Genomic DNA, 57,671 nt, shown 5'->3' with positions numbered 1-57,671 from the left:
TGCGAATCTCTCCTGCGGCGTTTTAAAAAAATCTTGCGAGCTGTTTGCAGCCTGCGCTTACTCTAGCTTGGCGCTACTACTGCGCCATCAGAACACGACTTTGTAAACCGGTTCCGAAAGAAAGAAGAGAAACCTCTCCTCCCATTTGAAAAGAGGCTGCGCGCGTAAGCGGGCAGCCTCTTGGGTCGACAGTTGAAAACCGTCTTATTGCTTGCTGGCAGCCACTTGAGCAGCCACTTCTTCAGCGAAGTTGTCGACTGGCTTCTCGATGCCATCACCTACCTTGAAGTAAGTGAAGGAAACGATTTCAGCGCCTTCTTTCTTGACCAGGGCACCAACGGTGACTTCCGGGTTCTTGACGAAAGCTTGCTCGACCAGGCTGGCTTCGGCCAGGAACTTGCTGATACGGCCGCCGACCATTTTTTCGACGATTTCAGCTGGCTTGCCTTTGATCTTGTCTTCGTTGAGGGTCAGGAAAACGCCTTTTTCGCGTTCGATGGCCTCAGCGGAAACCTGCGATGGCAGCAGGAACTCAGGGTTGGTCGCCGCAACGTGCATGGCAACGTCTTTGGCCAGCTCTTCGTTGCCGCCTTTGAGGGCCACAACCACACCGATCTTGTTGCCGTGCAGGTAAGCGCCGACCACGTCACCTTCGATACGAGCCAGGCGACGGATGTTGACGTTTTCGCCTACTTTGGCAACCAGGGCTTCACGCGCCGGTTCTTGAGCTGCGATCAGCGGAGCTGCGTCGGTCAGTTTGTCAGCGAAAGCTTTTTCAACGCTGGCAGCGACGAAAGCCTTGAAGTCGTCCTGCAGAGCCAGGAAGTCGGTCTGCGAGTTCACTTCCAGGATCACGGCAGCCTTGCCGTCGCCCTTGATGGCGATCGCGCCTTCAGCGGCAATGTTGCCGGCTTTCTTGGCGGCCTTGATGGCGCCCGAAGCACGCATGTCATCAATGGCTTTCTCGATGTCGCCGCCAGCCTTGGTCAAGGCTTTCTTGCAGTCCATCATGCCTTCGCCGGTACGCTCGCGCAGTTCTTTGACCAACGCTGCAGTAATCTCTGCCATTTCAAAATTCCTCTTGGATAGGTTATCAACCATTCCACCCGATCGAACGGGCGTTCAATTCTTCCCGACCCCGTTGTAGCGGCTGCACATTACAAAGGTTGTAGCGGCACCACCGACAAACGGTTTTCGAGGTGGCAAAAAGGGGGCCAAGCCCCCTTTTTGCTTACTGAGTCAACGCCAGGGCGTCAATTACTCAGCTGCAGCGACCGGTGCTTCTTCAGCAGCGAACTCGACGGTGCCACCGGCAACGTTGTTGCGACCGCGGATCACAGCGTCAGCCATCGAACCCATGTACAGCTGGATGGCGCGAATGGCGTCATCGTTGCCTGGGATGATGTAGTCAACGCCTTCCGGGCTGCTGTTGGTATCGACTACGCCGATGACCGGGATGCCCAGCTTGTTGGCTTCGGTGATCGCGATGCGCTCGTGGTCAACGTCGATCACGAACAGTGCGTCAGGCAGACCGCCCATGTCCTTGATACCACCCAGCGAACGATCCAGCTTTTCCAGATCGCGAGTGCGCATCAGCGCCTCTTTCTTGGTCAGCTTGGCGAAAGTACCGTCTTCGGCTTGTACTTCAAGGTCACGCAGACGCTTGATGGAAGCACGGATGGTCTTGAAGTTGGTGAGCATGCCGCCCAACCAGCGGTGATCGACGTACGGCGAACCGCAACGTGCTGCTTCTTCAGCAACGATCTTGCCAGCGGAACGCTTGGTGCCGACGAACAGAATCTTGTTTTTGCCCTGCGCCAGGCGCTCTACGAAGGTCAGAGCTTCGTTGAACATCGGCAGGGTTTTTTCAAGGTTGATGATGTGGATCTTGTTACGCGCGCCGAAAATGTACTTGCCCATTTTCGGGTTCCAGTAACGGGTCTGGTGACCGAAGTGCACACCGGCCTTCAGCATATCGCGCATGTTGACTTGGGACATGATAGTTCCTTGATAAGTCGGGTTTGGCCTCCACGTATCCCAATGACCAACCAGCAGCATCAGCTGAAGGCACCCAGGTCATCGTGTCGACACGTGTGTGGATTTAAGCTTCACGGGGCTATCCCCGGAAAGCGGCGCATTTTATACCACAGCAACGCCCAAAACGAAACCCGCATTCGCATTTCCCACCCCGGGCTTTTGCGCGCGCCCCGGATTCAGGCCAGAATGGCCCCAGCTTATAGAGAGAAGCGATGGCCGGATGCTCATGGTTTACCCCGTCCGTCTGGTAGAATCGCGCTATCAAGGGGCTGAAAACCCCGGCCGGCCGTCGCGGCACCGCCGTTTCAGTCCCACTTCGTGTTTATTCGCGCTCGGCGCGTAGAAAGAGAGCCTGTATGACCGTCACCCTCAAAACCCCCGAGGACATCGCAAAAATGCGTGTCGCTGGCCGCCTGGCTGCCGATGTACTGGAAATGATCGGTGAATACGTCAAGCCCGGCGTCACCACCGAGGAACTGGACCGTATCTGCCACGACTACATCGTCAACGTGCAGCAGGCCATTCCCGCCCCGCTCAACTACAAGGGTTTCCCGAAGTCGATCTGCACCTCGGTCAACCACGTGGTCTGCCACGGCATCCCGAGCGACAAGGCGCTCAAGGACGGCGACACCGTGAACATCGACGTGACCGTGATCAAGGACGGCTACCACGGCGACACCAGCAAGATGTTCCACGTCGGCAACGTACCAGTCTGGGCCGAGCGCCTGTCGCAGGTCACCCAGGAATGCATGTACAAGGCCATCGAGATCGTCAAGCCCGGCTGCCGCCTGGGCGACATCGGCGAAATCATCCAGAAGCACGCGGAAAAGAACGGTTTTTCGGTGGTTCGCGAGTTCTGTGGCCACGGCATCGGCAAGGTGTTCCACGAAGAACCGCAGGTCCTGCACTACGGCCGCGCCGGCACCGGCATGGAACTCAAGGCCGGCATGACCTTCACCATCGAGCCGATGATCAACCAGGGCAAGGCCGACACCAAGGTGCTGGGCGACGGCTGGACCGCGATCACCAAGGACCGCAAGCTGTCGGCCCAGTGGGAGCACACCCTGCTGGTCACCGACACCGGCTACGAGATCTTCACCCTGCGCAGCGATGAAACCATCCCCCGCGTCTCGGCCTGATCCCTTGCACCTGCCGCTTTATATAGAACGCCTATAGACCCCAAGGAAAGCCAATCGATGCCGCAGGTGGACCCCGAACTCTTCGACCGCGGCCAGTTCCAGGCGGAACTGGCGCTGAAGGCCAGCCCCATCGCCGCCTTCAAGAAAGCCATTCGCCAGGCCCGCGAGGTGCTCGACGAGCGCTTTCGCATCGGCCGCGATATCCGCCGCCTGATCGAAGACCGCGCCTGGTTCGTCGATAACATCCTGCAACAGGCCTGGGATCAGTTCAGCTGGAGCGAAGACGCCGACATCGCCCTGGTGGCGGTCGGCGGCTACGGTCGCGGCGAGCTGCACCCCTACTCGGACATCGACCTGCTGATCCTGCTCGACAACGACGATCACGAGATCTTTCGCGATTCCATCGAGCGCTTCCTGACCCTGCTCTGGGACATCGGCCTGGAAGTCGGCCAGAGCGTGCGCTCGGTCGACGAGTGCGCCGAAGAGGCCCGGGCCGACCTCACGGTCATCACCAACCTGATGGAAAGCCGCACCGTCGCCGGCCCCGAGCACCTGCGCCTGCGCATGCTCGACGTCACCAGCACGGCGCACATGTGGCCGAGCAAGGACTTCTTCCTGGCCAAGAGCGCCGAACAGAAGGCCCGGCACCACAAGTACAACGACACCGAATACAACCTGGAACCCAACGTCAAGGGTTCGCCCGGCGGCCTGCGGGACATCCAGACGATTCTCTGGGTCGCCCGGCGCCAGTATGGCACCCTGAACCTGCGGGCCCTGGCCGGCGAAGGCTTTCTGGTGGAGAGCGAAAACGCCCTGCTGGCCTCGTCCCAGGAATTCCTCTGGAAAGTCCGCTACGCCCTGCACATGCTCGCCGGACGCGCCGAGGACCGCCTGCTGTTCGACCACCAGCGCGTCATCGCCGGGCTCCTTGGTTTCAAGGGCGACGATGCGAAGCAGGCCGTCGAAAACTTCATGCAGCAGTATTACCGGGTGGTCATGAGCATCGCCCAGCTCAGCGACCTGATCCTCCAGCACTTCGAGGAAATCATCCTCGCCCCGGAAGACGAAGCGCCGCCGCAGCCCTTGAACTCGCGCTTCCAGCTGCACGACGGCTACATCGAGGCGAGCAACCCCAACGTCTTCCGGCGCACACCGTTCGCCATGCTGGAAATCTTCGTGCTGATGGCCCAGCAGCCGGAAATCAAGGGCGTGCGCGCCGACACCATCCGTCTGCTGCGGGAAAACCGCCATCTGATCGATGACGACTTCCGCCACGATATCCGCAACACCAGCCTGTTCATCGAACTGTTCAAGTGCAAGATCGGCATCCACCGCAACCTGCGCCGGATGAACCGCTACGGCCTCCTCGGGCGCTACCTGCCGGAGTTCGGCGACATCGTCGGGCAGATGCAGCACGACCTGTTCCACATCTATACGGTCGACGCCCATACCCTGAACCTGATCAAGCACCTGCGCAAACTGCAGTACACCCAGGTTTCCGAGAAATTCCCGCTGGCCGCCAAGCTCATGGCCAAGCTGCCCAAGCCGGAACTGATCTACATGGCCGGGCTCTACCACGATATCGGCAAGGGCCGTCACGGCGACCATTCGGAACTCGGTGCAGTGGATGCCGAGGCCTTCTGCGCGCGCCACCAACTGCCGGCGTGGGACACCCGCCTGATCGTCTGGCTGGTGCAGAACCACCTGGTGATGTCCACCACCGCCCAGCGCAAGGACCTCTCCGACCCGCAGGTGATCCATGACTTCGCCCAGACCGTCGGTGACCAGGTGCACCTGGACTACCTGTACGTGCTGACCGTCGCCGACATCAACGCCACCAACCCGAGCCTGTGGAACTCCTGGCGCGCCAGCCTGTTGCGCCAGCTCTACACCGAGACCAAGCGCGCCCTGCGCCGCGGCCTGGAAAACCCGGTGGACCGCGAGGAGCAAATCCGCCAGACCCAGAGCGCCGCCCTGGATATCCTGGTGCGCGCCGGCACCGACCCGGACGATGTCGAGCAGCTCTGGTCGCAACTGGGCGACGACTACTTCCTGCGCCACACCGCCGGCGACGTGGCCTGGCACAGCGACGCGATCCTGCAACAGCCGGCCGATGGCGGCCCGCTGGTGCTGATCAAGGAAACCACCCAGCGCGAGTTCGAAGGCGGCACGCAGATCTTCATCTACGCCCCTGACCAGCACGACTTCTTCGCCGTGACCGTGGCCGCGATGGACCAGCTCAACCTGAACATCCACGACGCCCGGATCATCACCTCCAGCAGCCAGTTCACCCTCGACACCTACATCGTGCTGGACAACGACGGCGGCTCCATCGGCGACAACCCGAAACGGGTCAAGCAGATCCGCGACGGCCTGAGCGGAGCCCTGCGCAACCCGGACGACTACCCGACCATCATCCAGCGCCGGGTACCGCGCCAGCTCAAGCACTTCGCCTTTGCGCCCCAGGTCACCATCCACAACGACGCCCAGCGGCCGGTCACGGTGCTGGAGCTGAGCGCGCCGGATCGCCCCGGGCTGTTGGCGCGCATCGGCAAGATCTTCCTGGAGTTCGACCTGTCGCTGCAGAACGCCAAGATCGCCACCTTGGGCGAGCGGGTGGAAGACGTGTTCTTCATTACCGACGCCGACAACCAACCGCTGTCCGACCCGCAGCTGTGCAGCCGATTGCAGGACGCCATCGTCGAACAGTTGAGCGTCGACGCCGAACCGCCCCTTGAAACGATGCGCCTGAGTATCTGACGCGCAGACACCTGAATGAAGCGAGCACCGTTACCGATGAACAATGCCCTGAACCAGTTGCAGCCCTACCCGTTCGAGAAACTCCGCGCCCTGCTGGGCGGCGTGACACCGAACGCGGACAAGCGGCCGATTGCCCTGTCCATCGGTGAACCGAAGCACCGTTCGCCGACGTTTGTCGCCGAGGCCCTGACCGCCAACCTGGAGAAGATGGCGGTCTACCCGACCACCCTCGGCGTACCGGCCCTGCGTGAAGCCATCGGCGCCTGGTGCGAACGGCGTTTCGGCGTGCCGAGCGGCTGGATCGACCCGGCGCGCCATGTGCTGCCGGTCAACGGCACCCGCGAGGCGCTGTTCGCCTTCACCCAGACCGTGGTCAACCGTGGCGACGACGCGCTGGTGGTCAGCCCCAACCCGTTCTATCAGATCTACGAAGGCGCGGCCTTCCTGGCCGGAGCCAAGCCGCACTATCTGCCGTGCCTGGACGAGAACGGCTTCAACCCGGACTTCGACGCGGTGCCGGCCGAGATCTGGCAGCGCTGCCAGATCCTGTTCCTGTGCTCGCCGGGCAACCCGACCGGGGCGCTGATCCCGCTGGAGACCCTGAAGAAGCTGATCGCCCTGGCCGACGAGCATGACTTCGTGATCGCCGCCGACGAGTGCTACAGCGAGCTGTACTTCGACGAACAGAGCCCGCCGCCGGGCCTGCTCAGCGCCTGCGTGGCCCTGGGCCGCAAGGACTTTGCGCGTTGCGTGGTGTTCCACAGCCTGTCCAAGCGCTCCAACCTGCCGGGGCTGCGTTCGGGCTTCGTCGCCGGCGACGCCGATATCCTCAAGGCCTTCCTGCTGTATCGCACCTACCACGGTTGCGCGATGCCGGTGCAGACCCAACTGGCCAGCGTGGCCGCCTGGAACGACGAAGTGCACGTGCGGGCCAACCGTGCGCTGTATCGGGAGAAGTTCGATGCGGTGCTGGAGATCCTGGCGCCGGTGCTGGATGTGCAGCGCCCGGACGGCAGCTTCTACCTGTGGCCGAATGTGCAAGGCGATGATGCGGCGTTCTGCCGTGATCTGTTTGCCGAGGAGCATGTCACGGTGGTACCGGGTTCCTACCTGTCCCGCGAGGTGGACGGCGTCAATCCGGGGGCCGGTCGCGTGCGCATGGCACTGGTTGCACCGCTGGCCGAATGTGTCGAGGCCGCGGAGCGGATTCGCGCGTTCATCCTGCGCCGCAAATAACCCACGGCCGAACACCCTCCTTGCAGGAGCGGAGCTTGCCGGCACGCAAGCCCCGCTCCCGTTCTTTTTATCAACTGGCCGTGTAGAATGCGCCGGACATCTTAATTGCGAAACCCTCGCATCAACACTGTAAAACTGGCTCATCAAGGAGAGAGAGTGTGGTAACGACTATTCCCCTGTGGAAAATGATCATGGAGACAAAGGGGAAGGTCGTTGGCCTGTTCATTCTGGCGATGATTCCTGTGCTCACGGCCGGTGGTATCGGGGTCTTTCTTGATGGTTTGCAAAACGGAAAAAACGGTTCCGCGGCACTAGGGCTTCTCGGTGCACTATTCTTTGGCGCGGCCGTGGTCCTGTTTATCCCGCAGAGAAAATACATCGCGGGAAAATCCTTCGTCGCTTACCGGTCAAAGCAGCTCCTGGCGCAGAAATCCGTAAAATATGGATACTGGATAGTCGCGTTGTTCGCCATTGTGTTTTTACTGCTCGACCCTTCCAGAATTGTGTTAGTCGGTGCTAGCACGATCACCGCCTTCGCTGGCTTCTACGCCTTGTCAAAATCCCTGAAGTTTCATGAAGACGTCGATTATTCAGCCAACGAATACCTCGCCTCTTCCCTGGGAATCAACACAGGGGAAAAAGCCCTGGCGAGCTACCAGAACTTTGATGCCGACAATATCCAAAGGGGCAGTAACGCTTTTGTCGCCACCGCCACCCAATTAGTCGTCGCCACCTTCAATGGCGAGTATTGGGAAAAGCTTTCTCGCCCTCTGAATCAGATTACTCGCATTGGCATCATCGGCGACGAAGACAATAGCCACTGCGTCAAATTGATATTCAATGATGGTAGCGGCACGTTGCTACGCATTGGCCTCCATGAGAAATTGACCTCAAGCCCGAGCCTGGTGATAAAACGACTGCTTGAAGTGATTGATGCCAACCTGCTTGGTGCCGACGCGGCGCCAAAGGCCCCACAAAGACGCCGAGTGGTTCTCACTGACGACACCACACCCTCCCAAACTTCCACGCTCGAACCGGAGACGTCAACAGCTGCCCGCGACATGGAACTTGCGCCTGCCCCGTCAAGCGACGCCAAGAACGCAGAGGTGGCCAGATCGGGCCGGAAGCTGGAGCTGTAGCATGTCGCACTGTACGAAATTCGAGTTCACTTATACCGACGAAGAAGCGATAGCAAAGGCCTTTGTAAAGCTTGGACTCGAACCGACGACCGCACTGGTTGCCGAATTCAACAGTGACTTCAGCAAGAAGGCCCTGGGCCCGCTGGGTTACATGGGCAAGCGCCAATTTCGCGCCATCTGCGCACGCGCTGAAAACGGCTTCAATTTTTTCGCCTGCAAAATTGAAGACCCTGTTTATACGCTATTAATCGAGCGCGAATCCCGTTCACCCGGTGATGAAGTGATCATGGCGGACCTGGCTTCACGTTTTCAGCGGGCTTATGTCGGCGTTGCCATCGATGCCACCCTTCGTCGTATAGAGGCAACCGGTATTCCGGCGCGCCTGCAAGAATCAGCCGACGGTTTTGAAGTTGAATTCGGCTCAAACTACGAATACAGCGTTCGTGTCACCCTGTCGGGCAATGAAGTCAAAGAAGAGGTCTTCGGCGTAAAAGGCGATATCTGCACGACGCTTACGCAAGAACTTGAATCACTCCTGGCCAGCCCTTCAGCCGAACTGTTGACCGAATGGAAACCGGAATACACGGTGGTGCACGAAGAACAGACGCTTCAAATACTGAGCGCGCGCCTGTAGATGAACATCAATCTGCATCATACCGAACTGAGTCGCGCCAACGGCCCCGGGTTGCGGTTGGTCGTATGGGTGCAGGGATGCGAGCTGAACTGCAAGGGCTGTTTCAACCAGCCCACCCATAACCCCGAGACCGGCCTGTCCATTCCCGTGAGCGCATTGGCCGAGCAGATAAACGCCCTGGACTCAATCGATGGCGTGACCATCTCGGGTGGAGAACCGCTCGACCAGGCCCTGGCCATAGAAGCCCTTATCAACGCTGTCCATCGTGAAAAAAACTGGGTGCTTTACACCGGCTACGCCCCCAAGGAGATTTTTCGGGATGCGACCATGACGCGCGTCGTCAAGGCCGTTGACCTGACACTCGCCGGCCGCTATCACAGCAACGCCATACACCCCTATCAACACAAGCAACTGATCAAGACCAGCGACAGGGTGGACATCGACTTTTTCAGGACAAAAAGAACCGTTGAATTCGTTGTTTCAAGCCTGAGCATGACCAAGACCGGTCTCCCCATACAACAGACATCGCCTGATGCAGTGAAGAGATGCCCCACATGAACCGCACCCAGCAAATCACGGACTATCTAAAAGCACGTTATGCGATTCTGGTGATCGAATCCTACGAAGAAGAGCGGGTTGTGGCGGAACTGGGGGAGATCGCCAAATCCCTCAATCACCGCTTGTTTCTCTGGAGTTCGACGCAGGGTGTCCAGACCAACGGTGCCGTTGTCGGCGATAAAACCTTTGACCTGAAACTGGCGCTGGACTTCTGTGAGGAAAAGGCGCGAGAAGACAACAGCAAGAACATTTTCGTGTTCCGCGATGCACACAACTACCTGACGACCAGTGCCAACCCTGTCTATCGACGCCGCCTTAAAGATTTCGCAATCAAAATCCGCTCACACGGCTACAGAAGCAACTGCATAATCGTTGCACCCAGTTTTGAAATCGCCAATGACCTCCAGAAGGAAGTGACGTTAATTGATTTTCCGCTTCCCTCCCGGGATGAGGTAAAGACCCAGATTGAGGGTTTTGTGGCGGCCTGGAAGAGCAACGACAACGTAAAAATCAATCTGCCCCAGGACAGCAAGGAAAAACTCGTCGACGCCGCGCTGGGACTCACAAGCCTGGAGATTGACAATTCCCTGTCGCGATCGCTTGTCTCCAACCTGATGCTGGATGAAAACACGGTCAAGGATCTGCTGGCCGAGAAAAAGCAGATTATCCGAAAAACCGGAATCCTGGAGTACATAGACTCCCAGCTGGATCTTGATGATGTAGGTGGATTGGCCACGTTGAAAAAATGGCTTCATCTTCGTAGCCAGTGCTTCGGTCAAGCCGCCAAGGAGTTCGGCGTGGGAACGCCCAAAGGCCTGCTGCTGACCGGTGTTCCCGGCTGCGGTAAATCCTTGACCGCCAAGTGCGTATCTTCGTCATGGAATATGCCGTTGCTACGCCTTGATATGGGGAAGATATTTCAAGGTGTCGTGGGGTCCTCGGAGTCGAATATCCGCTCCGCGCTTCGAACCGCCGAAGCTATTTCGCCTTGCATTCTATGGATCGACGAAATTGAAAAAGGCCTCTCCGGCTCCTCCAGTGGTTCTTCCGATGGTGGAACTGCTACGCGGGTGTTCGGCACGCTGCTGACCTGGATGCAAGAGAAAACCGCCCCGGTTTTCGTATTTGCCACTGCCAACAATATTGCCAGTCTTCCACCTGAGCTGCTGAGGAAAGGCCGGTTTGACGAAATATTCTTCGTTGATTTCCCCTCGGCGCTGGAAAGAAAGAAAATTCTTGAGATACACCTCATAAAGTTGAAGCGTGATCCCGGGCAATTTGATCTGGATCGTCTGGTGGCCTTGGGCGGAGAGGCCAATTTCGGACAAAACATCTCGCTCTCCGGCGCCGAGCTCGAAGCCTGGGTAGGCGACTCCCTGATCGACGCCTTCTCAAGGCGGGTCAGTGGTTCCGGCGACCCGGCTGACCTGGCAATGAGTGACTTTGAAGCAACGATTTCACGCATGGTCCCCATGAGCAAAGTGCGCAAGGATGAGTTTACAAAACTGCGGGAATGGGCAAACCAGAATGCAATCAGTGCTTCAGCGGCGACCTTCAATGAAGACGGGGCTGAAACACAGACAGGTGGCCGCCGCATAGACTTCTGATCCGGAGTTCATGCCTAACGGGCCCGCGGGGCGACCTCGGTTCGGTCGCCCCGCGTTCATGGGGTAGGCATTCCCGCTCAACGCGCGGCGGACATCATTCCCAGCGGTTATTTCACCGAACCGAGGTTCGCCTCGCTCAGGTCCAGCTCCGCCAGCACCTCGCGCAACACATCGTCGCCGATCTGGTGCTGGCGACTGAGCCGGTACAACTCCAGGCGCTGCGCCCGCAGCGCCGTCAAGCGCAAGCGGCGCTCCAGCAGGTCCATCTGCAACGCCAGCGCCTGGGCCTCGGCGGAGTCGTTGAACACCTCCAACTGATGCCGGTACTCGGCCATCAACCGCGCTTTCAACTCGGTCGCCAGCGCCGCCTGGGCCGCATCCTGAACCGTGTCCTGCTGCGCGCCCAGTTCCTCAGCCTCCAGCACATGGATCGCCGCCTCGGCGGTTCTCTTCCAGGCCTCGCGCACTTCGCCGCGATGCCGGTCATCCGAACGCTTCGGCAACTCGCGCAACAGCAGCGGCAAGGCAATACTGGCCGTCGCCAACGACAGCAGAATCACCCCCGCGGCAATGAAAACCAGCAAGTCACGCTCGGGAAAGTCCGCCCCGGGCGCGATCAGCAGCGGCACCGACATCACACCCGCCAGCGTCACCGCGCCGCGCACACCACCCACGGTCAGCAACCAGCAGGAGCGCGCCTTGGGCAGCCCCGACAGTTGGTCTTTGCCACGCCAGTAGCGCAACAGCTCCGACAAGCGCCAGATGCTGTGCACCCAGACAAACCGCAACGCCACCAGCGCCAGGAAGATCGCCAGCACCTCCAGGCCACGGTACAGCAAGGTCGGCCACAACGAGGTCGCATGGCTGGCAACCGCCTCGACGATATCCGGCAACTGCAGGCCCAGCAGCAGGAAGATCAACCCATTGAAGGCGAACTCCAGCAGCGACCAGACACTGCGGTTGAGCAGCCGGGTGCTGGTCTGGCGCGGCAACAGGTCGAGCCAGCTCTGCATCATCCCCGCCGCCACCGCCGACAGAATCCCCGAAACCTCCAGGCGCTCGGCCAACACATAGGCGGCGAACGGCAACAGCAGCATGAACACCACGTGGGTCGCCGGATCGTCCCAGCCGCGAGCGATCATCCACAGCCGAAAACGCCCCACCAGCCAGCTCAGCGCCACACCGACCGCCAGGCCGCCCACGGCCACCAGGACAAAGGTCAGGCTCGCATTGGCCAGGGAGAACGCACCGGTCACGGCCGCCGCCAGGGCGAACTTGAAGGTCACCAGGCCCGACGCATCGTTCATCAGCGCCTCGCCCTGGAGCATATGCATCAGCGGTGTCGGCAGGCGGTTCTGGGAGATCGCGGACACCGCCACCGCATCGGTCGGTGACAACACCGCGGCCAGGGCAAACGCCACCGGCAAGGGGATGGCCGGCAACAACCAGTGAATGAAACAGCCGGCGCCGACCACCGTGAACAACACCAGCCCCACGGCCAGGGTCAGGACCGGTCCGCGCAGGCGCCACAGCTCACGCTTGGGCATGCGCCAACCATCGGAAAACAGCAACGGCGGCAGAAACAGGAACAGGAACAATTCCGGGTCCAGCGCCACATGCAGCCCCAGGCTCGGCCAGGCCAGCACCGCCCCGGCGGCAATCTGCACCAACGGCAGCGGCAGCGGGATCACCCGCCAGAGCAAACGCGAGACGCCCACCAGCATCAACAGAATCAGGACGGTGTAGGCCGTCTGCATAAAAGCATTCCCAATCGATCAACCACACATCTCAGGCAACAGCTTGCCTTCGAAGTGCCATATTAGCCGCTTAAGCTGCCGCCCGGGCGTTGCACGAAAGTCGCAGGCGGCCAGGAAAGATGTAACCGCACGCGACTAAAGAACAGCCATCGACGCCGAAACCGCTCGGTCATGGCATAATCTTTCACCTTTCATCCCGCGTATCTCCAAAGGGGAGGCAATTGCTGTGACCGCTTCGAGCAAAACGTTGCACCTTTTCGGAATCAAGGCGTGCGACACCATGAAGAAGGCCCGCACCTGGCTCGACGAGCAGGCCGTGCCCTACGCGTTCCATGACTACAAGACCGCCGGCATCGACCGCGAACACCTGACCCAGTGGTGCAACGAGCACGGCTGGGAAGTGGTGCTGAACCGCGCCGGAACCACCTTCCGCAAACTCGACGACGAACGCAAAGCCGATCTCGACCAGGCGAAGGCGATTGAACTGATGCTGGCACAACCTTCGATGATCAAGCGCCCGGTGCTTGATCTCGGTGACCGAACCCTGATTGGCTTCAAGCCAGATAGCTATGCGGCGGCCCTCAACTGAGCCAGAGCGCTCAAGGCCCCCACTCATTTCGCAAGAGGTAACTGCATGTCCACTACTCTGTTCAGCCTGGGCTTCGGCGTTGGCACCCAGAATCGTCAAGGTGCCTGGCTGGAGGTGTTCTACGCCCAACCCCTGATCCAGCCTGCGGCCGACCTGGTCGCCGCCATCGCGCCGATCCTCGGCTACACCGGCGGCAACCAGGCGATCGCCTTCAGCACCGCCCAGGCTTCGCAACTGGCCGAGGCCCTGAAGGGCGTCGATGCCACCCAGGCCGCCCTGCTGACCCGCCTGGCCGAAAGCCACAAGCCGTTGGTCGCGACCCTGCTGGCCGAAGATGTCCAGCTGACCTCCACCCCCGAGGCCTACCTCAAGCTGCACCTGCTCTCCCATCGCCTGGTCAAGCCCCACGGCCTGAGCCTGGCGGGCGTGTTCCCGCTGCTGCCGAACGTGGCCTGGACCAGCCAGGGCGCCATCGACCTGTCGGAACTGGCCGCGCATCAACTGGAAGCGCGCCTGCGTGGCGAGTTGCTGGAAGTGTTCTCGGTGGACAAGTTCCCGAAAATGACCGACTACGTGGTCCCGAGCGGCGTGCGTATCGCTGACAGCGCGCGTATTCGCCTGGGCGCCTACATCGGCGAAGGCACTACCGTGATGCACGAAGGTTTCGTCAACTTCAACGCCGGCACCGAAGGCCCGGGGATGATCGAAGGCCGTGTTTCGGCTGGCGTGTTCGTCGGCAAGGGTTCGGACCTGGGCGGCGGCTGCTCGACCATGGGCACGCTGTCCGGTGGCGGCAACATCGTCATCAAGGTCGGCGAAGGCTGCCTGATCGGTGCCAACGCCGGTATCGGCATTCCGCTGGGCGACCGCAACACCGTGGAATCGGGCCTGTACGTGACCGCCGGTACCAAAGTGGCGCTGCTCGACGAAAACAACCAGTTGGTCAAGGTGCTCAAGGCCCGCGAGCTGGCCGGCCAGCCGGACCTGCTGTTCCGTCGCAACTCGGAAACCGGCGCGGTGGAATGCAAGACCCACAAGTCGGCCATCGAGCTGAACGAAGCCCTGCACGCGCATAACTAAGCAGGATTGCTGTTGTGGGAGCGGCCGGTCGACGCTCGATTGCCGGCGATGAGGCCCTTGAACCTTGCATCGTTCTTTCGGCCATCATCGCCAGCAAGCCGGCTCCTACAAAAGATTTATGCTATACGCAAAACCTGTGTTTGACGCCGTACTGTAGGAGCCGGCTTGCCGGCGATGGACGTCAACGATAACGCGGGGCACCTGAAACACTGCGGTGCCCCCGAGTTCATCGCGAACAAGCTCCGCTCCTACAGGTTTTGCGCCCCCGCCCACGCTCACCAGGGCCGAACACCATGTTGATAGCTTCTCCCTGGCGCGCCGATTTCCCGGCCATCGCCGCCCTGCAACGGCAAGACCAGGTCTACCTGGACAGCGCCGCCACCACCCAGAAGCCCCAGGCGCTGATCGATGCCCTGGCGCACTATTACAGCAACGGCGCGGCCAATGTGCACCGTGCCCAGCACCTGCCCGGCGCCCACGCCACCCAGGCCTTCGAGGACAGCCGGAGCAAGGTCGGCCAGTGGCTCAACGCAGGCAATAGCGGACCGATCGTCTTCACCCACGGCGCCACCTCGGCATTGAATCTCCTGGCCTATGGCCTGGAAGCCGTTTTCCAGCCCGGCGACGAGATTGTCATCAGCGCCCTGGAGCATCACGCCAACCTGCTGCCCTGGCAGCAACTGGCACAACGGCGGGGGCTGCGGCTCGTCGTCCTGCCGATCAGCGCCAGTGGCCTGGTCGACCTGGACGCCGCCCGCCAGTTGATCGGCCCACGGACGCGGTTGCTGGCGCTCAGCCAGCTCTCCAATGTGCTCGGTGCCTGGCAACCGTTGCCGGACTTGCTGGCCCTGGCCCGCTCGTTCAACGCCCTGACCGTGGTCGACGGCGCCCAGGGCGTGGTTCACGGGCGCCACGACGTGCAGGCTCTGGGCTGCGATTTCTATGTGTTTTCCAGCCACAAGCTCTACGGCCCCGATGGCGTCGGCGTGCTCTATGGCCGTCATGCCGCCTTCAGCCAACTGCGGCACTGGCAGTTCGGCGGCGAGATGGTGCTGGACGCGGACTACCAGCAAGCCCGTTTCCGCCCCGCCCCGCTGGGTTTCGAGGCCGGAACACCGCCGATTGCCGGCGTGATCGGCCTCGGCGCGACCCTCGACTACCTGGCGGGCCTCGACCAGCTGGCCGTCTCGGCCCACGAAGCGGCGCTGCACGCCCACCTGTTGCAAGGCTTGCAGGTGCGCAAGGGCATCCGCCTGCTGGGCGAACCGCAACTGGCCCTGGCCAGTTTCATCGTCGACGACGTGCACAACGCCGACTTGGCGCACCTGCTGACCGAACAGGGGATTGCCGTCCGGGCCGGGCACCACTGCGCAATGCCGTTGATGAAACAGCTCGGGCTGGCGGGCGCGATCCGCGTATCACTGGGGCTGTACAACGACTCCGACGACCTGGAGCGGTTTTTCGAGGCCCTGGACCAGGCCCTGGAGTTGTTGCGATGAGCCTGCCCGACGAGGCGCTGTCAGTCCTGGAAAGCTTCCGTAATCTCGCGGGTTGGGAACAACGGGCGCGCCTGCTGATGCAATGGGGCGAGCGCTTGCCGCCCTTGAGCGACGCCGAGCGGACCGAGGCCAACCGCGTGCATGGCTGCGAAAGCCAGGTGTGGTTGACCGGTCGGCTGCACGATGGTCAGTGGCAGTTTGCTGCCAGCAGCGATGCCCGCTTGATTCGCGGGCTGGTGGCGCTGTTGCTGGTGCGGGTCAATGGCTTGAGCGCCGACGAATTGCAGCAGGTCGACCTGCCGGACTGGTTCAACCAGCTCGGGCTGTCCCGGCAACTGTCGCCGTCACGCAGCAATGGATTGAATGCGGTATTGCAGCGGATGCGTGAACTAACACGATCCTGAAAACACCACAAATCTGTAGGAGCAAGCTTGCTCGCGATCGGCTGCGCAGCAGTCGTAAAACCTCAGGACGCAATTTTCCTGACACACCGAGTCAAGCGAATTGCGGCCGCTGCGCGCCCGATCGCGAGCAAGCTTGCTCCTACACGGTACAGCGTCGGATATCAGCTCCGGGAACGACGCAAATGCCCAAACGGCCTTATTGCGGCTTGAGCCGATCCGCGGGCCGGCGCACGCCCGCAACAATCTTGTCCACCGCCTTGGTCGCCGCCACCATGCCGAAGGTCGCCGTGACCATCATCACCGCGCCGAAACCACCGGCGCAGTCCAGTTTTACCCCGTCGCCGACAAAACTTTTCTGCAGGCAAATGCTGCCATCGGGCTTCGGATAACGCAGCTGCTCGGTGGAAAACACACAAGGCACGCTGTAATGGCGGGTCACCGTGCGCGAGAAGCCATAGTCGCGGCGCAAGGTCGAGCGCACTTTCGAGGCCAGCGGATCATTGAACGTACGATTCAGGTCGCACACCTGGATCAGCGTCGGATCGATCTGCCCACCGGCGCCGCCAGTGGTGATGATCTGGATCTTGCGCCGCTTGCACCAGGCGATCAGCGCCGCCTTGGCATTGACGCTGTCGATGCAGTCGATCACACAGTCGATATCCGGGGTAATGTACTCGGCCATGGTCTCGCGGGTGACGAAATCGCTCACCGCGTGGACCCGACACTCCGGGTTGATGCCCTTCAGGCGTTCGGCCATGACCTCGACCTTGGGCCGGCCCACGGTGCTGTCCAGGGCATGCAACTGACGGTTGCTGTTGCTGACGCAGACATCGTCCAGGTCGAACAGCGAAATCTCGCCGACACCGCAACGGGCAATGGCTTCGGCGGCCCAGGAGCCGACACCGCCGATACCGACGATCGCCACATGGGCGGCCTTCAACCGTTCCAGACCTTCAATGCCATACAACCGGGCGACGCCGGCAAACCGCGGATCTTCTGCACTCATGACCATTACCCAAAAAACCGGCGCGCATTATAGGACCCGGCGCCGGCGGCGGGCAGCCTTAGCCTATGAATGGCTACCGACGAACGCTAAATCACAACGTTTTGACGAGAATAGCGCTACAACAATCCAGGAAAGAACTTAAACCCCGCGCCATTGCCCAATATCTGCTCGCACCTGCGGTGCTGTACGGTCGACGGATAGCAAGTGTAGGATGCGCGCCGCTCCGTTCCCTGTTCTAGCCCTTTTCGGAACCCGAAATACCTATGCCATCGCGTAAATTTGGACTCAACCTGGTCGTGGTGCTGGCAATTGCCGCACTATTCACCGGTTTCTGGGCGTTGATCAACCGCCCGGTTTCGGCGCCTGACTGGCCCGAGCAGATTGCCGGCTTCTCCTACTCGCCGTTCCAGCAGGGACAATTCCCGCAGAAACAGCAGTACCCGACCGACGATGAAATGCGTCGCGACCTGGAGATCATCAGCAAGCTGACCGACAACATCCGTATCTACTCGGTCGACGGCACCCTCCAGGACATTCCCAAGCTCGCCGAAGAGTTCGGCCTGCGGGTGACCCTGGGGATCTGGATCAGCCCGGACCAGGAACGCAACGAGCGTGAAATCACCCGCGCCATCGAACTGGCCAACAGCAGCCGCAGTGTCGTGCGGGTGGTGGTCGGCAACGAGGCGATCTTCCGCAAGGAAATCACCGCCAAGGAACTGGGTGTGCTGCTCGACCGCGTGCGCGCAGCCGTCAAGGTGCCGGTGACCACCTCCGAACAGTGGCATATCTGGGAAAAGAACCCGGAGCTGGTCAAGCACGTCGACCTGATCGCCGCGCACATCCTGCCCTACTGGGAATTCATCCCGATGGACAAGGCCGGCCAGTTCGTGCTGGATCGCGCCCGCGAACTCAAGCGCATGTTCCCGAAAAAGCCCCTGTTGCTGTCGGAAGTGGGCTGGCCGAGCAACGGCCGCATGCGTGGCGGTGCCGATGCAACCCCGGCCGACCAGGCCATTTACCTGCGGACCCTGGTCAACAAGCTGAACCGCCAGGGCTTCAACTACTTCGTGATCGAAGCCTTCGACCAGCCGTGGAAGGCTGACGACGAAGGTTCGGTGGGCGCCTACTGGGGCGTGTTCAACGCCGCGCGCCAACAGAAGTTCAACTTCGAAGGCCCGGTGGTGGCGATCCCGCAATGGCGCGTACTGGCCATCGGCTCGGTGGTGCTGGCGCTGCTCTCGCTGACCCTGCTGATGATCGACGGCTCGGCCCTGCGCCAGCGCGGCCGGACCTTCCTGACCTTTATCGCGTTCCTCTGCGGTTCGGTGCTGGTGTGGATCGGCTACGACTACAGCCAGCAATACAGCACCTGGTTCAGCCTGACGGTGGGTTTCCTGCTGGCCGTCGGTGCCCTGGGCGTGTTCATCGTCCTGCTGACCGAGGCCCATGAACTGGCCGAGGCGGTCTGGACCCACAAGCGCCGGCGTGAATTCCTGCCGGTGGAAGGCGACTCGGACTACCGGCCGAAAGTCTCGATCCACGTGCCGTGCTACAACGAGCCGCCGGAGATGGTCAAGCAGACCCTCGACGCCCTGGCGGCCCTCGATTACCCGGACTACGAAGTCCTGATCATCGACAACAACACCAAGGACCCGGCGGTCTGGGAACCGGTGCAGGCCTACTGCGAAACCCTCGGCCCGCGCTTCCGCTTCTTCCACGTCGCGCCACTGGCCGGCTTCAAGGGCGGTGCGCTGAACTACCTGATCCCGCACACCGCCAAGGACGCCGAAGTCATCGCGGTGATCGACTCGGACTACTGCGTCGACCGCAACTGGCTCAAGCACATGGTGCCGCACTTCGCCGATCCGAAGATCGCCATCGTGCAGTCGCCCCAGGACTACCGCGACCAGAACGAAAGCACCTTCAAGAAGCTCTGCTACTCGGAATACAAGGGCTTCTTCCATATCGGCATGGTCACCCGCAACGACCGCGACGCGATCATCCAGCACGGCACCATGACCATGACCCGCCGTTCGGTCCTGGAAGAACTGGGCTGGGCCGACTGGTGCATCTGCGAAGACGCCGAGCTGGGCCTGCGGGTCTTCGAAAAAGGCCTGTCGGCGGCGTATCACCACGAAAGCTACGGCAAGGGCCTGATGCCCGACACCTTTATCGACTTCAAGAAACAGCGTTTCCGCTGGGCCTACGGGGCGATCCAGATCATCAAGCGGCACACCGCCAGCCTGCTGCGTGGCAAGGACACCGAGCTGACCCGCGGCCAGCGCTATCACTTCCTCGCGGGCTGGCTGCCGTGGGTCGCCGACGGCATGAACATCTTCTTCACCGTCGGTGCCCTGCTCTGGTCATCCGCGATGATCATCGTGCCGCAACGGGTCGATCCGCCGCTGATGATCTTCGCCATCCCGCCGTTGGCGCTGTTCGTGTTCAAGGTCGGCAAGATCCTGTTCCTCTACCGCCGCGCGGTCGGGGTCAACATGAAGGATGCCTTCGCCGCCGCGCTGGCGGGCCTGGCCTTGTCCCACACCATCGCCAAGGCGGTGCTGTACGGTTTCTTCACCAGCAGCATCCCGTTCTTCCGCACACCGAAGAACGCCGATAACCACGGTTTCTGGGTGGCGATTTCGGAAGCCCGGGAAGAGATGTTCATCATGCTGCTGTTGTGGGCCGCGGCGCTGGGGATCTTCCTGGTGCAGGGCCTGCCGAGCAACGACATGCGCTTCTGGGTGGTCATGTTGCTGGTGCAGTCGCTGCCGTACGTGGCGGCGCTGATCATGGCGTTCGTTTCCTCGCTGCCGAAACCGGCCAGCGAGCCGGAGCCGGCACCCGTCGCCTAAACGCGATGCTCAACACGAAACGGCGGCCTGCGGGCCGCCGTTTTGCTTTAAGATATCCCCCCTTTGCGCGCCTCTACCCCTGTAGGAGCGAGCTTGCTCGCGATGGACATCAACGATAACGCTGGGCACCTGACACCCTGCGGCGCCCTGACGACCTTCGCGAGCAAGCTCGCTCCTACAAAAAAGCACCGGAGCTTTCCCATGACGGCCCACGCCGACCTTTCGCCGACCCTGCAACTCGCTTGCGACCTGATCCGCCGCCCTTCCGTGACCCCGGTCGATGCCGACTGCCAGAAGCAGATGATGCAGCGCCTGGGCGATGCCGGTTTCAAGCTCGAGCCCATGCGCATCGAAGACGTCGACAACTTCTGGGCCACCCATGGCCAGCATGAAGGCCCGGTGCTGTGCTTCGCCGGTCATACCGACGTAGTGCCCACCGGTCCCGTGCAGGCCTGGCAGAACGATCCGTTCGATGCGCTGATCGACGAGCACGGCATGCTCTGCGGGCGCGGCGCGGCCGACATGAAAGGCAGCCTGGCGGCGATGGTGGTCGCCAGCGAGCGCTTTGTCGCCGACTACCCGGACCACAAGGGCTCGATCGCCTTCCTGATCACCAGCGACGAAGAGGGCCCGGCCCATCACGGCACCAAGGCCGTGGTCGAGCGCCTGGCCGCGCGTAACGAGCGCCTGGACTGGTGCATCGTCGGCGAACCGTCGAGCACCACCCTGGTGGGTGACGTGGTGAAGAACGGCCGCCGCGGCTCCCTCGGCGCCCGCCTCACCGTGCGCGGCGTGCAGGGCCATGTCGCCTACCCGCACCTGGCGAAGAACCCGATCCACCTGGCCGCCCCAGCCTTGGCCGAACTGGCCGCCGAGCACTGGGACAACGGCAACGCCTTCTTCCCGCCCACCAGCTTCCAGATTTCCAACCTCAACTCGGGCACCGGCGCGACCAACGTGATCCCCGGCGAGCTGGTGGCGCTGTTCAACTTCCGTTTCTCTACCGAGTCCACGGTCGAAGGCCTGCAACAGCGGGTCGCGGCCATCCTCGACAAGCACGGCCTGGATTGGCACGTGGAATGGGCGCTGTCCGGCCTGCCGTTCCTGACCGAGCCGGGGGCGCTGCTCGATGCGGTGTCGGCGAGCATCAAGGCCGTCACCGGGCGCGAGACCCAGGCCTCCACCAGCGGCGGCACCTCCGACGGACGCTTCATCGCCACCCTCGGTACCCAGGTGGTCGAGCTGGGCCCGGTCAACGCGACCATCCACCAGGTCAACGAGCGGGTCCTGGCCAGCGACCTCGACGTGCTGACCGAAATCTACTACCAGACCCTGATCAAGTTGCTCGCCTGATGCTCACCTGCCCTCTCTGCAGCGCGCCCCTGGGCGCGGTCGACAACGGCGTGGCCTGTCCGCTCGGGCATCGTTTCGACCGGGCACGCCAGGGTTACCTGAACCTGCTGCCGGTCCAGCACAAGAACAGCCGCGACCCGGGCGACAACCAGGCCATGGTCGAGGCCCGGCGTGATTTCCTCAACGCCGGCCACTATGCGCCGGTGGCCCGACGCCTGGCGGCGCTGGCCGCCGAACGCGCGCCGGGACGCTGGGTCGATATCGGCTGCGGCGAGGGCTACTACACCGCCCAGCTCGCCGAGGCCCTGCCCGAGACCGACGGCTACGCGCTGGACATTTCCCGCGAGGCGGTCAAGCGTGCCTGCCGGCGCAACCCGCGACTGACCTGGTTGATCGCCAGCATGGCGCGGGTGCCGTTGGCCGATGCCAGCTGCCAGTTCATCGCCAGTGTGTTCAGCCCGCTGGACTGGCAGGAAGCCAAACGCCTGCTGAGCCCCGGTGGCGGCCTGATGAAAGTCGGGCCGACCAGCGGTCATCTGATGGAACTGCGCGAGCGTCTGTACGATGAGGTGCGCGAGTACACCGACGACAAACACCTGGCGTTGGTACCATCGGGCATGGCGCTGGAGCACAGCGAGGTGCTGGAGTTCAAACTGAGCCTGGCCAGCGCCCAGGACCGGGCGAATCTCCTGGCCATGACCCCTCACGGCTGGCGTGCCAGTGCCGAGCGCCGGGCGCAGGTCATCGAGCAGGCGGAGCCGTTCGAGGTCAGCGTGTCGATGCGCTACGATTACTTCGTTTTACAATAAACCCACTCTTCATGGCCTTGAACACGGGTTCAAGGCCGACAAAATCCGCGAATGGATTTTTCGAACAGCCGCAGCGAGGACCTCCATGCGCCAGCCCGATATCGAGATTTACCTCAAGGACGACGACGTCGATCACAAGGCCGTGGCCGCCTGGCTCGGCACCGCGCTGGGCCCGTGCAGCGACTGGACCCAGAAAGGCCAGACCTGGAAGTGCAAGGCCGGCGGCGTGCCGGTGACCTGGCTGCCCAAGGCCGTGGGCAAGTGGAACAGCCTGTACCTGGAAAGCGACCAGACGCCCTGGGACGACGACATTGCCTGCGCCCGCGCCGCCTTTGCCGCGCTGAACGTGGAAGTGCGCTGCGCGCCGGGGAGCTGGGTCGAGGAAGAAGGCGAGGAGATGGCCGATCGCTGGATCCGCATCAGTGCCGATGGTGAAGAAGAGATCACCTGGCGTACGGCGTAAACCGGGCTTGCCGGTCACACCGCACCTGTGGGAGCCGGCTTGCCGGCGATGACGTCCGCAAGATCGATGCACGACTCACTGGCCTCATCGCCGGCAAGCCGGCTCCCACAAAGACCGCGTTGCCCCTAATGATCAGTCAAGGGTCAAGAGGGTCCGCAGGTGTTACAGCCCCACCACATCCTCGGCCTGCAAGCCCTTCTGGCCTTCCACCACCGCGTACTCCACCTGCTGCCCTTCCGCCAGGGAGCGATGGCCTTCGCCACGAATCGCGCGGTAGTGCACGAACACATCCGCCCCGCCTTCACGCTGAATGAAACCGTAACCTTTGGCGTCGTTGAACCACTTCACATTGCCTGTCTCGCGAGTTGCCATGAATCCGTACTCCGTCTTGTTATTGTGGGGGCCCGGCTCGACGAGCCCTTCATGCGCTGTCGCCAGAACGTCATACCGTGCGGATGGTTCTTACTGCTCATGGCGAACCACTGAGTATAGGGCAGGTCAAAAAACTCTCAATCAATATTAGTTCGCCGCATTTTTGCCGATTTTTGGCGAATACGGCACACTAGCCCACCGAGCAAACGCTCGGTTCAGTCCACTTGCCTGCAGAAGCCGTATGACCCGTTCCCCGTTCCGCCGCCTCGTGTTTGGTACCTTGCGCCGCCTCCTGTACCTGTGGGTGCGTTCGGAGACGATCAACCAGTCGTCGCTGACCCTCAACCTCGACCGCAGCCGGCCGGTGTTCTACGTCCTGCAATCGCCGTCGCTGACCGACCTCGCGGTGGTCGACCGCGAATGCTCCAAGGCCGGCCTGCCGCGCCCGGTGCTGCCGGCGTCGGTCGGCGCGCTGCTGGAGCCGGCGGCGTTCTTCTACCTGACCCCCGAGCCCGACTGGCTGGGCCGCCAGGACAAACGCGGCGCGCCACCGACCCTGACCCGACTGGTCAGCGCCCTGACGCAGAACCCCGCCGAAGATGCGCAGATCATTCCGGTCAGCGTGTTCTGGGGTCAGTCGCCGGACAGCGAATCAAGCCCCTGGAAGCTGCTGTTCGCCGACAGCTGGGCGGTCACCGGGCGGCTGCGGCGGCTGATGAGCATCCTGATTCTCGGACGCAAGACCCGCGTGCAATTCTCCGCGCCGATCCACCTGCGCGGCCTGATCGAACACAACAAGGGCCATGAACGCACCGTGCGCATGGCCCAGCGCATCCTGCGGGTGCACCTGCGTAACCTCAAGGCCGCGGTGATCGGCCCGGACATCTCCCACCGGCGCAACCTGGTCAAGGGCCTGGTCAACGAACCGATGGTGCGCCAGGCGATCCTCGAAGAAGCCCAGCGCGAGAACATCTCCACGGAAAAAGCCCGGGCCCAGGCCCTGCGCTACGGCAACGAGATCGCCTCGGACTACACCTACACCGCCATCCGCTTCCTCGAAGTGGTGCTGAGTTGGTTCTGGAACAAGATCTACGACGGCATCAAGGTCAACCATCTCGAAGGCGTGCAGGCCGTGGCCCAGGGCCATGAGGTCATCTACGTGCCCTGCCACCGCAGCCATATCGACTACCTGCTGCTATCGTACCTGCTGTTTCGCAACGGCCTGACCCCGCCGCACATCGCCGCCGGGATCAACCTCAACATGCCGGTGATCGGCGGCCTGCTGCGCCGTGGCGGCGCGTTCTTCATGCGCCGCACCTTCAAGGGCAACCCGCTCTACACCTCGGTGTTCAACGAGTACCTGCACACCCTGTTCACCAAGGGCTTCCCGGTGGAGTACTTCGTCGAAGGCGGCCGCTCGCGCACCGGGCGCATGCTGCGGCCCAAGACCGGCATGCTGGCCATCACCCTGCGCAGCTTCCTGCGCTCCTCGCGCATGCCGATCGTCTTCGTCCCGGTGTATATCGGCTACGAGCGAGTGCTGGAAGGTCGCACCTACCTGGGCGAACTGCGCGGCGCGAGCAAGAAGAAAGAATCGATCTTCGACATCTTCAAGGTCATCGGCGCGCTCAAGCAGCGCTTCGGCCAGGTCGCGGTGAACTTCGGCGAGCCGATCAAGCTGGCCGAGTTCCTCGACCAGGAGCAACCGGACTGGCGGTCCCAGGAACTGGGCCCGCAATTCCGCCCAGCCTGGCTCAACGACACCACCCACCGTCTCGGCGAGCGCGTGGCCCGCCACCTGAACGAAGCCGCAGCGATCAACCCGGTGAACCTGGTGGCCCTGGCGCTGCTCTCCACCACCCGCCTGGCCCTGGACGACCGCGCCATGGCCCGGGTGCTCGACCTCTACCTGGCGCTGTTGCGCCGCGTGCCGTACTCGCCGCACACCACCTTGCCGGAAGGCGACGGCCGCGCGCTGATCCAGCACGTCAAGGACATGAACCTGCTGGCCGAACAAAGCGACGCCCTGGGCAAGATCCTCTATCTGGACGAGCAGAACGCCGTCCTGATGACCTATTACCGCAACAACGTGCTGCATATCTTCGCCCTGCCGGCGTTGCTGGCGAGCTTTTTCCAGAGCGCCTCGCGCATGAGCCGCGAGCAGATCCTACGCTACACCCGCGCGCTCTATCCGTACCTGCAGGCGGAACTGTTCATCCGCTGGTCACTCGACGAACTGGACGCGGTGGTCGACCAATGGCTGGAGGCCTTCGTCGAACAGGGCCTGTTGCGCCTGGAGAACGCCGTCTACCTGCGCCCGGCCCCCAGTTCCCGGCACTTCGTGCTGTTGACCCTGCTGTCCAGGAGCATCGCCCAGACCCTGCAACGCTTCTACATGGCCATCTCGCTGCTGCTCAACAGCGGCCAGAACAGCATCAGCGCCGAGGAGCTGGAAGACCTCTGCACGGTGATGGCCCAGCGCCTGTCGATTCTCCACGGCCTGAACGCCCCGGAGTTTTTCGACAAGAGCCTGTTCCGCCACTTTATCCAGACCCTGCTCGACCTCGAGGTGCTGCGCCGCGACGCCGCCGGCAAGCTGGGTTATCACGAACTGCTGGGCGAGTTGGCCGAGGGCGCGGCGAAACGGGTACTGCCGGCGGAAATCCGCCTGTCGATTCGTCAGGTGGCGCTGCATCGCAGCGAAGATGCCGCCGAGCAGAGCCCTGAAGCGGGTCCTGACGTGGGATAAGGCAAACCACCCTTGTCGGACCATTCGGCAAAGCAGCAAGGATGCTTCTCTGCCGGTTTTCAAGCGCAAAGGCCCGTGTAGACTCAATCCTGCGTCGCTTTTGACGCGTTCGATAAGGACATCGAGATGACTGCAAAGAATGTCGTGACCGCTGTTTTCCATTTCCCGCCGGACTATTCGATCCCGGCCAAGGCCGAAACCCGCATCACCCTGCGCAACCGCTGCACCGACACCCCGCTGGGGACCTGGACCAGCGCGCAACTTCCCGGCCAGTCGCCCTGGCGCTTCACCTTCGAACTGCCGGCCGATCTCAAACGCAACTGCAAGGTCGAGATCGATATCGACATGAGCGTCGCCGGCACCTCGCTGCTGCCGGATATCAAGTACAGCTTCCGCTGGCGCCGGGACAACCAGGAAGAAACCTTTCACCTGAGCCCACCGGGGTATCTGTACCTCAGCGCGGCACTGGTGCCGATGATCGGCACGCAGGACAATACCCTGGCCACCCTGCGCTTGGTGGCCCAGACCGAACCCGGTATTCCGGTGCATGTCCTCAGCGAGGAAATCACCTTCTTCAAGGGCTCCATCCCGCGCTACCTGCGCTACGACGTGAACAAGGTCAAGCCGGGTCAGGTCTACGAGACCCAGGGCACCTTCGGTAGCCGGCGAAAATTCACCATGAAGCCCATTCCGCGCACGGTGGTGCTGCTCAAAGAGAAGCCGCAAAGCCTGATCCTCAGCGCCTGAGTGCCGTGCCGCGTCTTTCAAAAACTGGCGTTTGTCGATAAATCCGTTAGATTCGTACCGGTTGGCGCCAGGTTTCCCCTGGCGCCACGGATTTCCCCACTGACCCAACAAGGAAGCGTCCATGCTCCGTCCCTCCCTTCGTCTGGCCGGCCTCTGCGCGGGCCTGCTGATTTCCGTCAACGCACTGGCCTTGTCCCTGGGCAGCCTTACCCAGGACCAGGCGTCCGGCGGCCTCAAGGACGCCCTGGCCCAGGGCGCCGTGGCGGCCGTGACCAACCTCGGCAAACCGGGTGGTTTCAGCAACAACCCTGAAGTGAAGATCGAGCTGCCGGGCAGCCTGGGCAAGGTCGCCAGCAAGATGAAACAGTTCGGCATGGGTGCCCAGGTCGATCAGTTGGAAGCCAGCATGAACAAGGCGGCGGAAGCGGCCATGCCGCAGGCCCAGGCGCTGCTGGTGGACGCCGTGAAGAAGATGACCGTGACCGACGCCAAGGGCATCCTCACCGGCGGCAAGGATTCGGCCACCCAGTACCTGGACAAGACCAGTCGCGAGCAGATCCGCGCCAAGTTCCTGCCGATCGTCAAGCAGGCCACCGACCAGGTGGGCCTGGCCAAGCAGTACAACTCGTTCGCCGGGCAGGCGGCAACCCTGGGCGTACTCGACGCCAAGAGTGCCAACGTGGAAGGCTACGTGACGGAGAAGGCCCTGGACGGCCTGTTCAAGATGATTGCCCACAAGGAAGAGGACATCCGTGCCAACCCGGCGGCAGCGGCCACCAGCCTGGCGAAGAAGGTGTTCGGCTCGCTGTGATGCTCCCTGGCTGGCACCCTGGATTCCTATCGCCAGCCAGACACCGCCCCCTGTAGGAGCCAGCTTGCTGGTGATGAACGTCACCACACCGCGGTCATGCTGATGCCCCGCGTTATCGTTGACGACCATCGCCAGCAAGCTGGCTCCTACAGGTCGGTGGCGCTTACCAGGCCAGCTCCGAACGGCTGCTCTTCATCGGCCGTTTTCTTCACCCTGAACCAGCCCGCATACAACGCCGGCAGGAACAGCAGGGTCAACGCCGTCGCCACGATCAACCCGCCCATGATCGCCACCGCCATCGGCCCGTAGAACACGCTGCGCGACAGCGGGATCATTGCCAGCACCGCCGCCAGGGCGGTCAGCACGATGGGGCGGAAACGTCGCACCGTCGCCTCGATGATCGCCTGCCACTGCGACATGCCCGCCCGGATATCCTGCTCGATCTGGTCCACCAGGATCACCGAGTTACGCATGATCATCCCCGACAGGGCGATGGTCCCGAGCATCGCGACAAAGCCGAACGGCTGGCGGAACACCAGCAGGAACAGGGTCACCCCGATCAGGCCCAACGGCGCGGTCAGGAACACCAGCGCCACCCGCGAGAAGCTGCGCAGTTGCAGCATCAACAAGGTCAGCACCACCACGATGAACAGCGGCACGCCGGCATTCACCGACGCCTGGCCACGCTCCGAATCCTCCACGGTGCCGCCGACCTCCAGCAGGTAACCGTCCGGCAACTCGGCGCGAATCGGGTCCAGGGTCGGCATGATCTGCTTGACCAGGCTCACCGGCTGTTCCTGGCCGTAGATATCGGCGCGGATCGTCACGTTCGGCAAGCGGTTGCGGTGCCAGATGATGCCCTCCTCGAAACCGTACTCCAGGGTCGCGATCTGCGACAGCGCCACGCTGGTGCCGTTGTCCGTCGGTACCGCCAGGCTCGGCAGCGCCGACAATTGGTTGCGCTCCTGGACAGTGCCGCGCATGAGGATTTCGATCAGCTCATTGTCCTCGCGGTACTGGCTGACGGTCGAACCGGTCAGCGACAGTTGCAGGAAGCGCGACAGGTTCGCGGTACTGACCCCCAGCGCCCGGGCACGGTCCTGATCGACATTGAGGTAAACCACCTTGCTCGGTTCTTCCCAGTCCAGGTGCACGTTGGTCACGTGCGGGTTCTCGCGCACCTTGGCCGCCACCTTGCGGGCCAGGGCGCGGACCACCTCGATATGCTCGCCGGTGACCCGGAACTGCACCGGATAACCTACGGGCGGTCCGTTCTCCAGGCGTGTCACCCGCGCCCGCACATCGGCGAACTGTTCGTCGAGCACCTTGATCAGCCAGGTGCGCAGCTCTTCGCGCTCCTTGATGCTCTTGGCCAGTACCACGAACTGGGCAAAGCTGGTGGCCGGCAATTGCTGGTCCAGCGGCAGGTAGAAACGCGGCGAACCGGTGCCGACATAGGCCACGTAGTTGTCGATGCCGGGGTGGTCCTTGAGCAGGGCTTCCAGGCGCGAAACCTGTTCGGTGGTGTTGTTCAGCGAGGCGCCTTCAGCCAGCTTCAGGTCGACCATCAGCTCCAATCGCCCGGAGGCCGGGAAGAACTGCTGCGGCACGAAGCGGAACAGCAGCACCGAGCCGACAAACAGCGCGATGGTCAGCACGATCACGGTCTTGCGCCGGCGCACACACCATTCCACCGTGCGCCTGACGCGCTGGTAGAACGCTGTGCCATAGGGATCCGGTTGCTCGCCGCCGTGCTTGGCGGCGTGGATCTTCGCCAAGTCCGGCAGCAGTTTTTCCCCCAGATAGGGCACGAACATCACCGCCGCGATCCACGACGCCAGCAGCGCCAGGGTCACCACCTGGAAAATCGAGCGGGTGTACTCACCGGTGCCCGACTGCGCGGTGGCAATCGGCAGGAAGCCGGCGGCGGTGATCAGGGTGCCGGTGAGCATCGGGAACGCCGTGCTGGTCCAGGCAAAGCTCGCCGCCTTGAGGCGGTCGAAGCCCTGCTCCATCTTGATCGCCATCATCTCCACGGCGATGATCGCGTCGTCCACCAACAAGCCGAGGGCCAGCACCAGTGCGCCGAGGGAAATCTTGTGCAGGCCGATGCCCAGGTAGTACATGGCGGCAAAGGTCATCGCCAGCACCAGCGGAATCGCCAACGCCACCACCATCCCGGTGCGCAGGCCCAGGGAGAAGAAACTCACCAGCAGCACAATGACCAGGGCCTCCACCAGCACCTGGACGAACTCGCCGACGCCGGTCTTCACCGCCGCCGGCTGGTCGGAGACCTTGCTCAGTTTCATCCCCGCCGGCAGGCCTTTCTGGATCCGGGCGAACTCGGCTTCCAGGGCCTTGCCCAGCACCAGGATGTCACCGCCGTCGTTCATCGCCACCGCCAGGCCGATCGCGTCTTCGCCCATGAAACGCATGCGCGGCGCCGGTGGATCGTTGAAGCCACGGCGGACATCGGCCACATCGCTGATCCGGAAGGTGCGGTCGCCGACACGGATCGGGAAGTTCCTGATCTCGTCGACCGTCTTGAAGTTACCGCTGACCCGCAGTTGCACGCGCTCGGTCGGGGTCTCGAAGAAACCCGCGGTGGACACCGCATTCTGCTCCTGCAAGGCCTGCTGCACGGCGGCCAGCGGCAAGCCGAGGGTCGCCAGCTTGACGTTGGACAGTTCGATCCAGACCTTTTCGTCCTGCAGGCCGAGCAGGTCGACCTTGCCCACGTCCTTGACCCGCTGCAACTGGATCTGGATACGGTCGGCATAATCCTTGAGCACGGCGTAGTCGAAACCGTCGCCGGTCAGGGCGTAGATATTGCCGAAGGTGGTGCCGAACTCATCGTTGAAGAACGGGCCCTGGATGTCCGGCGGCAAGGTCTGGCGGATATCGCCGATCTTCTTCCGCACCTGGTACCAGAGGTCGGGAATCTGCGAGGAATGCATCGAGTCCCGGGCCATGAAGGTCACCTGGGACTCCCCTGGCCGGGAGAAGGACACGATGCGTTCGTACTCGCCGGTCTCCATCAGCTTCTTTTCGATGCGTTCGGTGACTTGTCGCGAGACTTCCTGGGCCGTGGCCCCCGGCCAGTTGGTCTTGATGACCATGGCCTTGAAGGTGAACGGCGGGTCTTCGCTCTGCCCCAGCTTGGTGTAGGACAAGGCGCCGACCGCCGCGAGCAGGATCATCAGGAACAGCACGATCTGGCGATTGCGCAACGCCCATTCGGAAAGATTGAATGCCATCGGGGACTACTCCTTGGCCGCCAGATTGACCACGCGGTTGGAGCGATCCACCGGGCGCACCTTTTCGCCGTCATGGAGCACATGTACACCGGCCGCCACCACCCAATCACTGGCCGTCAGGCCTTCGAACACCGGCACGGTCTTCTCGCCAAAGGCACCGACCCGCACGGGGGTACGCTTGAGGGTATTGTCCGCCAGGATCCGCCAGACATAGGTCGCGCCGTTTTCCGCGGTCAGCGCCGACAGCGGCACCGACAACGGCACCACGCCAGCGGCCTGGACATACACCCGGGCGCTCTGGCCCAGCTCGGCCGGGACCTTGCCGGCGCTGAAGGCGATACGGGCGGCGAAGGTCCGGGACTTGGGATCGGCGGCCGGCGACAACTCGCGGATATGCCCGTTGAAACGCTGATCCGGCTGGGACCAGAGCTCCACCGACACGTCCTGGCCGATCTTGAAACGCCCGAAGGCCTGTTCCGGGAAGCTGATCAGCACTTCGCGCTCGCCATCGGCGGCCAGGGTGAAGACCGTCTGTCCGGCGGCCACCACCTGACCGACTTCGACCTGGCGCTTGGCGACCACACCGTCCTGGGGCGCCCGCAGCACGGCATAACCGGCCTGGTTGCTGGAGACGTCGAACTCGGCCTTGATCTGCTTGAGGCGCGCCTCACCCGAACGGTAGAGATTTTCCGCATTGTCGTACTGCGAACGGCTGACCATCTGCCGGTCGAGCAAGGTCTTGTAGCGATCACGCTCGGAGCGCACCAGGTTCAGGTTGGCCTCGGCGGCCGCCACCTGGGCGCGGGTCGCTTCCAGTTGCAGGCGCACGTCCTGGGGATCGAGCTCCGCCAGGGGCTGGTTGGCCTTGACCCGCTCGCCCTCCTCCACCAGTCGTCGACTGACCTTGCCACCGATACGGAAGGCCAGGTCGGGCTCGAAACGCGCCCGCACTTCGCCGGGATAGCTGTCCATGGCCTGGGCCGAAGGCTGTGGCTGCACCACCATGGCGGGACGCACGGAAACCTGGGCCGGCTCTTCATGACCACAACCGACCAGGAAAAGGGCTAGACTGGCGGGCAAAGCAAGGGGCAAGACATAGCGGAACATGGTGTGCGACCTTTCGCTAGTGGCGCTCAGAATATTTATACTGATGAGTATGGTATTAATACCATACTCACCAGTCCAGTATTAAGTCAGAAAATGTCCGACAATCTTTCAGTGCCCAGCGGCCCCGGCCGCCCCAAGGACCTGGCAAAACGCCAGGCCATCCTGCAAGCGGCGAAAGATCTGTTTCTGAGTAATGGATACGCCAGCACCAGCATGGACGCAGTCGCTGCAGCAGCAGGTGTTTCAAAGCTGACGGTGTATAGCCACTTCAACGACAAGGAGACCCTGTTCTCCGCCGCCGTGGTGGCCAAATGCGAAGAACAGCTGCCCGAGCTGTTCTTCGCCCTACCCGAAGGCGTGCCGGTGGAAAGCGTGCTGCTGAACATCGCCCGGGGCTTTCATCACCTGATCAACAGTGACGAGTCGCTGAACCTGCATCGGCTGATCATGACCCTGGGCAGCCAGGACCCGAAGCTCTCGCAGATCTTCTTCGAGGCCGGGCCCGAGCGCGTGCTGACGGAGATGGAGCGACTGCTGCAGCGGATCCACCAGAGCGGCGCCCTGGTGATCGACAAGCCGCACAACGCCGCGGAGCATTTCTTCTGCCTGCTCAAGGGCGCGGGGAACTTCCGGCTGCTCTTCGGCTGCGGCGGGCCGTTGAGCGAGGCCGAGGGCGAGGCCCATGTACGCGAGGTGGTGGGGTTGTTCATGCGCGCCTACAGGCCCTGAACACCCCGTTGTCTCAAGGCTTCAAGGCTTTCTTCGGATAGATATCGTAGCGGCTCGACTTGCCGTCGAGGCCATGACTCGGCTTGGGCCCGTCAATGCACGGCGCTTTGCGCGGGCGCTTGACCACCACCCGGTGGGTCGCCAGCGCCAACGCCGCCGCCAGCAAGGCCGGCGCATCCGGGTCATCGCCCACCAACGGGCGGAACAGGCGCATTTCCTTCTTCACCAGGGCGGTTTTCTCACGGTGGGGAAACATCGGGTCAAGGTAGATCACCTGCGGCGCCTCGCCTTCCCAATTGCGCATCACCTCGATCGAGTTGCCCTTGAGCAGGTGCATGCGCGAAACAATCGGCGCCACCTCGAAATCCTCCAGCCCACGGGCCAGGCCGTCTTCGAGCAAGGCACCGATCAGCGGCTGGCGCTCGATCAGGCTCATCTCGCAGCCCAGGCTCGCCAGCACGAAAGCATCCTTGCCCAGGCCCGCCGTGGCATCCAGCACCCGCGGACGCACGCCCGGCTGGATTCCCACCGCCTTGGCGATCATCTGCCCGCTGCCGCCGCCATACAGACGCCGATGCGCCGCACCGCCTTCGACAAAGTCCACGCGAACCGGCCCCGGCGCCTCCGGCCCCAGTTGCTGCAACTGCAAGCCCTGTTCCGACAGCTGCAAGGCGAACTCGGCTTCGGGCTCCTGCAATGGCAAGCCGAGGCGCTCGGCCCACGCTTCGGCCCGGGACTGCAACCCTTCGGCCAGGGCCTCGACTCTGATACGCACCGGCGCTTGTTGCTCACTCATGAAAAACACGCTCAAAAATTTAATGATCGGCAAAAGCTGCCGATAAAAACATTATCCGGCATTTTGCCAGAGCTGAGCGTCAATCGAGAGCCATGTCAGACATTCCCAGCACATCCATAGGTTATCTATCGCCCGTCGGCGATTATGGCCTGCGCAATTCCCAGGCACTGAGCGGTGTCAGTCACCTGTGGCAGGATTTCTTTGCCCGGGCGCTGGCCGAACAGGTGGGGGATGCGCCGGGTGAAAAGAATGTCCAGGCGCAATTGCCGGTCGATGGCCCGGTGGAGCCCACCGCCGGTGCCGAGCTGCTGGCGCAGATCGTCGACCAGCGTCAGTGCAACGTGCAGGAAACACCGGTCCGTCCACCGGAGCCACTGTTCCTGCCGATTGCCGAATTCGATCTGGACCTACTGAAGAAGCCCGTGCCCTATCCGCCGGAAGAAATCGTCGCCCAGCAGAAGCAGCAGGATTTCGAAAGCGGCTGGGTCCGCCCTATCGTCCTCAACGCCGGCCAGCCGCTGCCCGCACCGGGCCCTGCGCCGCAACCGCGTCCGCTGCACCTGCCGATTGCCGAGTTCGAGCTGGACCTGCTGCCCCCTCACGTTCCGTTCGACGAGGCCACCCTGGCCGAGCAGCAGAAGGCCATGGACTACGACCTGCACTGGGCACGTCCGCTGGTGGCACAGAATCTGCGCCTGGCGGCCTGAGTCCCCAGCGTCCTGTGTTTCCCTACCCCTTGAACATCTGGTTGATCCGCGCGAACGGAATCGCCTGATCCAGTGCGACAAACGTCCCCTGCCCACGAATCTCCTCGGCCGCCCGATAGAACGCACCGTACGCCGCCCGAGCCAACGCCGAACCGACACTGATGCGCTTGACGCCCAGTTCGCCCAATTCGGCCACCGACAGGTTAACCCCACCTGCCATCAACACGTTCACAGGCTTGGGCGCCACGGCCTTGACCACCGCCTCGATCTCCTCGCGCGTGCGCAGGCCCGGTGCATACAACACGTCCGCGCCGGCCTCGGCGAACGCCTGCAAACGGCGAATGGTATCCGGCAGATCCAGGCGGCCATGCAGCAGGTTCTCCGCCCGCGCCGTCAGCATGAACGGGAACGACAGGTCACGGGCCGCCACCACCGCGGCCTCGACCCGCTCCACCGCGTGGTTGAAGGCATAGATGGGGTCGTCGGCGTGACCACTGGCATCCTCGATCGAGCCCCCCACCAGCCCGGCTTCGGCCGCCCGCCGAATCGCCTCGGCACAACCGGCGGGGCTGTGGTCAAAGCCGTTTTCCAGATCCGCCGCCACCGGCAGTGGCGTGGCCATGACAATGCCCCGTGCGTTATCCAGCGTATCGCTCAGTGAATTGGCCCCCTCCGCATCCGGACGCCCAAGGGAAAACGCCAACCCCGCACTGGTGGTCGCCAGCGCCTCGAACCCCAGTGCGGCGAGCATTTTCGCCGATCCGGCATCCCAGGGGTTGGGAATCACGAAGGCCCCCGCACGTTCGTGCAGGGACTTGAACGTCTGGGCTCGAAGGGTTTGCGCATCCATGGGTCGACTCCTGGCAAAGAGAAAATGGCGCCGTCAGAGCAAGCCAAGTTGCTCCGAAGCAGGTCCTCTGTATAGCTCAGGCAGCGCCGGCAAGCCAGGCAAACGTGCCATCAGTCGCGCGTGGAAACGTTGCGCCAGCGCTGGTGCGAGGCGGTTGTCGGAGGTGTGCAGAAACACATAGGGCGTGCGCCCTTCCTCGATCCAGCCGGCCACTTTTTCGACCCAGGGGGTCAGGAAAGGCTCATTGGCCTGCAATTCCGGGTGGCCGATGAAACGCACCTGCGGGAACAGCGTGAACGCCGCCGGACGAGGTGGCACCTTGGGCTTTTTCGACTGGGCGTGCAGCACCGAAGCCTCCGTGGAGGTGCAACTGAACAGTGCCCGCGGGTCGAGGCAGATCCGTTCGACACCCCGGTCCAGCAGCATACGGTTGAGCATCCGCTCGGCGTCGCCCTTGGCGAAGAATTCGCGGTGGCGGACTTCGACCGCCAGCGGGCGCTGCAGCGCGTCGATGAACCCGGCCAGTTCGGCCAGGCGCTGTGGCGCGAAACTGGCCGGCAACTGCAGCCACAGCGGCGCCACTCGAGACCCTAGCGGCTTGAGCAGTTGCAGGAAGTCCTCGGCGGCCTGGGCCTGGTCGCGCAGGTCACCCTCGTGGCTGATATCCCGGGGAAACTTGGCGGTGAAGCGAAAGTGCCCGGGCATGGTCTGCGCCCAGCGCTCCACCGTGGCAGGCGCGGGCCGGGCGTAGAAGGTGGTGTTGCCTTCGACGGCATTGAACACCTGGGCGTACAGGTCGAGAAAGTCGTTCGCGCGCGCCGTTGGCGGGTACAGGTACTCGCGCCAGGCGTTTTCGCTCCAGGAAGGGCAACCGAGGTAGTAAGGCAGGACAGGGTCAGTCATCGACCCGATTAAATCAGATATGCAGGTCGAGCCCCAACACTTCCATGTCCCACTCGACGAAACCGGCGGTGGTCAGGTAGCTGGCCAGGGCGGTGGCGACACTTTTGCTCATGGCGCGATGGAAGATCATGTCCTGCGGGCGGGCGGGCAGATTGGCCAGGCGGCTACCGGCCGCTTCGGCGCGCGCCGCCACCTCGGACAGGTCCTCGTCATCAGCCACCAGCACATCGACGTCGTCGTCGAGCACGACCCCGCTTTTACGCGGTTTGCGCTTGATGGGGTAGGACTGTGAGGAAACGCCGTCTATACGCATTGGGGCATGCTCGGTGTCGATGATGGCAATTTAGCAGCAGGCGCCGCACTTAGCTATTGCCCGAGTGATAACTGGACCACAGAACCTGGAAAAGGTTTTCACACCCCGGCGCCCGGGTGGGGAAAACATGACGAACGGCACATTTTTGACTGATCCGGGCGACTTTCCGGCTGATCGGCTTAACGCTCAGTCTAGCCTGGAATTTATCGATGACCGCCGCCCCTGTGGGATCCGGCTTGCCGGCGATGAGGCCAGTGAGCCTTGCAGTGTTCGAACCAACGCTATCGCCGGCAAGCCGGCCCCTACAAGGACCGTATTCAGTCTTGACGCCTCAACGGGCTTTGGGCGTCGCCACCTTGTCGCGCAGGTAGACCGGCTGGGCCTCGTCGGCGGGAATCGCCTCGCCGCGCTCCCAGGCAAAGCGCGCCAGGGTCAGCAGGTCTTCGGCGTGGGGCAGCAGGCTGGCATCCTGGCCACTCAAGGCGACCTGGATCCGCTCGCCATAGCCCCACCCCGTGCCCGCCCCGAACCACTCGCCAGTGGCAGCATCCGGCAAGGCGGCCAGCTGCGGTGCCAGCACCGCCTCGACACCCACCAGACGCATCTCCCCCGCCTCTTCGCGGTAACAGCCCCAGTACACCTCGTCCATCCGTGCATCGATGGCCGCCGCCACCTGGCGCGCACCGTGCTCGCGAAATGCCCGCTGCGCCAGGACCGCCAGGTTGGACACCGGCAACACCGGACGCTCCAGCGCAAACGCCAACCCCTGGACCACACCGATGGCAATCCGCACCCCGGTAAAGGCCCCGGGGCCACGGCCAAAGGCAATCGCCTCCACCGCCGACAGGCTGATACCGGCGTCCGCCAGCAACTGCTGGATCATCGGCAGGAGTTTTTGCGCGTGCAGGCGCGGAATCACCTCGTAGTGGCTCGTCACCTTGCCGTCGTGCAGCAAGGCGACGGAGCAGGCTTCAGTCGCGGTGTCCAGGGCCAGCAAGGTGCTCATCGATGTGTCCGTCAGGTCGAAATGAAAAAAAGTGCAACAGTATAAACAACAACAGCCCGCAAGCGGGCTGTTGTCGAGGCAGCGACTACAAGGATCAGCTCAGGGCTTCAAGCACCTTGCCCGTAATCGATTCGACCGAACCGACGCCGGCGATATGGCTGTACTTCGGCTTGCCCTGGGCGGCCGAGAGCTTCTGGTAGAAATCCACCAGCGGCTTGGTCTGGGAATGGTAGACCGACAGGCGATGACGCACGGTTTCTTCAGTGTCGTCCTTGCGCTGCACCAGGTCGTCACCGGTCAGGTCGTCCTTGCCTTCGACTTTCGGCGGGTTGTAGACGGTGTGGTAGACGCGCCCGGAAGCCTCGTGCACACGACGGCCGGCAATACGCTGGACGATTTCTTCGTCGTCGACGGCGATCTCGACCACGTGGTCCAGCTCCACGCCGGCGTCCACCAGGGCTTCGGCCTGGGGAATGGTGCGCGGGAAACCGTCGAACAGGAAACCCTTGGCGCAATCGGCCTGGGCGATACGGTCCTTGACCAGCGCGATGATCAGGTCGTCGGAGACCAGGCCGCCGGCGTCCATGATGCCCTTGGCCTTGAGGCCCAGCTCGGTGCCGGCCTTGACCGCGGCGCGCAGCATGTCGCCAGTGGAGATTTGCGGGATGCCGAATTTTTCGGTGATGAACTTAGCCTGAGTACCTTTACCGGCCCCGGGAGCTCCCAGCAGAATGACGCGCATCGATGTGCTCCTCAATTTTTTATTTAGAAACGCTCGGATTCGCCTCGTGGGGCCAATCCCAAAAATAGGGTCATGGCCGTAAAAACGGCCAAAGGCTGATCAAGATACACAGCCGACCGGACCCACACAAGCCGCCGAAAGTCGCAGCAACCCATGCCTGCACGAGCGGTGAAACCTGCTACGCCAGGTCGCCCCCCGGCAATAAAGTGTCGCCACACAAAAACGACCGCCTCTGACTGGGCGGTCGTTCTTGTCCTGCTTCCTGTAAGGAATCTTCCTGCACACCTCAACCCGTATTGCGCAACCCGGCGGCAATTCCCGCCACAGACACCAGCAAAGCCTGTTCCAGAGGGCTGTCCTGTACCGCTTCCTGACGTCGCGAGCGGGCCAGCAATTCGGCCTGCAACAGGTGCAGCGGATCCAGGTAGGTGTTGCGCAGGCGAATGAACTCCAGGGTCTCGGGGCTGTGGGCGAGCAACTGCGACTGACCGGTCAGCCCCAGCACCACCGCGCACGCCTGCGACAATAGGTCGCGTAAGTGAACACCCAGTGGCAGCAGTTCGGCATCCACCAGGCGCTCGTCATAGGAGCGGGCGATGTCGCTGTCGGCCTTGGCCAGGACCATTTCCAGCATGTCGATACGGGTGCGGAAGAATGGCCACTGCTCGCGCATCTGCGCCAGCAGCTCGCCTTCGCCACGGGCCAGCGCCTTGCGCAGCGCCGCTTCCCAGCCGAGCCAGGCCGGCAGCATCAAGCGGGTCTGGGTCCAGCCGAAAATCCACGGGATCGCCCGCAGGCTTTCGATCCCACCGGCGCGGCGCTTGGCCGGACGGCTGCCCAGCGGCAGGCGCCCGAGCTCCTGTTCCGGGGTGGATTGACGGAAGTATTCGACGAACTGCGGATTGTCCCGCACCTCGGCGCGGTAGGCGTGGACGCCGTCCGCCGCCAGTTCGTCCATCAGTTTGCGCCAGGCCGGTTGCGGCGGTGGCGGCGGCAGCAAGGTGGCTTCAAGCACGGCGGCCAGATAGAGGTTGAGGTTCTGCTCGGCGATGTCCGGCAGACCGAACTTGAAGCGAATCATCTCGCCCTGCTCGGTGGTCCGGAAACGCCCCGCCACCGAGCCCGGCGGCTGCGACAGGATCGCTGCGTGGGCCGGACCGCCGCCGCGACCGACGGTGCCGCCGCGACCATGGAACAGCAGCAGTTCGACCTGCTGCTCGCGGCAGATCTCCACCAGCCGCTCCTGGGCCCGGTACTGCGCCCAGGCCGCCGCCGTGGTGCCGGCGTCCTTGGCCGAATCGGAGTAGCCGATCATCACTTCCTGGGGACCTTGCAGACGCGCGCGATAGCCCGGCAACAGCAACAGCCGCTCCATCACCGGCCCTGCGTTGTCCAGGTCGGCCAGGGTTTCGAACAAGGGCACCACGCGCATCGGCCGGAGCACGCCGGACTCCTTGAGGAGCAATTGCACCGCCAGCACATCGGAGGCGGCCCCGGCCATGGAGATCACGTAGGAACCGAGGGAGTCCGCCGGCGCGGCGGCGATTTCCCGGCAGGTCGCCAGCACTTCGGCGGTGTCGGCGGAAGGTTTGAACCAGGCCGGCAACAGCGGGCGGCGATTGGCCAGCTCGCGCATCAGGAAGGTCAGGCGATCTTCTTCATTCCAGTCTTCGTAACGCCCCAGCCCCAGGTAGTCGGTGATCTCGGTCATGGCGGCGGCGTGACGGGAGGAGTCCTGACGCACATCCAGACGCACCAGGAACAGGCCGAAGGTCACCGCCCGGCGCAGGCAATCGAGCAGCGGGCCGTCGGCGATCACGCCCATGCCGCATTCGTGCAGGGACTGGTAGCACAGTTGCAGCGGCTCCAGCAGTTCGCGGTTGTGCTGCAGCACCTCGTCCGACGCCGGCTGTGTCGCGGCGAGGGAGGCCTGGGCCCAGTTGCGGGTCGCTCGCAGCCGCTCACGCAGTTGCTTGAGCAGCGCCCGGTAAGGTTCGGCGCTTTCACCGGCGCGGGCGCGCAGGGCCTCGCTGGCCTGTTGCATCGACAAGTCGGCGGCCAGGTGATCGACGTCGCGCAGATAGAGGTCCGCCGCCATCCAGCGCGCCAGCAACAGGACTTCGCGGGTGACCTTGGCGGTGACATTGGGGTTGCCGTCGCGGTCGCCGCCCATCCAGGACGCGAAACGGATCGGCGCGGCCTCCAGCGGCAGGCGCAGGCCGGTGGCGGCGAACAGCGCCTGATCGGCGCGGCGCAGGTAGTTGGGAATGGCCTGCCAGAGGGAATGCTCGATCACCGCGAAGCCCCACTTGGCTTCGTCCACCGGGGTCGGCCGGGTGCGGCGGATTTCCTCGGTGTGCCAGGCTTCGGCGATCAGGCGCTGCAAGCGCTGGCGGATCTGCTCGCGCTCGGCGCCGGTGAGGTCGCGGTGGTCCTGCTGCGCCAATTGCGCGGCAATGGCATCGTATTTCTGGATCAGGGTCCGCCGCGCCACCTCGGTGGGGTGCGCGGTGAGCACCAGTTCGATCTCCAGGCGCGCCAATTGCCGCGCCAGGGATTCGGCGCCATGGCCTTCGGCGAGCAGCCGGGCCAGCAACTCCGGCAGGACCCGCGACTCGAAGGGCGCCGGCTGCGACTCGTCACGGCGGTGGATCAACTGATACTGCTCGGCAATATTGGCCAGGTTCAGGAACTGATTGAAGGCCCGGGCCACGGGCAGCAATTCGTCGTCGCCCAGACCGTCCAGGCTGGCGCTGAGTTCGGCGGTGGCCGAACCGCTGCGATCGGCCTTGGCGCCCTTGCGGATACGCTCGATCTTGTCGAGGAACTCGTCACCGTGCTGGTCACGAATGGTATTGCCCAACAGCTCACCCAAAAGGTGGACGTCTTCACGCAAACGTACATCAATATCGGACATCGACAGACTCTCCAGAGGATGCTGAGACGGCTCACGGGCTCAAGAGTGCACCACGGCGACGAAGGCTTACAAGCCGAGCGAATTATTGATGCCCGGCAAAAAACCGCGCGGAACCTCGTCGCCCAGGGCTAGTCTGATAATAAGCCTCGCGAGGGCTTTATCGCCGGTACAGGCCGGTCACTCATCAATACCCGCCATCAACGGGGTGCGAATTGAGGTCGATATGAAAATCCGTGAGCTTGCCCAGCACTGGGAAGAAAACGCCAAAGGTCGGCTGACCGACACCGGCTATGCCATTCATCTGGATGTGGAAGCCGCGGCGCGCCTGGCGGCGGTAATCGACATGTACCCCAAGCGGCGCCCGGAAGAACTGCTCGGCGAGTTGATCGGCGCGGCACTGGAGGAACTGGAAGCCAGTTTCCCCTATGTCCAGGGCGCGCAGGTGGTGGCTACCGACGAGGAAGGCGATCCACTCTACGAAGACGTCGGGCCGACGCCGCGCTTCCTGTCGTTGTCGCGACGACACCTGCATGACCTGGCCTCCCAGGACAAGCCGAAACACTGAGGGTCCATGCAGCTCCCTCATGGATAGCGCCTGCAACGACGGTCTGTAGGAGCCGGCTTGCTGGCGATGAGGCCCTTGAGCCTTGCATCGCTCTTGCGGGCGTCATCGCCAGCAAGCCGGCTCCTACAATTTTGCGTAACGCCAAAGTATCGGGCTGCCACACCCGGAGCGGCGGTCGACGGGGGTTACTGCAAAAGCTGCGGCGTTTCCTGCCCCATGCAGCGCACCGCCTGCTTCTTGCTGTTCACCAGCACGCCGGTGAGGCCTTTCTGTTCCGTGTCGAACAGCACCAGCACGCCATCGACGCATTGCGCCGTTTGCGCCGCCGGCTCCAGCGAGACCTTGTAGTCCTCCCCCGGCACCGTCTTGAGCATGGTGAACTCGTTCAGCAGCAGCGCATCCGCAGGCGTTGCGAAATGCAGGTAGCCGTAGTACCACAGGCACCCCACCGTACCGATGATGCTGCAGATACCGGTGATGATCAGGGGAATGGCGTTACGTTCTTCAGTCATTGCGGGCTCTCTGGTTCAACATTCGAATTCGGGACAGGCGGATAATTCGGGATCTCGCCCAGGCGACGCAGGCCGTTGAAGTGCTGCGGGTCGTCGAGATAACGCAGCATCACCTTGCGCCAGACCGGGTCGCCGAAGGTCTGCACATGACCGCCACGGGTCAGTTGCAACACCCGCGGCGGTGGCGCCGCCTGGTACAGCTGGATGCCATTGGCCAGCGGCACGATCGGGTCGTCGAGGCTGTGGAAGATCAGTTTCGGCACGCCGGTCAGGCGCGGCATGGCCCTGATGGCGCTGTCGCCATCGGGGACCAGCCAGGACAGCGGGATCTGCAGGGGCCAGGTCAGCCAGGACGAACCGAGGGCGTCACGGCCCACCGAACGGTAGCTGGCCGGTACGCCATCGAGCACCAGGGCCTTGAGGCGCGGCTGGTATTCTGGGTGCCGTTCCACCAGGTAATGCACCATGAGCGCCCCACCCAGGCTCTGCCCCAGGACCACCAGGGGCTTGTCTTGTACTTCGGGGGCCTTTTGCAACCAGTCGAACGCCGCATCCAGGTCCTGATAAACCTCCGGCAGGCTCGGGTCGCCTTCGGACAATCCATAGCCGCGATAGTCGAGCAGCAGCACCTGGTAACCCTGCGCCGGCAACCACCAACTGCCACCCAGCTGGGTGGACAGGTTGCCACCGTTGCCATGCAGGTGCAGCACCGTGCCCTTGACCGCCACACCGGCCTTGACCGGCAGCCACCAGGCACGCAGGCGCAGGCCGTCGGCGGTGGTCAGGGTGACATCGCGGTATTCGAGATGGACTTTCTCGGGGGTGAAGGGTAGACCGGGATCGGGATAGAACAGCAGGGAACTGCAACCGCTCAGGGTCAGCAGCAGGCACAACAGGCCGAGGATTCTCATCCGTTTGAAGCCTCGCTAGACATGTAGAGAACACCACTACCCTACCCTGTAGGAGCAGCCGGTCGACGCTCGATTGCTCGCGATGGAGGCACAGACACCGCGGGGCACCAGATGCCCCGCGTTATCGTTGACGCCCATCGCGAGCAAGCTCGCTCCTACAGGGGTCAGCGGTCACAGGATATTAGAGTAATCCGCCTCGATCCGATCCAGGCTCAAGTGATTCAGGAAGTTGCTGAAGCACATCCAGGCCGACAGCGCATTCATGTCGCGGAACTGCTCCGGCAGGTACTTGGGCGGCACCACCAGGCCCTCATCCACCAGCTGGCGCAGGGTGCGCATATCTTCCAAGGTGGTCTTGCCGCAAAACAGCAACGGCACCTGTTCGAGCTTGCCCTTGCGCACGGCCAACTGAATATAGTTGTAAACCATGATGAAGCCCTTGAGGTAGGACAAGTCTTTGGTGAATGGCAGCCCCGTGGGCGTCGAGCCACGGAAGATCCGACTGGCATTGCCGTAGCTTTCCGCCATCTCGAAACCCTGCTCGCGGAAGAATTCGAACACCTGCAGGAAATCCGCGCCCTGCTCCACCATGTCGATGGCGCGGGTGCGGTTGGTCAGCTTGCGCAAGCGGGTGGGATAGGAGGCGAAGGCAATCACTTCCATCAGGATCGCCAGGCCCTCCTGGGTCACCGTCGACGAGGGCGGGCCCTTGGACAGGAAGGTGCAGATCGGCTGGTTCAAGCCGTTGAGGGTGGTGCCGACATGCACCAGCCCCTCATGCACCTCCAGCGCCCGCACATCCCGCGAGTTGAACATCGCATCGGCGCGGATCTTGATGTAGTCGGCGCCCGCCGCCGCGTCGGCGACGATACCATCGGACTCGAACACCCGGATGGTTTCCTCGGCCTCGCCGAACACCTTGTTCAACCGGTGCTGCAGCAGGTCGACCGCCTCCTTGGCGGTGAGGGTCTTGGGTTCGTCCTTGAGGTCACCGCGGATATCGATATTGTTCAGGTAATCGGAGAGCATCAGCCCGAGGTCGGCCAGGGTCGGATCACCGGCGTGGAAAGCATCCGACGCGGCGCCGTACAGCTCCTGGGAAATCAGCCCGAAATCCGCGGTGCCACGGGCTTCGAGCATCCGCACCACCTGGCGGTACTCCCGGCACATGCGCCGCATGATCTGCCCGACCGGGTTGAACTGGCCGAGCCGACGGGTGATATCGCGCTCGATGTTCTGGAACTCCAGCTTCACCGCAGCGGAATCGAACGACAGGGGCCGCGAGGTGTAATAGTCGCGGTCCACCGCCGGCATTTCCTTGCCCTTGGCCTTGAGAAAACCCTTGCGGATGTTGTCGTCCCACTTCACCGCATCGAGCACGCGAATCGGTGTCTGCGCCAGCACAATGCGATCGGAGAGGCTGCGTATCGTCTGCTGGTAATCGTCCAAGGGTGACTCCTGAAGGTGGCTGCGCTGGATCGCCCTGCAAAGAGCCTAGGGTCTGTACGAGAACTCGCCGCGCAGGCAGTTTTCGTACAGCGCCTAGACCGACGCCAGCACCAGATGCATGTAACGCGAGACAATCCCCAGCATGTCCTGCTCAGCCTGGGCCTCGTCGTCGTTGAGAAGCCCCTGATATTCCATCCGTCCGATAATCGCCGTCAACACTTTGCCATCCTGCTGTGGCTCCTTGGACCCCAGAACATGGAAAAACTGACACGTCCCCTGTAGGAGAATCTGCTGATGCGAACGCACCAACGCCGCCAGGCGCGGATTGAGCAGCGCCTCTTGGCGAAACGCCTGTTCGGCCATCAGGTACTCACGGCGGTTGTGCAGTTGTCGCAGGATATAGTCGGTGGCCATGTGGGCAATATCGTCGGCCAGTTGGGACCGCGACGCCGCACTGCCGTCACCGTAGGCGACCATTTCCCGCAATACGCCCTCGGTGTTTGCCCACAGCTTGGCCATGTAGGCCGCACTGCGCTCGACATACTGGGCGAAGGTATCGGTGAGCAGGTCATCGATATCCTTGAAGTAATAGGTGGTGGCCGACAACGGCACCCCGGCCTCGGCGGCCACCGCCCGATGGCGCACACCACGCACGCCATCGCGCACGACAATCCGCATGGCCGCGTCGAGAATCTCCTGTCTCCGTTGCTCGCTACCCTGTCGGCTGGCCTTGCGTCCCTGGTACTGGACACTTTCAGCCACCGCAGTGGCGACGCCAGCTGCTCCCTTTTGCGCCATTGCACGCTCCACTACCGGTCTTCCTCTCTTGTAATTTTTTGAAACGTCAGTACCAACGGACAATAAAAAAGCCGCCTTGCGAGGGCGGCTTTTTCAACAACGGTTTTATGCTTGTGGCCGCATGTGCGGGAAGAGGATCACATCGCGAATCGACGGCGCATTGGTGAGCAGCATCACCAGGCGGTCGATACCGATGCCCTCGCCCGCCGTCGGCGGCATGCCGTACTCCAGCGCACGCACGAAGTCGGCGTCGTAGTGCATGGCCTCGTCGTCGCCGGCGTCCTTGTCCGCCACCTGGGCCTTGAAGCGCTCGGCCTGGTCTTCGGCATCGTTCAGCTCGGAGTAGGCGTTGGCGATTTCACGGCCACCGATGAACAGCTCGAAACGGTCGGTGACGTTCGGGTTCTCGTCGTTGCGGCGCGCCAGCGGCGACACTTCGAACGGGTACTGGGTGATGAAGTGCGGCTGTTCCAGCTTGTGCTCGACCAGCTCTTCGAAAATCATCACCTGCAGCTTGCCCAGGCCTTCGAAGCCGAGCACCTTGGCACCGGCCTTCTTGGCGATGGCGCGGGCGGTGTCGATGTCCTGCAGGTCGGCGGCGGAAATTTCCGGGTTGTACTTGAGGATCGAGTCGAACACCGACAGGCGCGCGAACGGCTCGCCGAAGTGGAACACCTTGTCGCCATAAGGCACGTCGGTGCTGCCCAGAACCGCTTGCGCCAGTTCACGGAACAGTTCTTCGGTCAGGTCCATGTTGTCTTCATAGTCGGCGTAGGCCTGGTAGAACTCGAGCATGGTGAACTCGGGGTTGTGCCGGGTCGAAACACCTTCGTTACGGAAGTTGCGGTTGATCTCGAACACACGCTCGAAGCCGCCAACCACCAGGCGCTTGAGGTACAGCTCCGGCGCGATGCGCAGGTACATGCCCATGTCCAGCGCATTGTGGTGGGTTTCGAACGGCTTGGCCGCGGCGCCACCAGGGATGGTCTGCAGCATCGGCGTTTCCACTTCCATGAAATCGCGCTGCATCATGAAGTTGCGGATATGCGCGATGACCTGCGAACGCACGCGGAAGGTCTGGCGCACTTCTTCGTTGACGATCAGGTCGACGTAGCGCTGGCGGTAGCGCTGCTCGGTGTCGGTCAGGCCGTGGTGCTTGTCCGGCAGCGGGCGCAGGGACTTGGTCAGCAGGCGCACGTCGGTCATTTCGACGTACAGGTCGCCCTTGCCGGAACGGGCCAGGGTACCTTCGGCGGAAATGATGTCGCCCAGGTCCCAGGTTTTCACCGCGGCCAGGGTCTCTTCCGAGAGGGTCTTGCGGTTGACGTAGACCTGGATGCGCCCGGACATGTCCTGGATCACCATGAAGGAGCCACGGTTGAGCATGATGCGACCGGCAACCTTGACCGGGATCGCCGCTTCTGCCAGTTCTTCCTTGGTCTTGTCCGCGTACTGTTTCTGCAAGTCTTCGCAGTAGGCGTCGCGACGGAAGTCGTTGGGGAAGGCCTGACCCTTGGCGCGCTCGGCAGCCAGCTTTTCCTTGCGCAGGGCGATCAGGGTGTTTTCTTCCTGTTGCAGGGCTTGCGGGTCGAGTTGTAGGTCGCTCATGTCTTTAGATTTTCCATCACAGGTTCGTTGCCCCCGGCCTTCGGCAGGGGTTCACGGCCGCGACGCGCCTTGATGCGCGCCGCCGCCGCAGTGCCTTAAAGCCCTTGCTTGAGGCTGGCTTCCAGGTATTCGTCGATATCGCCGTCCAGCACCTTGTCGCAGTCGCTGCGTTCGATGTTGGTGCGCAGATCCTTGATCCGCGAGGCGTCGAGTACGTAGGAGCGGATCTGGTGACCCCAGCCGATATCCGACTTGGTGTCTTCCAGGGCCTGGGAAGCGGCGTTGCGCTTCTGCACTTCCTGTTCGTACAAGCGCGCCCGCAACATTTTCATCGCGGTGTCTTTGTTCGCGTGCTGGGAGCGTTCGTTCTGGCAGCTGACCACGGTGTTGGTCGGTACGTGGGTGATCCGTACGGCCGAGTCGGTGGTGTTAACGTGCTGGCCACCGGCACCGGAGGAGCGATAGGTGTCGATCCGCAGGTCTGCCGGGTTGATTTCGATTTCGATGTTGTCGTCGATTTCCGGGGATACGAAAACCGCCGAGAACGAGGTGTGGCGACGGTTGCCGGAGTCGAACGGGCTCTTGCGCACCAGACGGTGCACGCCGATCTCGGTGCGCAGCCAGCCGAAGACGTACTCACCCTTGATATGCACGGTGGCGCCCTTGATCCCGGCGACTTCGCCGGCGGACAGTTCCATGATGGTGGCGTCGAAACCGCGCTTGTCGGCCCAGCGCAGGTACATGCGCAGCAGGATATTGGCCCAGTCCTGGGCTTCGGTGCCGCCGGAACCGGCCTGGATATCCAGGTAGGCGTTGTTCGGGTCCATTTCGCCGCTGAACATGCGACGGAATTCCAGTTTCTCGAGGGCTTCGCGCAGGCGTTCGACTTCAGCGGCAACGTCATCGACGGCGCCCTGGTCTTCTTCGGCGGCGGCCATTTCCAGCAGGTCGCGGGCGTCGGCCAGGCCGCTGGACATGTCGTCCAGGGTCTCGACGATCAGCGCCAGCGCGGAGCGCTCGCGGCCGAGGTTCTGCGCGTATTCGGGGTTGTTCCAGACAGACGGATCTTCAAGCTCGCGATTGACTTCGGTCAGGCGCTCATGCTTTTGATCGTAGTCAAAGATACCCCCGAATGGTTTCGGAGCGCTCGGACAGGTCCTTGATACTGTTAAGGATCGGGTTGATTTCCATGGCGGGCAGCACTCGTCGGTGAACTTTTGAAAGCCGGCGAGTATAACCGGTTTGTACGCGTCCCGGCAGCCCGCTTGGCGGGGTGAAGGCATAAAGTGACGCCTGGAAGGACAGCCATTCTCCAAAAACCGTGAATGGGCGGTTATTGTATGCGCCCCAAAAAGGAAGATTTGCGCAAGGAACGCTGGCATGACGCTTCACGAAACGATCCTGGCCCTGCTGGTGGCCCAGGGCCTGATGGGCGCGTTCGACGTGATTTACCATCACGAACTACGCTGCGCCCTGCCCCAACAGGCATCGGCCGCCTATGAGCTGCGGCTGCACGCCATCCGCTCGCTGCTCTACGGCGTGCTGTTCGGCGGCCTGGCGTGGTTTGCCTGGGGTGGCGCCTGGTTAGGGGTGCTCTGGGCCATTGTGCTGGTCGAAATCACGCTGACCCTGATGGACTTCGTCGAAGAAGACCGCAGCCGCCGCTTGCCGCCCAGTGAACGCATCACCCACACGGTGCTGGCCATCAATGCGGGCGTGCTGTTCGGCCTGCTGGCCCAGCTTTCACTGGACTGGGCGACGCTCCCCAGTGCCCTGCACTGGACACCCCAGGGCCTATGGAGCCTCGTACTCAGCGTGATGGCCGTGGGCGTCACCCTCTCCGGTGTCCGCGACGGCTTTGCCAGCCGGGCCCTGAGTCGCGCTGCACCTCAAGCGGCCTTCGACTTCGGCCCGCCAGCCCAGACCTTCCTGATCAGCGGCGGCACCGGATTCATCGGCCAGGCGCTGGTGCGCAGCCTGCTGGCCGCCGGACAGGTCCCCGTGGTACTGGCACGCGACCCGCTCAAGGCCGCCGCCCTCTTTCAAGGACGCGTACGCTGCATCACCACCCTGGATCAACTTCATCGCCAGACACCGGTGGACGTGGTGATCAATCTCGCGGGGGAAACCATCCTCGGTCGCCCCTGGAACCCCGCGCGCAAGGCCAGCCTGATCGCCAGCCGCGTCGAGACCACCAAGGCCCTGGTGGCCTGGGCCCGCAACGCCAGCCGAAAACCACGTTTGATGCTGTCGGCCTCAGCCGTTGGCTTTTATGGCGAGCAGGCGCTGGATGACCCGCGTACGCTCGATGAGTCGAGCCCCGGGCAGAACGGCTTTACCACAGAGCTTTGCCAACGCTGGGAAGAGGCGGCCCGTGGCGCTCTCGACGCCGGTATCGCCTTGAGACTGATGCGCCTGGGGCTGGTGTTCGGCCAGGGCGGCGCCTTGCCGGCCATGCTCATGCCCATACGGCTGGGATTCGGCGGGCCGCTGGGCAGCGGCCGGCAGATCATGAGCTGGATTCACCTGCAAGACGTACTGGCGGCCATCGCCTGGTTCTGCCGCAGCGCCCCAGCTGAACCGGATGCCATCGTCTACAACCTGGTCGCGCCGGAGAACCCGAGCCAGCAGGCCTTTGTCCGCGAAGCGGCCCGGCTGCTCAAGCGACCGGCCTGGCTCCCCCTGCCGGAAGCCCCCGTGCGGGGTTTGCTGGGCGAACAGTCCTGCCTCTTGCTGGACGGCCAACGGGTCAGCCCGCGCCGGCTTCTGGAAGAAGGCTTCGACTTTCAGTATCCGACGCTGTCATCGGCACTGGTTGAAGTCTGCGGGATAACACCCCGATGAAGAGCCTTTACCAGCAGATTCTCACGGAGGATTTCGCCAAGCTGGCGCCGGTCCTGCAAGCCTTGCATGGCGCACAAGGGGCTCAGGTCCAGGGCACGCTGGCGGTTGGCTGGACCCGCGCGTTCTGGCCAAGGCTGCTGCCGCTGTTGGCGAGGATGCCGGCCGCGTCGCCGGCCGCCTCATGCCGCGTGGATATTGCGCCAGCCACCCGCACCTCGGAGCGCTGGCAGAGAGTCATCGGCGGCCGGGCCATGAACAGCCTGATGCAGGCCGGAACCGGTGCCGTGATCGTCGAGCACGTGGGGCCGATTGCGGCGCCGCTCAGCACGTGGGTCGATGCCGAAGGCGGCCTGCATCAGCGCTGCGAACGGGTCGTCCTGCGCGGGCTTGGCTGGCCGGTGCCCGGCCTGACGATCAGTGCGAGTGAGCAACCCATCGACGCCCGGCGTTATCACTGCCGGGTCAAGGTCGACCTGGCCCGCTTCGGCACACTCATTCACTACAACGGCGTATTGAGCCTGGTCGAGCCCACCTTTTCATCAACACAGACGGAAAACCCATGACGTACCTGTTCCCAACCCGCACCGCGCCCGCCTGGATGTCCTGGATCCTGCGCATCGCCGCGCTCTACAACCTGTTCTACGCCGTGCTGCTGGCGGTCTGGCCCAGCCAGGTCTTTGCCTGGCTGCAGATGCCGACCACGCCGGACGTGATGGTCCGCTGCATCGGCATGATGGTCGGCGTGTATGCGCTGGGCTACTGGATTGCCGCCCAGGACGTGGTTCGCTATTGGCCGCTGGTGGCCGTCGGGATAGTCGGCAAGACATTGGGCCCCATCGGCTTCGTGCAATCAGCCATGAGCGGCGTTCTGCCCTGGCACAGCGGGATCATGCTGATGTGCAACGATCTGGTCTGGTGGCTGCCGTTCTGGATCATCACCCTGTATGGCTGGAAGCGTTCGAACCAGGGGTGAAACAAGACGCGGAACCGGTGCCACTGACGTAGCCGGCAGTGGCACTTTCACTTCTTTTGGCAAAACTTTCCGCTGCCGCGTCGGCCTTTTTAACCTTGATATGTAAGGCCTTTCTGTTTTTTTACAGACCTATTCAACGCACTCCCGAGGACAAGCAGACTCCCCCCTTACCGCTTGAGTAAGGGACTACGCATGTTCATTTCAGCGCCGCCAAACCGCTTTATCCTCACCCTTCCGGGTTTTGAACCTGAACTCCAGGTATTGGCCTTCACCGGCAGCGAAGCCATCAGCCAGCCCTACCGCTTCGAACTGGAGCTGGTCAGCCGACGCTCGGACCTGAACCTCGACGCGTTGTTGCACCAACAGGGTTTTCTCGCCTTCAACGATGGCGGCGCGGGTATTCACGGCCAGGTCTACAGCATCGGTCAGGGCGATACCGGCCAACGCTGGACGCACTATCACCTCACCCTCGTCCCACAACTCGCTTACCTGGGCCATCGCTTCAACCGGCGTATTTTCCAGAACCAGAGCGTGCCGCAGATCATCGCCCAGGTGCTCAAGGACCATGGCATTCTCGGCAACGCCTTCAGTTTCAACCTCGCCACGCCCTTCCCCGCCCGCGAGTACTGCGTGCAGTACAACGAGTCCGACCTGGATTTCATCCAGCGCCTGTGTGAGGAAGATGGCCTGCACTATCACTTCCAGCACAGCCCGGCGGAGCATCACCTGGCTTTCGGCGATGACCAGACCTTCTTTCGCCGTCTGCCCGAAGCCGTGCCCTATGTGCCGGACAGCGGCACCGTGGCTTCGACACCCAGCATCAAGTCCTTCGACCTGCGCCTGGAAACCCGCAGCAGCCATGCGGCCTTGCGTGACTACGACTTCGAGAAGCCGCATACCCTGCTGGAGCGGACGGCCCACTGCACGGACTCCACGCCGAAACCGGAATTGGAAGACTATCGCTACCCCGGCCACTTCAAGCATGACGATGCCGGCAAACACCTCAATCGCCGCCAATTGGAACGCCATCGTGCCGACTATCGACAGGCGTCGGGCAAGAGCAATGCCCCCAAACTGGTCAGCGGCCATCTCCTGACCCTGAGCGAACATCCACAGCCGGACTGGAACGACCTCTGGCTGCTGACCCATCTGACCCACGAAGGCAAACAGCCTCAGGTGCTGGAGGAGTCGGCACCGAGCCCGGGCAGTGCCGGCAGCGATTTCCACCAGGGTTACCGCAATAGCTTTCTCGCCACGCCCTGGGATGTGTTCTTTCGAACACCGCTGCAAGCACGCGAATCCCGTCGCCTCAATGCCCAGACCGCCATCGTCACCGGCCCGCCCGGTGAAGAAATCCACTGCGACGAATACGGTCGGGTCAAGGTGAAGTTTCACTGGGACCGTTCGGACGAAACCGGTGAGCGGAGCAGTTGCTGGTTGCGGGTGGCGTCCGGCTGGGCCGGGGCCGGTCATGGTGCCGTCAGCTTGCCCCGGGTCGGCATGGAAGTGCTGGTGACCTTTCTGGAAGGCGACCCGGATCAGCCGCTGATCGTCGGTTGCCTGAACAACGCGGTGCAGCAAGTCCCCTACCCGTTGCCCGCGCACAAGACCCGCAGTGTGTTCAAAAGCCTGAGCAGCCCGGGCGGTGGTGGCGGCAACGAAATCCGTATCGAAGACCTCAAGGGCCAGGAGCAGATCTATGTGCATGCCCAACGGGACTTCGAGCAACACATCGAACACGACCAGCACGTGCAGGTTGGCCATGAGCGGCATGAACGCATCGGTGCCAACAGCTACGCCGAGTTTCAGGCCGAGGAACACCACACCGTTCACCTGGATCGTCGCTGCGAGGTGAAAGGTGATGACCATCTGACGGTGGGCCAAAGCCAGCAGGTGAAAGCTGGGCTGTCCTACCTGATCGAGGCGGGCGAGGAAATCCACCTGTCCAGCGGCTACAAGCTCGTCATGGACGCCGGTGCCGAATTGACCCTCAAGGCCGGGGGCCACTTTATCAAGATCAATGGCAGCGGCATTACCTTCAGCCAGCCGTTCGACACGGGAGGCCGCCCAGGCGAGGGTTCGGGCGCGATGCCTTGGTTACCCCGACAGACCGAGCCGATAAAGAAAGCGACGCTGTCGCTGGACACCGTGGTGAAGCAGGCCCTGGCACTGCGCAAAGCGCAATCGGGGGTTTGCGAGGTGTGCGAAGCGGCGAAGGACAGCCAGGGCAAACAACCATGATCGAGACGATGAATCACCCCGGTTTCCTGCTGATCGAAGGGACCTGCTTTCGCGCTGCCAAAGCCTGGTTTCGTCAGCACTATCCCACTCATCAGCCCGTCTCCCTGTTGATCAACACACCCTACGTGGCCATTGCCGATGCAGGTCCTTTTTTGCTGGAGGCCTTGCCGGGAAGCCCGATACGGCTCGATTGGTGGCAAGGCGATTCTCCTCTTGGCCGAGGTGTCTGGCTGAGTTCGCGACTGTCGCCTGCCAAGCTGCTCCTCTCGTTGCAACGCCGCCTGAAAGTCCAAGCCCCCCTGGGCCGCGAGTACTGGCTGCGGCTGGGGGACGCGGGCGCCCTGCTACGAACCTGGGAATTACAAACACCTTGGCCGACAGGCTTCTGGCACGGCATCGACAGCGTCTGGTTGCACCGCCACGGCACACCGCTCTGCGCGTGGCAAAACTCCGCCCCCGAACAGGACGCCGCACCGGTCAATGCCGGTTTCGAGGCACAAATCGTTTTGCCGGATGCGTTGCTCTGTGCGCTTTCCGGCGAGTCTGAGGAATACCTCCATGTCTAAATACACCTTCAAACCCGCCGGTTGCCCGCTATTGGCAGCTGTATTTCCGTTGCGCTACGCCATTGGCCCTTCGCTCCCGCTCGATTTGAGCGGCCATGGAGTCGCCCCCCTGAGCGGGAATTTCCCGGCCCTCGGCGAAGGCTCGGAAAATACCAGCAGCAGGCCGATGCACTACACGGCCCGTCTGCTGCGGGATGGCTGGCTGTATGTCTGGCAAACGAACATCAACATGATGATCGAGTTCCAGGTGACCGGAGCGCTGCTGAAGGAAACAGCGCGCGGCGGTAGCGTGATCGACCCGCGCCACAAGCCTTTCTTCATGTTGAGCGCAGGAGCACCGGCGATGATGGTCTGGTCGCCGATCCGCTGGAGCGATGCGCAATTCGAGACGGCCCAGACGGATCCGGCGATGCGCGAGCGCGTCATGCGGACCTTTACCCCCGGCATGGCGCCGATGAGTGGGCTGGTCAGGGACATCCATGAGTCCATCGGCGACTACATGGATCTCGATGGTTATGGTTGGAGCCAGGATCCCGTCAGCCAACCGCCGGACTGGCTCAAGACCCTCGACGACATGAAAGCCTGCGAGTTCCAGACCTATGCGGTGGTCGACGACACCTGGGGCGTGTTGCAGGACCTGGCCCGCTTGCTACAGGTGCAAATGGCAGCGTTCGAGGATCGTCGCAAGGAGCGCAGCGATGACTGGGCCATCGCCGAGTTGATTCGGTCATTGAGCGAGAACGATAAGCAGATTCGCAAAGTCCTGCCTGACGCTACGCGCTATCACCTGCTGGAACGGACTTGGAAAGAGCATGACAATGAAACCCATGGCTACGAAGCAGACCTGCGCTATATCTCGCTCTTGTGGGGGGCATGGTTCAACACGCTGAGCCTGAAAAGCCCCGCAACGCTGGCGACCGCCTGCGGACATTTCGACATAACCCAACCTGCTGCCTTGGAGGCGCTGGGAGAGGAATTCGCCCGGGCGTGTACCGGTGCCTCCAGCACCAGCTTTGGGGTAAAGACGCTGAGCAAGGCGCTTGATCCAGAGGAAGCAACGGAAAAGCCGTGGTTGATCTGGGCAGTGCTTGGTCTGCCCAACCAACCGGGATTGTCAGAAATAAAGCGTTTGATCGACATGAGCGACGCGTTCGTGGATAACGCAGAAGCCTTGCTCAAGCTCGGTACAAGGCTCGCGCACGCTTTGAACATAAGTAGGACCTTCAACAAAAGTGCCGATCATCTCGCCCAGCACAACCCCATTCCAGCTTCAGAACAACTATTCACGGCCTTGAGCCCGGTATTCGCGGTACAACTACGTAAATCCGAAGAGTCCGCCAATAATGTCGCACGGTTGTATATGGGGGCGGCCTTAAGCCGCAGTCAACAAAGAATAGATCTGGTAGCCGCCACACCTAAACAGATAGCACTCTGGCTAAGCTCCTTAATGGAGACGCAATCGACAGCACCGCCCAAAAGCCCACCATTGAAGCCGGTCATAGGTTTGGGGCAAGAGATGCTGCCATTTTTTCATTTGGTTCCTGTATCGCAACTAAATATCACGGGGAAAAATTTACCGTCGCTCGTCGATTTGGCTAGACCCGAGGGAGACTTAACGAGCCTGCTGAAAATGGGCAGGGACATAATAAATGAAGCTCCTTTGAAATGCTTGGTATTGGTGATAGCAGGATTGAGTTTCGCCCTAGCCGTGAAAGACTTAATGAGCAATAGCTCCACAAAAAACGCCTTCAATGTCCTAGGCGGTTTTGTGGGAATTTTTGCCGCTGGAACTGCGATAGCGCAAAAAGCGTCAGAGATACAGTGGGCAGCTGCGTCTAAAGCCACAGAAAAAAAAGCGCATGGTGCGCAGAAAATCTTACTTGAAGCACTTACAAGAGGGTCTACGGTTGCGCTTATAAACTCTGCCGTAGCAGCGATAGATGTCATTATATTTGGTCTGGAAACACTGGAAGCATACAAAGCCGGGGATTTAGACACCGCCACAATAAATTTAGGGTTGAGCTCAGCGTCGGCAACAAACGTTGTCATCTACGTAAAAGCTTTCCGTGCCGTGCGTGCAGCACGTGCGGCTAGTGCAATGGGCAACGCCCTTGCAGCCGCCCAAGCAATAAGCAGAGCCAACCACTTATTTTGCTGGGCGATCGCACTGACGATCATAATAGTCAGTGGTGTTATCGCTCGTCTTTATACGACGGACACACCATTAGAAAAATGGTTAAAAAACAACCGCTTTGGCATTCGTCCTGAAACGTGGGAAAACGACTATGAAAAATCAATGACCGAGCTATACAAAGCTCTCTTCCCCATTCATATTGAAGCTTGTCGAGTCAACGAAATACACCCCTATAATGGCCCGATATATTCCACTTATCTGTTCCTTCACCTGCCGGGGGAACACAAACTGCGTGACGAAACTATTCGATTCGAAGGTGCCGAAATTTGGGGTGGATCCTACGACTCAAAAAAATACCGTCAACCCGTGCTCTGGACTGGCGATGACTTTCAAGCTCATATCGGCACACGAACACCTCTGACCAAGGGCCTAAACACCTATAGACGTGTTTACCATAAAAACCAACTAGGCTTGGAGTTGAACGAGATTCAAGGCCGGCTTTTTTACTCTCCAATGGATGGTTTGACTCTACCGGCTATAGACATCGAGGAGTTGGCATGGATATGAAAACCTTTAGTGAAAAAATACAATCTTTTTATAACGGTGTGCCACCTGCAATTTTGAAAGCCGACGAGCCCACTGGTGAGCCACCTATGGAGTTATTCATTACTGACGAGCATACCGAATACTTTCTCACACTAAAAACAGGCTCAGAGTCAAACCATGGACTTCTCACCGGAATTTTAAGTTTGACTTCGCTGAGTGGTTTTATACTAGCACTACTGTTTGCATTTATTGGAAAATGGGAAAGCGCCGGATTACTAGTGCTTTATGGAACACCTCTAGCACTGATCCCTTTCCTTTGGGAGTCCAGAAGAAAAATCCCTTTACCGATCATTTTCAACCGCCGAACTCGTGAGGTCTACTTCGACCACAATGGAAAGCTGTTCCATACACCTTGGGATAACATTCAGGCCCTTGCCTATGAGTTCGAGGTCTTTAGCCCCTATGTCGGCAGTATGAGCAATGCCTCTCTTGAAATATTGATTCGCCGCCTTGGTGAACCAGAGACTGCGCTGATGCTGAGTTTAGGTGCCCCTATGGGTAAGAACTTGGAAATGCAAAAAGGCTTCTGGGAGTACCTCCGCGCCTATATGAATAACGGCCCCTGGTTTGATGAGAATGGAAATCACAGTGAATCCGATACATTCATAAGAAGCCACTTGTCCATAGACACACGAGGGTCGAGCTTTTTAGCAAATACGCGTCAAGATTTAGCTCAAAAAAAAGCCGCTGCTGAGGGTAAAAACTATCTCAGCGGGACAGATGCTTTCCTATTGATCTCCACATTCGTATTCCACCCTGCATATGTCGTTCAAGACCTCACCTACAACATCGCCAAACGCCGCTCCCGCAATTGCTGGCCAGAAATCGTATTGGAACGCCTGCGCCCCGACGGCCCGACCACGCGCCTAATCGATCTGGAACGCGAGCGAGGGCTGGAGGTTTAACCTGTACGCGCTCGGGCCTGCCCCGCCCATACCACTTACTCGGCCATCAACTCATTGAGCGCCACCACCAACGGCGCACGCACTGACGCACGCTGCCAGACAATCCCCAAGGTGCGAAACAGCCGGGGCCCCGGAACCTCACAACGGCGCACACCCTGCGCCTCGTGATTGGCCGCCGGCCGGTCCGGCACCAGCGCCACCCCCAGCCCTTCGGCGACGAACTTGACGATGATGTCGATGCCATCCAGTTCGAACTGGGCCTTGGGCTTGAGGCCATGACCTTGCAGATACGTCTCCACCAGCTTGCCACCCACCACCTTGCGGCTGAAGCGGATAAAGGGTTCCCTGGCGATAGTCGCCAGCACATCATCGACCTGCATCGTCGCCGGGGTGATCAGCACCAGCGGCTCCTCCACCAGCGCTATCCAGTCACAGCTCTTGGGCAAGGCAAACAACGGATGCACGATCAACGCCGCATCCAGGTCCCCCCCCACCACCTGTTCCATCAGTTCCTGGGAGTTGCCGGGCTCGATATAGATTTCGATCTCGGGATAACGCCGACGCCACTCATGCAGCGCCGGCGGCAGCAACTGCATCAAGGCATATTGGGTCGCCCCCAGCCGCAAGG

Annotated in this window: 49 protein-coding genes (1 of these 49 only partly in view); 28 read left to right on the top strand and 21 right to left on the bottom strand. The window is 62.1% G+C overall.

Features of this window, described 5'->3' with window-relative positions; all coding sequences use genetic code 11:
* Window positions 1-204: 204 nt before the first annotated feature.
* Both tsf and rpsB read right to left on the bottom strand, forming a co-directional pair.
* Window positions 205-1,068 carry a translation elongation factor Ts gene (gene tsf, locus UCMB321_RS06500; RefSeq protein ID WP_040064755.1) on the bottom strand — a complete coding sequence of 288 codons (864 nt, stop codon included), beginning with the start codon at window positions 1,066-1,068 and terminating at the stop codon, window positions 205-207.
* Window positions 1,069-1,257: 189 nt separating this feature from the next.
* A complete protein-coding gene (gene rpsB / locus UCMB321_RS06495; protein ID WP_040064754.1) occupies window positions 1,258-1,998 on the bottom strand; it encodes a 30S ribosomal protein S2 in 741 nt (246 codons plus the stop codon).
* Between the two features lie 395 nt (window positions 1,999-2,393).
* Between rpsB and map the strand changes: the two genes are divergently transcribed.
* The 7 genes from map (at window position 2,394) to UCMB321_RS06460 (ending at window position 11,110) form a co-directional block, all read left to right on the top strand.
* Window positions 2,394-3,176 carry a type I methionyl aminopeptidase gene (map, locus tag UCMB321_RS06490; protein ID WP_040064752.1) on the top strand — a complete coding sequence of 261 codons (783 nt, stop codon included), beginning with the start codon at window positions 2,394-2,396 and terminating at the stop codon, window positions 3,174-3,176.
* A gap of 57 nt (window positions 3,177-3,233) precedes the next feature.
* Window positions 3,234-5,936 carry a [protein-PII] uridylyltransferase gene (locus UCMB321_RS06485; RefSeq protein WP_040064751.1) on the top strand — a complete coding sequence of 901 codons (2,703 nt, stop codon included), beginning with the start codon at window positions 3,234-3,236 and terminating at the stop codon, window positions 5,934-5,936.
* A 36-nt stretch (window positions 5,937-5,972) separates the two neighbouring features.
* On the top strand, window positions 5,973-7,172 hold the full coding sequence (dapC, locus tag UCMB321_RS06480; protein WP_040064750.1) for a succinyldiaminopimelate transaminase: 1,200 nt from the start codon (window positions 5,973-5,975) through the stop codon (window positions 7,170-7,172).
* Window positions 7,173-7,330: 158 nt separating this feature from the next.
* Window positions 7,331-8,311, top strand: coding sequence for a hypothetical protein (locus tag UCMB321_RS06475; RefSeq protein WP_040064749.1), 981 nt, complete (start codon window positions 7,331-7,333; stop codon window positions 8,309-8,311).
* Between the two features lies 1 nt (window position 8,312).
* On the top strand, window positions 8,313-8,945 hold the full coding sequence (locus UCMB321_RS06470) for a DUF2997 domain-containing protein (RefSeq protein ID WP_040064747.1): 633 nt from the start codon (window positions 8,313-8,315) through the stop codon (window positions 8,943-8,945).
* Window positions 8,946-9,503, top strand: a complete 558-nt coding sequence (locus UCMB321_RS06465) for a 4Fe-4S single cluster domain-containing protein (RefSeq protein WP_052451089.1) — start codon at window positions 8,946-8,948, stop codon at window positions 9,501-9,503.
* Window positions 9,500-11,110, top strand: coding sequence for an AAA family ATPase (locus UCMB321_RS06460; protein WP_040064745.1), 1,611 nt, complete (start codon window positions 9,500-9,502; stop codon window positions 11,108-11,110). The genes UCMB321_RS06465 and UCMB321_RS06460 overlap by 4 nt, the downstream gene beginning before the upstream one ends.
* Window positions 11,111-11,217: 107 nt before the next feature.
* Here UCMB321_RS06460 and UCMB321_RS06455 read toward each other — a convergent pair whose 3' ends face one another.
* Window positions 11,218-12,867 (bottom strand): Na+/H+ antiporter, encoded by a 1,650-nt coding sequence (locus UCMB321_RS06455; RefSeq protein ID WP_040064743.1) that lies wholly within the window; start codon window positions 12,865-12,867, stop codon window positions 11,218-11,220.
* Window positions 12,868-13,093: 226 nt separating this feature from the next.
* Between UCMB321_RS06455 and UCMB321_RS06450 the strand changes: the two genes are divergently transcribed.
* The 4 genes from UCMB321_RS06450 (at window position 13,094) to UCMB321_RS06435 (ending at window position 16,439) form a co-directional block, all read left to right on the top strand.
* Window positions 13,094-13,456 (top strand): ArsC family reductase, encoded by a 363-nt coding sequence (locus tag UCMB321_RS06450; protein ID WP_040064742.1) that lies wholly within the window; start codon window positions 13,094-13,096, stop codon window positions 13,454-13,456.
* Between the two features lie 45 nt (window positions 13,457-13,501).
* Window positions 13,502-14,536 carry a 2,3,4,5-tetrahydropyridine-2,6-dicarboxylate N-succinyltransferase gene (dapD, locus tag UCMB321_RS06445; protein ID WP_040064741.1) on the top strand — a complete coding sequence of 345 codons (1,035 nt, stop codon included), beginning with the start codon at window positions 13,502-13,504 and terminating at the stop codon, window positions 14,534-14,536.
* Window positions 14,537-14,829: 293 nt separating this feature from the next.
* Complete coding sequence (locus UCMB321_RS06440) at window positions 14,830-16,035, top strand: aminotransferase class V-fold PLP-dependent enzyme (RefSeq protein WP_040064740.1); 1,206 nt, start codon at window positions 14,830-14,832, stop codon at window positions 16,033-16,035.
* The gene (locus tag UCMB321_RS06435; RefSeq protein WP_040064739.1) at window positions 16,032-16,439 is read left to right on the top strand and encodes a SufE family protein; all 408 of its coding nucleotides are present in this window, start codon (window positions 16,032-16,034) and stop codon (window positions 16,437-16,439) included. The genes UCMB321_RS06440 and UCMB321_RS06435 overlap by 4 nt, the downstream gene beginning before the upstream one ends.
* Window positions 16,440-16,635: 196 nt before the next feature.
* Here the strand turns inward: UCMB321_RS06435 and tcdA are convergent, their stop codons facing one another.
* Complete coding sequence (tcdA, locus tag UCMB321_RS06430; protein WP_167337422.1) at window positions 16,636-17,445, bottom strand: tRNA cyclic N6-threonylcarbamoyladenosine(37) synthase TcdA; 810 nt, start codon at window positions 17,443-17,445, stop codon at window positions 16,636-16,638.
* 263 nt (window positions 17,446-17,708) lie between these two features.
* Between tcdA and UCMB321_RS06425 the strand changes: the two genes are divergently transcribed.
* From UCMB321_RS06425 to UCMB321_RS06410, 4 genes are all read left to right on the top strand, one after another.
* Window positions 17,709-20,300 (top strand): glycosyltransferase, encoded by a 2,592-nt coding sequence (locus UCMB321_RS06425; protein WP_040064735.1) that lies wholly within the window; start codon window positions 17,709-17,711, stop codon window positions 20,298-20,300.
* A 201-nt stretch (window positions 20,301-20,501) separates the two neighbouring features.
* Window positions 20,502-21,653, top strand: a complete 1,152-nt coding sequence (gene dapE / locus UCMB321_RS06420) for a succinyl-diaminopimelate desuccinylase (RefSeq protein ID WP_040064734.1) — start codon at window positions 20,502-20,504, stop codon at window positions 21,651-21,653.
* Complete coding sequence (locus UCMB321_RS06415) at window positions 21,653-22,462, top strand: putative RNA methyltransferase (RefSeq protein ID WP_040064731.1); 810 nt, start codon at window positions 21,653-21,655, stop codon at window positions 22,460-22,462. The genes dapE and UCMB321_RS06415 overlap by 1 nt, the downstream gene beginning before the upstream one ends.
* Window positions 22,463-22,547: 85 nt before the next feature.
* Window positions 22,548-22,925 (top strand): hypothetical protein, encoded by a 378-nt coding sequence (locus tag UCMB321_RS06410; RefSeq protein WP_040064730.1) that lies wholly within the window; start codon window positions 22,548-22,550, stop codon window positions 22,923-22,925.
* A 162-nt stretch (window positions 22,926-23,087) separates the two neighbouring features.
* Here the strand turns inward: UCMB321_RS06410 and UCMB321_RS06405 are convergent, their stop codons facing one another.
* On the bottom strand, window positions 23,088-23,297 hold the full coding sequence (locus UCMB321_RS06405; RefSeq protein ID WP_040064728.1) for a cold-shock protein: 210 nt from the start codon (window positions 23,295-23,297) through the stop codon (window positions 23,088-23,090).
* Between the two features lie 241 nt (window positions 23,298-23,538).
* On the opposite strand from UCMB321_RS06405, the gene plsB reads away from it, so the two are divergent.
* The 3 genes from plsB to UCMB321_RS06390 all read left to right on the top strand — a co-directional run bounded on the left by plsB (window position 23,539) and on the right by UCMB321_RS06390 (window position 27,604).
* Window positions 23,539-26,046 (top strand): glycerol-3-phosphate 1-O-acyltransferase PlsB, encoded by a 2,508-nt coding sequence (gene plsB, locus UCMB321_RS06400; protein WP_040064726.1) that lies wholly within the window; start codon window positions 23,539-23,541, stop codon window positions 26,044-26,046.
* A 126-nt stretch (window positions 26,047-26,172) separates the two neighbouring features.
* Window positions 26,173-26,793 (top strand): hypothetical protein, encoded by a 621-nt coding sequence (locus UCMB321_RS06395; protein ID WP_040064725.1) that lies wholly within the window; start codon window positions 26,173-26,175, stop codon window positions 26,791-26,793.
* A 121-nt stretch (window positions 26,794-26,914) separates the two neighbouring features.
* Window positions 26,915-27,604: a DUF4197 domain-containing protein gene (locus UCMB321_RS06390; RefSeq protein WP_040064724.1), complete on the top strand. Its 690-nt coding sequence runs from the start codon at window positions 26,915-26,917 to the stop codon at window positions 27,602-27,604.
* A 146-nt stretch (window positions 27,605-27,750) separates the two neighbouring features.
* On the opposite strand, the gene UCMB321_RS06385 is transcribed toward UCMB321_RS06390, so the two are convergent.
* Together UCMB321_RS06385 and UCMB321_RS06380 are read right to left on the bottom strand one after the other, a co-directional pair.
* A complete protein-coding gene (locus tag UCMB321_RS06385) occupies window positions 27,751-30,861 on the bottom strand; it encodes an efflux RND transporter permease subunit (protein WP_052451088.1) in 3,111 nt (1,036 codons plus the stop codon).
* A gap of 6 nt (window positions 30,862-30,867) precedes the next feature.
* Complete coding sequence (locus UCMB321_RS06380; RefSeq protein WP_040064723.1) at window positions 30,868-31,968, bottom strand: efflux RND transporter periplasmic adaptor subunit; 1,101 nt, start codon at window positions 31,966-31,968, stop codon at window positions 30,868-30,870.
* A gap of 93 nt (window positions 31,969-32,061) precedes the next feature.
* Here UCMB321_RS06380 and UCMB321_RS06375 point away from each other — a divergent pair, with 93 nt between their 5' ends.
* A complete protein-coding gene (locus tag UCMB321_RS06375) occupies window positions 32,062-32,697 on the top strand; it encodes a TetR/AcrR family transcriptional regulator (protein WP_040064721.1) in 636 nt (211 codons plus the stop codon).
* 13 nt (window positions 32,698-32,710) lie between these two features.
* Here the strand turns inward: UCMB321_RS06375 and UCMB321_RS06370 are convergent, their stop codons facing one another.
* Complete coding sequence (locus UCMB321_RS06370) at window positions 32,711-33,493, bottom strand: class I SAM-dependent methyltransferase (RefSeq protein ID WP_040064719.1); 783 nt, start codon at window positions 33,491-33,493, stop codon at window positions 32,711-32,713.
* A 92-nt stretch (window positions 33,494-33,585) separates the two neighbouring features.
* On the opposite strand from UCMB321_RS06370, the gene UCMB321_RS06365 reads away from it, so the two are divergent.
* The gene (locus UCMB321_RS06365; RefSeq protein ID WP_040064718.1) at window positions 33,586-34,200 is read left to right on the top strand and encodes a hypothetical protein; all 615 of its coding nucleotides are present in this window, start codon (window positions 33,586-33,588) and stop codon (window positions 34,198-34,200) included.
* Between the two features lie 22 nt (window positions 34,201-34,222).
* Here the strand turns inward: UCMB321_RS06365 and UCMB321_RS06360 are convergent, their stop codons facing one another.
* From UCMB321_RS06360 to ppc, 6 genes are all read right to left on the bottom strand, one after another.
* Window positions 34,223-35,050, bottom strand: a complete 828-nt coding sequence (locus UCMB321_RS06360) for an isocitrate lyase/PEP mutase family protein (RefSeq protein ID WP_040064717.1) — start codon at window positions 35,048-35,050, stop codon at window positions 34,223-34,225.
* Between the two features lie 33 nt (window positions 35,051-35,083).
* Entirely contained in the window at window positions 35,084-35,953 is an 870-nt protein-coding gene (locus tag UCMB321_RS06355; protein ID WP_040064716.1) for a DUF72 domain-containing protein, read from the bottom strand.
* A 13-nt stretch (window positions 35,954-35,966) separates the two neighbouring features.
* Entirely contained in the window at window positions 35,967-36,266 is a 300-nt protein-coding gene (locus tag UCMB321_RS06350; protein WP_040064715.1) for a hypothetical protein, read from the bottom strand.
* 331 nt (window positions 36,267-36,597) lie between these two features.
* Window positions 36,598-37,272, bottom strand: a complete 675-nt coding sequence (gene tsaB / locus UCMB321_RS06345; protein ID WP_040064714.1) for a tRNA (adenosine(37)-N6)-threonylcarbamoyltransferase complex dimerization subunit type 1 TsaB — start codon at window positions 37,270-37,272, stop codon at window positions 36,598-36,600.
* 94 nt (window positions 37,273-37,366) lie between these two features.
* Window positions 37,367-38,014: an adenylate kinase gene (adk, locus tag UCMB321_RS06340; RefSeq protein WP_040064713.1), complete on the bottom strand. Its 648-nt coding sequence runs from the start codon at window positions 38,012-38,014 to the stop codon at window positions 37,367-37,369.
* 286 nt (window positions 38,015-38,300) lie between these two features.
* A complete protein-coding gene (ppc, locus tag UCMB321_RS06335; RefSeq protein WP_040064711.1) occupies window positions 38,301-40,931 on the bottom strand; it encodes a phosphoenolpyruvate carboxylase in 2,631 nt (876 codons plus the stop codon).
* 223 nt (window positions 40,932-41,154) lie between these two features.
* Here ppc and UCMB321_RS06330 point away from each other — a divergent pair, with 223 nt between their 5' ends.
* Entirely contained in the window at window positions 41,155-41,496 is a 342-nt protein-coding gene (locus UCMB321_RS06330) for a hypothetical protein (RefSeq protein ID WP_040064709.1), read from the top strand.
* Between the two features lie 185 nt (window positions 41,497-41,681).
* On the opposite strand, the gene UCMB321_RS06325 is transcribed toward UCMB321_RS06330, so the two are convergent.
* From UCMB321_RS06325 to prfB, 6 genes are all read right to left on the bottom strand, one after another.
* Window positions 41,682-42,008 carry a PA3694 family proteiin gene (locus tag UCMB321_RS06325; RefSeq protein WP_040064707.1) on the bottom strand — a complete coding sequence of 109 codons (327 nt, stop codon included), beginning with the start codon at window positions 42,006-42,008 and terminating at the stop codon, window positions 41,682-41,684.
* Complete coding sequence (locus tag UCMB321_RS06320) at window positions 42,005-42,919, bottom strand: alpha/beta hydrolase (RefSeq protein ID WP_040064706.1); 915 nt, start codon at window positions 42,917-42,919, stop codon at window positions 42,005-42,007. Before UCMB321_RS06320 ends, UCMB321_RS06325 begins: the two co-directional genes overlap by 4 nt.
* Window positions 42,920-43,090: 171 nt before the next feature.
* Complete coding sequence (locus UCMB321_RS06315) at window positions 43,091-44,368, bottom strand: flavohemoglobin expression-modulating QEGLA motif protein (protein ID WP_040064704.1); 1,278 nt, start codon at window positions 44,366-44,368, stop codon at window positions 43,091-43,093.
* 93 nt (window positions 44,369-44,461) lie between these two features.
* Complete coding sequence (locus UCMB321_RS06310; RefSeq protein WP_040064702.1) at window positions 44,462-45,166, bottom strand: TetR/AcrR family transcriptional regulator; 705 nt, start codon at window positions 45,164-45,166, stop codon at window positions 44,462-44,464.
* A 105-nt stretch (window positions 45,167-45,271) separates the two neighbouring features.
* Complete coding sequence (lysS, locus tag UCMB321_RS06305; RefSeq protein ID WP_040064701.1) at window positions 45,272-46,774, bottom strand: lysine--tRNA ligase; 1,503 nt, start codon at window positions 46,772-46,774, stop codon at window positions 45,272-45,274.
* Window positions 46,775-46,869: 95 nt separating this feature from the next.
* A protein-coding gene (gene prfB, locus UCMB321_RS06300; protein WP_157015856.1) for a peptide chain release factor 2 occupies window positions 46,870-47,965 on the bottom strand; the annotation gives its coding sequence in 2 pieces (ribosomal slippage) (window positions 46,870-47,892 and window positions 47,894-47,965; 1,095 coding nt in all).
* Window positions 47,966-48,154: 189 nt separating this feature from the next.
* Between prfB and UCMB321_RS06295 the strand changes: the two genes are divergently transcribed.
* The 7 genes from UCMB321_RS06295 to UCMB321_RS31340 all read left to right on the top strand — a co-directional run bounded on the left by UCMB321_RS06295 (window position 48,155) and on the right by UCMB321_RS31340 (window position 57,043).
* Window positions 48,155-49,618 carry a TIGR01777 family oxidoreductase gene (locus UCMB321_RS06295; RefSeq protein WP_040064699.1) on the top strand — a complete coding sequence of 488 codons (1,464 nt, stop codon included), beginning with the start codon at window positions 48,155-48,157 and terminating at the stop codon, window positions 49,616-49,618.
* On the top strand, window positions 49,615-50,181 hold the full coding sequence (locus UCMB321_RS06290) for a DUF4166 domain-containing protein (protein WP_040064697.1): 567 nt from the start codon (window positions 49,615-49,617) through the stop codon (window positions 50,179-50,181). The genes UCMB321_RS06295 and UCMB321_RS06290 overlap by 4 nt, the downstream gene beginning before the upstream one ends.
* Entirely contained in the window at window positions 50,178-50,591 is a 414-nt protein-coding gene (locus UCMB321_RS06285) for a hypothetical protein (protein WP_052451087.1), read from the top strand. Before UCMB321_RS06290 ends, UCMB321_RS06285 begins: the two co-directional genes overlap by 4 nt.
* Window positions 50,592-50,783: 192 nt before the next feature.
* Window positions 50,784-52,832, top strand: coding sequence for a type VI secretion system Vgr family protein (locus UCMB321_RS06280; RefSeq protein ID WP_040064696.1), 2,049 nt, complete (start codon window positions 50,784-50,786; stop codon window positions 52,830-52,832).
* On the top strand, window positions 52,829-53,398 hold the full coding sequence (locus UCMB321_RS06275) for a DUF4123 domain-containing protein (protein WP_052451086.1): 570 nt from the start codon (window positions 52,829-52,831) through the stop codon (window positions 53,396-53,398). Before UCMB321_RS06280 ends, UCMB321_RS06275 begins: the two co-directional genes overlap by 4 nt.
* Complete coding sequence (locus UCMB321_RS06270; protein WP_040064695.1) at window positions 53,391-56,099, top strand: toxin VasX; 2,709 nt, start codon at window positions 53,391-53,393, stop codon at window positions 56,097-56,099. The genes UCMB321_RS06275 and UCMB321_RS06270 overlap by 8 nt, the downstream gene beginning before the upstream one ends.
* Window positions 56,090-57,043, top strand: a complete 954-nt coding sequence (locus UCMB321_RS31340; RefSeq protein ID WP_040064583.1) for a hypothetical protein — start codon at window positions 56,090-56,092, stop codon at window positions 57,041-57,043. The genes UCMB321_RS06270 and UCMB321_RS31340 overlap by 10 nt, the downstream gene beginning before the upstream one ends.
* Window positions 57,044-57,078: 35 nt before the next feature.
* Here UCMB321_RS31340 and UCMB321_RS06260 read toward each other — a convergent pair whose 3' ends face one another.
* A protein-coding gene (locus UCMB321_RS06260; RefSeq protein WP_040064584.1) for a LysR family transcriptional regulator crosses the window boundary here: on the bottom strand, window positions 57,079-57,671 show its 3' portion. It continues 271 nt past the right edge of the window; the window shows 593 of its 864 coding nt (coding positions 272-864); its start codon lies beyond the right edge, outside the window — the gene reads right to left on this strand; it ends in the stop codon at window positions 57,079-57,081.

This window comes from Pseudomonas batumici (assembly GCF_000820515.1).
Lineage (GTDB): Bacteria > Pseudomonadota > Gammaproteobacteria > Pseudomonadales > Pseudomonadaceae > Aquipseudomonas > Aquipseudomonas batumici.
This window is presented reverse-complemented; position numbering and strand designations above follow the sequence as displayed.

Bases quoted from the DNA above. Each gene is read 5' to 3' on its own strand.
- UCMB321_RS06395 (WP_040064725.1), top strand. From the start codon at position 26,173: ATGACTGCAAAGAATGTCGTGACCGCTGTTTTCCATTTCCCGCCGGAC.
- lysS (WP_040064701.1), bottom strand. From the start codon at position 46,774: ATGAGCGACCTACAACTCGACCCGCAAGCCCTGCAACAGGAAGAAAAC.
- UCMB321_RS06290 (WP_040064697.1), top strand. From the start codon at position 49,615: ATGAAGAGCCTTTACCAGCAGATTCTCACGGAGGATTTCGCCAAGCTG.
- UCMB321_RS06330 (WP_040064709.1), top strand. From the start codon at position 41,155: ATGAAAATCCGTGAGCTTGCCCAGCACTGGGAAGAAAACGCCAAAGGT.
- UCMB321_RS06385 (WP_052451088.1), bottom strand. From the start codon at position 30,861: ATGGCATTCAATCTTTCCGAATGGGCGTTGCGCAATCGCCAGATCGTG.
- ppc (WP_040064711.1), bottom strand. From the start codon at position 40,931: ATGTCCGATATTGATGTACGTTTGCGTGAAGACGTCCACCTTTTGGGT.
- tsf (WP_040064755.1), bottom strand. From the start codon at position 1,068: ATGGCAGAGATTACTGCAGCGTTGGTCAAAGAACTGCGCGAGCGTACC.
- UCMB321_RS06425 (WP_040064735.1), top strand. From the start codon at position 17,709: ATGCCATCGCGTAAATTTGGACTCAACCTGGTCGTGGTGCTGGCAATT.
- UCMB321_RS06275 (WP_052451086.1), top strand. From the start codon at position 52,829: ATGATCGAGACGATGAATCACCCCGGTTTCCTGCTGATCGAAGGGACC.
- UCMB321_RS06285 (WP_052451087.1), top strand. From the start codon at position 50,178: ATGACGTACCTGTTCCCAACCCGCACCGCGCCCGCCTGGATGTCCTGG.
- UCMB321_RS06415 (WP_040064731.1), top strand. From the start codon at position 21,653: ATGCTCACCTGCCCTCTCTGCAGCGCGCCCCTGGGCGCGGTCGACAAC.
- dapC (WP_040064750.1), top strand. From the start codon at position 5,973: ATGAACAATGCCCTGAACCAGTTGCAGCCCTACCCGTTCGAGAAACTC.
- tsaB (WP_040064714.1), bottom strand. From the start codon at position 37,272: ATGAGCACCTTGCTGGCCCTGGACACCGCGACTGAAGCCTGCTCCGTC.
- UCMB321_RS06270 (WP_040064695.1), top strand. From the start codon at position 53,391: ATGTCTAAATACACCTTCAAACCCGCCGGTTGCCCGCTATTGGCAGCT.
- UCMB321_RS06485 (WP_040064751.1), top strand. From the start codon at position 3,234: ATGCCGCAGGTGGACCCCGAACTCTTCGACCGCGGCCAGTTCCAGGCG.
- UCMB321_RS06465 (WP_052451089.1), top strand. From the start codon at position 8,946: ATGAACATCAATCTGCATCATACCGAACTGAGTCGCGCCAACGGCCCC.
- adk (WP_040064713.1), bottom strand. From the start codon at position 38,014: ATGCGCGTCATTCTGCTGGGAGCTCCCGGGGCCGGTAAAGGTACTCAG.
- UCMB321_RS06355 (WP_040064716.1), bottom strand. From the start codon at position 35,953: ATGACTGACCCTGTCCTGCCTTACTACCTCGGTTGCCCTTCCTGGAGC.
- UCMB321_RS06295 (WP_040064699.1), top strand. From the start codon at position 48,155: ATGACGCTTCACGAAACGATCCTGGCCCTGCTGGTGGCCCAGGGCCTG.
- plsB (WP_040064726.1), top strand. From the start codon at position 23,539: ATGACCCGTTCCCCGTTCCGCCGCCTCGTGTTTGGTACCTTGCGCCGC.
- UCMB321_RS06360 (WP_040064717.1), bottom strand. From the start codon at position 35,050: ATGGATGCGCAAACCCTTCGAGCCCAGACGTTCAAGTCCCTGCACGAA.
- rpsB (WP_040064754.1), bottom strand. From the start codon at position 1,998: ATGTCCCAAGTCAACATGCGCGATATGCTGAAGGCCGGTGTGCACTTC.
- UCMB321_RS06325 (WP_040064707.1), bottom strand. From the start codon at position 42,008: ATGACTGAAGAACGTAACGCCATTCCCCTGATCATCACCGGTATCTGC.
- UCMB321_RS06460 (WP_040064745.1), top strand. From the start codon at position 9,500: ATGAACCGCACCCAGCAAATCACGGACTATCTAAAAGCACGTTATGCG.
- UCMB321_RS06440 (WP_040064740.1), top strand. From the start codon at position 14,830: ATGTTGATAGCTTCTCCCTGGCGCGCCGATTTCCCGGCCATCGCCGCC.
- UCMB321_RS06380 (WP_040064723.1), bottom strand. From the start codon at position 31,968: ATGTTCCGCTATGTCTTGCCCCTTGCTTTGCCCGCCAGTCTAGCCCTT.
- UCMB321_RS06370 (WP_040064719.1), bottom strand. From the start codon at position 33,493: ATGAGTGAGCAACAAGCGCCGGTGCGTATCAGAGTCGAGGCCCTGGCC.
- dapD (WP_040064741.1), top strand. From the start codon at position 13,502: ATGTCCACTACTCTGTTCAGCCTGGGCTTCGGCGTTGGCACCCAGAAT.
- UCMB321_RS06390 (WP_040064724.1), top strand. From the start codon at position 26,915: ATGCTCCGTCCCTCCCTTCGTCTGGCCGGCCTCTGCGCGGGCCTGCTG.
- UCMB321_RS06320 (WP_040064706.1), bottom strand. From the start codon at position 42,919: ATGAGAATCCTCGGCCTGTTGTGCCTGCTGCTGACCCTGAGCGGTTGC.
- UCMB321_RS06470 (WP_040064747.1), top strand. From the start codon at position 8,313: ATGTCGCACTGTACGAAATTCGAGTTCACTTATACCGACGAAGAAGCG.
- tcdA (WP_167337422.1), bottom strand. From the start codon at position 17,445: ATGAGTGCAGAAGATCCGCGGTTTGCCGGCGTCGCCCGGTTGTATGGC.
- UCMB321_RS06365 (WP_040064718.1), top strand. From the start codon at position 33,586: ATGTCAGACATTCCCAGCACATCCATAGGTTATCTATCGCCCGTCGGC.
- map (WP_040064752.1), top strand. From the start codon at position 2,394: ATGACCGTCACCCTCAAAACCCCCGAGGACATCGCAAAAATGCGTGTC.
- UCMB321_RS06410 (WP_040064730.1), top strand. From the start codon at position 22,548: ATGCGCCAGCCCGATATCGAGATTTACCTCAAGGACGACGACGTCGAT.
- UCMB321_RS06310 (WP_040064702.1), bottom strand. From the start codon at position 45,166: ATGGCGCAAAAGGGAGCAGCTGGCGTCGCCACTGCGGTGGCTGAAAGT.
- UCMB321_RS06435 (WP_040064739.1), top strand. From the start codon at position 16,032: ATGAGCCTGCCCGACGAGGCGCTGTCAGTCCTGGAAAGCTTCCGTAAT.
- UCMB321_RS06350 (WP_040064715.1), bottom strand. From the start codon at position 36,266: ATGCGTATAGACGGCGTTTCCTCACAGTCCTACCCCATCAAGCGCAAA.
- UCMB321_RS31340 (WP_040064583.1), top strand. From the start codon at position 56,090: ATGGATATGAAAACCTTTAGTGAAAAAATACAATCTTTTTATAACGGT.
- UCMB321_RS06280 (WP_040064696.1), top strand. From the start codon at position 50,784: ATGTTCATTTCAGCGCCGCCAAACCGCTTTATCCTCACCCTTCCGGGT.
- UCMB321_RS06455 (WP_040064743.1), bottom strand. From the start codon at position 12,867: ATGCAGACGGCCTACACCGTCCTGATTCTGTTGATGCTGGTGGGCGTC.
- UCMB321_RS06405 (WP_040064728.1), bottom strand. From the start codon at position 23,297: ATGGCAACTCGCGAGACAGGCAATGTGAAGTGGTTCAACGACGCCAAA.
- UCMB321_RS06375 (WP_040064721.1), top strand. From the start codon at position 32,062: ATGTCCGACAATCTTTCAGTGCCCAGCGGCCCCGGCCGCCCCAAGGAC.
- dapE (WP_040064734.1), top strand. From the start codon at position 20,502: ATGACGGCCCACGCCGACCTTTCGCCGACCCTGCAACTCGCTTGCGAC.